Origin of the sequence: Streptomyces sp. NPDC048419, assembly GCF_043200415.1 — a bacterium.
Taxonomy (GTDB): domain Bacteria; phylum Actinomycetota; class Actinomycetes; order Streptomycetales; family Streptomycetaceae; genus Streptomyces.
Map to the genome: position 1 here is coordinate 1 of NZ_JBICXT010000042.1, position 43,805 is coordinate 43,805.

General features: G+C 64.3%; 31 protein-coding genes and 7 pseudogenes. 23 read left to right on the forward strand and 15 right to left on the reverse strand.

Features of this window, described 5'->3' with window-relative positions:
• Positions 1-227: 227 nt before the first annotated feature.
• Positions 228-722: a hypothetical protein gene (locus ACGFYN_RS43650; protein ID WP_393871564.1), complete on the forward strand. Its 495-nt coding sequence runs from the start codon at positions 228-230 to the stop codon at positions 720-722.
• Positions 723-1,380: 658 nt separating this feature from the next.
• On the opposite strand, the gene ACGFYN_RS43655 is transcribed toward ACGFYN_RS43650, so the two are convergent.
• Positions 1,381-1,782: a hypothetical protein gene (locus ACGFYN_RS43655; RefSeq protein ID WP_393871594.1), complete on the reverse strand. Its 402-nt coding sequence runs from the start codon at positions 1,780-1,782 to the stop codon at positions 1,381-1,383.
• Between the two features lie 60 nt (positions 1,783-1,842).
• On the opposite strand from ACGFYN_RS43655, the pseudogene ACGFYN_RS43660 reads away from it, so the two are divergent.
• The 15 genes and pseudogenes from ACGFYN_RS43660 to ACGFYN_RS43730 form a co-directional block, all read left to right on the forward strand.
• A pseudogene (locus ACGFYN_RS43660) lies at positions 1,843-2,343 on the forward strand (transposase family protein); the annotation flags it as partial.
• Positions 2,344-3,215: 872 nt separating this feature from the next.
• Positions 3,216-3,374 carry a hypothetical protein gene (locus ACGFYN_RS43665; RefSeq protein ID WP_393871565.1) on the forward strand — a complete coding sequence of 53 codons (159 nt, stop codon included), beginning with the start codon at positions 3,216-3,218 and terminating at the stop codon, positions 3,372-3,374.
• A gap of 39 nt (positions 3,375-3,413) precedes the next feature.
• On the forward strand, positions 3,414-3,584 hold the full coding sequence (locus tag ACGFYN_RS43670) for a thiocillin family RiPP (RefSeq protein WP_393871566.1): 171 nt from the start codon (positions 3,414-3,416) through the stop codon (positions 3,582-3,584).
• Positions 3,585-4,174: 590 nt separating this feature from the next.
• On the forward strand, positions 4,175-5,440 hold the full coding sequence (locus ACGFYN_RS43675; protein ID WP_393871567.1) for a cytochrome P450: 1,266 nt from the start codon (positions 4,175-4,177) through the stop codon (positions 5,438-5,440).
• A gap of 8 nt (positions 5,441-5,448) precedes the next feature.
• The gene (locus ACGFYN_RS43680; RefSeq protein WP_393871568.1) at positions 5,449-7,653 is read left to right on the forward strand and encodes an ATP-binding cassette domain-containing protein; all 2,205 of its coding nucleotides are present in this window, start codon (positions 5,449-5,451) and stop codon (positions 7,651-7,653) included.
• Between the two features lie 224 nt (positions 7,654-7,877).
• Positions 7,878-9,710 (forward strand): ATP-binding cassette domain-containing protein, encoded by a 1,833-nt coding sequence (locus ACGFYN_RS43685; RefSeq protein WP_393871569.1) that lies wholly within the window; start codon positions 7,878-7,880, stop codon positions 9,708-9,710.
• A 12-nt stretch (positions 9,711-9,722) separates the two neighbouring features.
• Positions 9,723-11,978, forward strand: a complete 2,256-nt coding sequence (locus ACGFYN_RS43690) for a TOMM precursor leader peptide-binding protein (RefSeq protein WP_393871570.1) — start codon at positions 9,723-9,725, stop codon at positions 11,976-11,978.
• Positions 11,975-13,537 carry a SagB family peptide dehydrogenase gene (locus ACGFYN_RS43695; protein WP_393871571.1) on the forward strand — a complete coding sequence of 521 codons (1,563 nt, stop codon included), beginning with the start codon at positions 11,975-11,977 and terminating at the stop codon, positions 13,535-13,537. Before ACGFYN_RS43690 ends, ACGFYN_RS43695 begins: the two co-directional genes overlap by 4 nt.
• Positions 13,537-15,930, forward strand: coding sequence for a lantibiotic dehydratase (locus tag ACGFYN_RS43700; RefSeq protein ID WP_393871572.1), 2,394 nt, complete (start codon positions 13,537-13,539; stop codon positions 15,928-15,930). The genes ACGFYN_RS43695 and ACGFYN_RS43700 overlap by 1 nt, the downstream gene beginning before the upstream one ends.
• Positions 15,920-16,777: a thiopeptide-type bacteriocin biosynthesis protein gene (locus tag ACGFYN_RS43705; RefSeq protein WP_393871573.1), complete on the forward strand. Its 858-nt coding sequence runs from the start codon at positions 15,920-15,922 to the stop codon at positions 16,775-16,777. The genes ACGFYN_RS43700 and ACGFYN_RS43705 overlap by 11 nt, the downstream gene beginning before the upstream one ends.
• Before the next feature lie 68 nt (positions 16,778-16,845).
• Positions 16,846-17,796, forward strand: coding sequence for an ABC transporter ATP-binding protein (locus tag ACGFYN_RS43710; RefSeq protein WP_393871574.1), 951 nt, complete (start codon positions 16,846-16,848; stop codon positions 17,794-17,796).
• The gene (locus tag ACGFYN_RS43715; RefSeq protein WP_393871575.1) at positions 17,793-18,608 is read left to right on the forward strand and encodes an ABC transporter permease; all 816 of its coding nucleotides are present in this window, start codon (positions 17,793-17,795) and stop codon (positions 18,606-18,608) included. The genes ACGFYN_RS43710 and ACGFYN_RS43715 overlap by 4 nt, the downstream gene beginning before the upstream one ends.
• 170 nt (positions 18,609-18,778) lie before the next feature.
• Positions 18,779-21,736, forward strand: a complete 2,958-nt coding sequence (locus ACGFYN_RS43720; RefSeq protein ID WP_393871576.1) for a helix-turn-helix transcriptional regulator — start codon at positions 18,779-18,781, stop codon at positions 21,734-21,736.
• A gap of 81 nt (positions 21,737-21,817) precedes the next feature.
• Positions 21,818-22,048 carry a transposase gene (locus tag ACGFYN_RS43725; RefSeq protein ID WP_393871577.1) on the forward strand — a complete coding sequence of 77 codons (231 nt, stop codon included), beginning with the start codon at positions 21,818-21,820 and terminating at the stop codon, positions 22,046-22,048.
• Positions 22,049-22,067: 19 nt separating this feature from the next.
• Positions 22,068-22,667, forward strand: a pseudogene (locus ACGFYN_RS43730) (transposase family protein).
• Between the two features lie 723 nt (positions 22,668-23,390).
• On the opposite strand, the gene ACGFYN_RS43735 reads toward ACGFYN_RS43730, so the two are convergent.
• The 3 genes from ACGFYN_RS43735 to ACGFYN_RS43745 form a co-directional block, all read right to left on the reverse strand.
• Positions 23,391-24,035: a hypothetical protein gene (locus ACGFYN_RS43735; protein ID WP_393871578.1), complete on the reverse strand. Its 645-nt coding sequence runs from the start codon at positions 24,033-24,035 to the stop codon at positions 23,391-23,393.
• Complete coding sequence (locus ACGFYN_RS43740) at positions 23,924-24,337, reverse strand: transposase (protein ID WP_393871579.1); 414 nt, start codon at positions 24,335-24,337, stop codon at positions 23,924-23,926. The genes ACGFYN_RS43735 and ACGFYN_RS43740 overlap by 112 nt, the downstream gene beginning before the upstream one ends.
• 138 nt (positions 24,338-24,475) lie before the next feature.
• Positions 24,476-24,802 (reverse strand): STAS domain-containing protein, encoded by a 327-nt coding sequence (locus ACGFYN_RS43745; protein WP_393871580.1) that lies wholly within the window; start codon positions 24,800-24,802, stop codon positions 24,476-24,478.
• 399 nt (positions 24,803-25,201) lie between these two features.
• Between ACGFYN_RS43745 and ACGFYN_RS43750 the strand changes: the two genes are divergently transcribed.
• Together ACGFYN_RS43750 and ACGFYN_RS43755 are read left to right on the forward strand one after the other, a co-directional pair.
• A complete protein-coding gene (locus tag ACGFYN_RS43750; protein ID WP_393871581.1) occupies positions 25,202-25,459 on the forward strand; it encodes a hypothetical protein in 258 nt (85 codons plus the stop codon).
• Between the two features lie 60 nt (positions 25,460-25,519).
• On the forward strand, positions 25,520-25,765 hold the full coding sequence (locus ACGFYN_RS43755; protein ID WP_393871593.1) for a transposase: 246 nt from the start codon (positions 25,520-25,522) through the stop codon (positions 25,763-25,765).
• 851 nt (positions 25,766-26,616) lie between these two features.
• Here the strand turns inward: ACGFYN_RS43755 and ACGFYN_RS43760 are convergent.
• Positions 26,617-27,189 carry a transposase gene (locus ACGFYN_RS43760; RefSeq protein ID WP_393871582.1) on the reverse strand — a complete coding sequence of 191 codons (573 nt, stop codon included), beginning with the start codon at positions 27,187-27,189 and terminating at the stop codon, positions 26,617-26,619.
• Positions 27,126-27,598: pseudogene (locus ACGFYN_RS43765) on the reverse strand (transposase); the annotation flags it as partial. The pseudogene ACGFYN_RS43765 and the gene ACGFYN_RS43760, both read right to left, overlap by 64 nt.
• Positions 27,599-27,714: 116 nt before the next feature.
• Here ACGFYN_RS43765 and ACGFYN_RS43770 point away from each other — a divergent pair.
• Entirely contained in the window at positions 27,715-28,959 is a 1,245-nt protein-coding gene (locus tag ACGFYN_RS43770) for a hypothetical protein (RefSeq protein ID WP_393871583.1), read from the forward strand.
• 1,484 nt (positions 28,960-30,443) lie between these two features.
• On the opposite strand, the gene ACGFYN_RS43775 is transcribed toward ACGFYN_RS43770, so the two are convergent.
• From ACGFYN_RS43775 to ACGFYN_RS43790, 4 genes and pseudogenes are all read right to left on the reverse strand, one after another.
• Positions 30,444-33,299: an AAA family ATPase gene (locus ACGFYN_RS43775; protein WP_393871584.1), complete on the reverse strand. Its 2,856-nt coding sequence runs from the start codon at positions 33,297-33,299 to the stop codon at positions 30,444-30,446.
• 364 nt (positions 33,300-33,663) lie between these two features.
• Positions 33,664-34,041: pseudogene (locus ACGFYN_RS43780) on the reverse strand (IS21 family transposase); the annotation flags it as partial.
• Positions 34,042-34,361: 320 nt separating this feature from the next.
• Positions 34,362-34,743: pseudogene (locus ACGFYN_RS43785) on the reverse strand (transposase family protein); the annotation flags it as partial.
• Positions 34,744-35,869: 1,126 nt separating this feature from the next.
• Positions 35,870-36,320 (reverse strand): annotated as a pseudogene (locus ACGFYN_RS43790) (transposase); the annotation flags it as partial.
• A 315-nt stretch (positions 36,321-36,635) separates the two neighbouring features.
• Here ACGFYN_RS43790 and ACGFYN_RS43795 point away from each other — a divergent pair.
• Positions 36,636-37,061, forward strand: a complete 426-nt coding sequence (locus ACGFYN_RS43795) for a transglycosylase SLT domain-containing protein (RefSeq protein ID WP_393871585.1) — start codon at positions 36,636-36,638, stop codon at positions 37,059-37,061.
• A 149-nt stretch (positions 37,062-37,210) separates the two neighbouring features.
• Here ACGFYN_RS43795 and ACGFYN_RS43800 read toward each other — a convergent pair whose 3' ends face one another.
• Positions 37,211-38,344: an IS630 family transposase gene (locus tag ACGFYN_RS43800; protein ID WP_393871586.1), complete on the reverse strand. Its 1,134-nt coding sequence runs from the start codon at positions 38,342-38,344 to the stop codon at positions 37,211-37,213.
• Positions 38,345-38,930: 586 nt separating this feature from the next.
• Here ACGFYN_RS43800 and ACGFYN_RS43805 point away from each other — a divergent pair.
• Positions 38,931-39,185, forward strand: a complete 255-nt coding sequence (locus tag ACGFYN_RS43805; RefSeq protein ID WP_393871587.1) for a transposase family protein — start codon at positions 38,931-38,933, stop codon at positions 39,183-39,185.
• Complete coding sequence (locus ACGFYN_RS43810) at positions 39,142-39,447, forward strand: hypothetical protein (RefSeq protein WP_393871588.1); 306 nt, start codon at positions 39,142-39,144, stop codon at positions 39,445-39,447. Before ACGFYN_RS43805 ends, ACGFYN_RS43810 begins: the two co-directional genes overlap by 44 nt.
• Positions 39,448-39,479: 32 nt before the next feature.
• Here ACGFYN_RS43810 and ACGFYN_RS43815 read toward each other — a convergent pair whose 3' ends face one another.
• Entirely contained in the window at positions 39,480-40,094 is a 615-nt protein-coding gene (locus tag ACGFYN_RS43815) for a hypothetical protein (RefSeq protein WP_393871589.1), read from the reverse strand.
• 1,037 nt (positions 40,095-41,131) lie between these two features.
• Positions 41,132-41,560: an Lrp/AsnC family transcriptional regulator gene (locus tag ACGFYN_RS43820; RefSeq protein ID WP_393871590.1), complete on the reverse strand. Its 429-nt coding sequence runs from the start codon at positions 41,558-41,560 to the stop codon at positions 41,132-41,134.
• An 84-nt stretch (positions 41,561-41,644) separates the two neighbouring features.
• Here ACGFYN_RS43820 and ACGFYN_RS43825 point away from each other — a divergent pair, with 84 nt between their 5' ends.
• On the forward strand, positions 41,645-42,292 hold the full coding sequence (locus ACGFYN_RS43825) for a LysE family transporter (RefSeq protein ID WP_393871591.1): 648 nt from the start codon (positions 41,645-41,647) through the stop codon (positions 42,290-42,292).
• Positions 42,293-43,211: 919 nt separating this feature from the next.
• Here ACGFYN_RS43825 and ACGFYN_RS43830 read toward each other — a convergent pair.
• Positions 43,212-43,553 (reverse strand): transposase, encoded by a 342-nt coding sequence (locus ACGFYN_RS43830; protein WP_393871592.1) that lies wholly within the window; start codon positions 43,551-43,553, stop codon positions 43,212-43,214.
• Positions 43,474-43,715: pseudogene (locus ACGFYN_RS43835) on the reverse strand (integrase core domain-containing protein); the annotation flags it as partial. The gene ACGFYN_RS43830 and the pseudogene ACGFYN_RS43835, both read right to left, overlap by 80 nt.
• Positions 43,716-43,805 lie beyond the last annotated feature (90 nt).

A 43,805-nucleotide genomic window follows, 5' to 3' on the forward strand; every position in this document is an offset into this window, starting at 1 on the left:
GCTCGCCGGAGACAGGGCCACCCACTGGGCGCGGCTGCCCGCGCAGGAGTAACTGCCTGAGCTGCCCTTGCCCCGGCCTTCGACAGTGGTAAGGGTCCACACCCGCCACGGTCCGGCCGCATACGGAGAGGACACCCAAGCCAGGCACCATACCAGGGAAAATCTACCGCTTTCTGCGAAACCTTTCTCGCTAGGAAAATGAGTCAACCTGACGTAGGGCAAACGATATGATCAAGAACCATTTCGGTCCTCGGCTGGAAAGCTACGCAAGCCTCGATGCCAGTCAAGGGGCCCTGAACCACGTCTACGAGGCCGTCTTTGAAAGCGATGACGTCGACCTCATCCGTTACTGGTCGAAAACCCTCCTGAAGACCCTTACGCGACTCTGCCATGCACGCCCACCCTCTGACGAGCATTCGGCCGGATTCCTCCTGCAGCTTCACAAGATTGTAGCCGATCGCTTGCGTCGAGTAACTGACGGATACCCGGTCTCGGAATGGCTGGCCCACACACTGACACGAATTGAAAAAGAATCCGCCACTCTTGCCGAATATGCAGACTGGAGCTCTGCCGCGGCCTGTGCCCTAGGCAACGTACTGCGGGCAGCCGACCCTGAAGAAATACTCCCGATCATGCAGGTCCAGTCAACAGCCTTCCGAATCCGAAAAAGCATCGTCGAATCCCTCGCCAGCCTGCAGGGCTCCAGCGCCGGGGAAACTTAAGCAAATGGTGGCTGACTCGCATATGATCTTCCAGCGGAGTGGCTGATGACGGGCGAAGGCGCGTTCTTCCGGCGCTTGCGCGGGCCGCGGTCGGGCCACCCGGCCAACACCCAGGGGCGGGTGGCTGGGCAGGCCGGAAATCGGTCATGACAGGTCGGCGATGCAGCCGGTTGGTTGAAGGCGCTGTTGCATCCGGCAGGGCTCATGGGCTGGGCTCGTGGGTGCTGTGTGGCCGTCAGTCCGCGATGGGCGGCTCGGAGGGCGGGACGGTCGGTGAGGAAGGCGGCCATTGCTTGGCTGTGGTGGGTAGACGCCCAGAGTGGCGAGCAGGGCGCGCTGCTTGGGCCCGGAGGGCATGACGCCCGCTGCGGTCGCGCCGTCTGCACGGCGACGTTGACACCCTCATCATGCCGCCTCAGACGGAGCCCGGGCCAGCAGCGACGAGGCCGCCCATGCTGTGTCCGAAGAGGACGAAGCGGCCTGTCAGCTGGCTGTCCAGCTGGGTGAGGAAGTAATCGAGCAGGGCGGCGTCGCTCAGCGCGGGTGTTCGTCGCCAGGCCCGCGGCCCGGCACGTCGGGGATCTGCACCTCCCAGCCGGCCGGGAGGCCCTCGGCCAGTCGCGGTACATCAGGCCCTTGACGACCACTCCCGCCTTGCCTACACCGAGCATCTGCCCGATGAAACAGCCCCGACGTGGGCGGCTTTCCTGGTCGGGCCGCCGCGTGGGTTGCCGCCCAAAGCGTCACCAGCGCAGGTGTCCTGCGGCGTCACGGTGGTAGTTGTGCACCATGATCTGGCGCAGGGCCTACGAGAGCCGGACGTGCGGTCTGCTCCATGCCGGTGGAGGTGTTCCAGGAGCCGGACGGCATCGTTTCCGGTGGCGAGGATCCTGGTCTTGGGCGCGGTGGGGTTCTTGCCCAGGCGGACCGGGCGGCCGTAGCGGCGTCCCCAGTCCTCATCGACCAGGTCGTCCAGCAGGTGAGGGGAGGTGTCGGCGGCTTCTTCCAGTGCGGCACGGACCGCCTCGGTGATCAGCTCCAGTCGGGTCAGGTCGCGCACCGCGGTCAGGACATGGGTGGAGTCGGCCTCCTTGAGGCGGGCCAGCGCGAGGTCGAGGAGGGCCTACTGCGTGCCCTGCGTGAAGCCGACCCGACTGCGTTCTGCTGCTGGATGGCACCCTCGCCAAGTGCAACCGGGTTGGCGAGGGCCGTGCCAACTACTCGCACAAACATCGTCGGCAGGGGATGAATGGTGACCGCCCCGGCCGGCTGGCTGCTGTGGTTCTCGCCCGTGCTGCCCGGCCGCGCCCACGACCTGACTGCGGCCCGCGTCCACCCGGATCATCCGGATCTGCGTGTGCCAGGGCGCCCCCGTCCTTGCCGACCGCGCCTACATGCCAGATGGCGCCCGTGGGTGACGACGCCCCTCAGAGGGCCGCCGGGCGGCGACCTCACGCCAACCCAGCGAACCGTCAGCCGCGAGCTTTTCGGCGGCGCGGGCAACGGTGGAGCGGGTGTGGCCCGTCTGAAGTCCTGGCGAGCCTTCCGCGCATCCCGGTGCAGTCCAAATGGAATGTCGTCAATCGCCGCAACCATCCTCACCCTGGAGCGGCAGCGCTGAAAGCACTCAGTGTCTTCGGAGCCGGCCCCAGGCCATGCACTCGGCAAGGGGAGGTAGTCATGCCAACTCCGAAGGCCGCCAATTCCGTTGCAGGGCCGCGATGAGGGTAAGGGGAGTCCTTCTTTTGTGCAGCGAGTAGGGGTGACGGAATTGCTCGCACGCGGGCCGGCGAGGCGCGAAGGCGCTCGTGGTGGCCCAACTTGCGGCCGATCTGTGGCGCCGGGCCTGGCGCGAGGGGCGGGGCGCAGGGCGCTCCAGTAGCAACCGCCGCCGCTCCTCGCCGGGCCGATAACAGATCCGGGCGACCATGCCGCGCCGGTCGTTGTGCTTGCAGACAGCGGACCGCCGTGCCCCAGATGCGGGCCACCGCCCTATTCACCGCGCACCGGTCTCGCGGCCCCAGTTCAACCGAACTCAACAACCCGGAGTTCTAATCACGCACCGTAGTGCCGCACATCCACCGACCGGCAGACAGCACATCACAGGTGAGTCGTACCTGGCGGGATGTATAGAACATAGTCACCCAAGAGCTATGTGAACCGGACGTATCTTCCGCGCGGCATCGAATCGATGCATGTGACGGGCATCACGGTTTCAAGTATCGGATGAGAGTAGCAATTACTGATGCAATCGCTCGACCCGAGGTCATGATGGTTGCAGCCTTGGATTGGAGAGCTGCATTGAATAGGTGCGGGGATAGGTAATTTCAAGCAGCACCCGTGACAGATTCGCCTTTATGCAGTGGATGGCGGAGTAACTGCTTCCTGTGCATCCATTCCCGGGATGTCATTTCTCGCCAACGGGGACTATTCCAATCGAAGGACTTAACTGGCGCGCATGCATTTATTCGCGCCACTCGGGGAGGTGAGAACATGAACGTTGATGAGCCTTTGCCAGAGTTCGACGATATCGCGATCGAAGAGCTCGATGTGGCCGGTGGGATGTCCGGTAACACCACCAACTGCGGTGGCACCGTTAGCACGGCAACCTGCCCCTTCACGGTCGCGTCGGGATTCTGTTTCGGTGGCTGACGCTAGCCAGAGTTTCATTCATCCGAAAAGAGGTGAACAATGAACGAAATCGTCGTTGAACCTGGGTTCGATGTCCTTGAGGATGTCTGCATCGAAGATTTGACGGAATCTGGCGCCGCGAATACAGCCACTAAGGGATGCGCTTCTACCGCCGCATGCGCGGGATGCCCGTCCACGGCCTCGACTGCCGCCTGTATCAGCTCGAAGTGATGCATTCATTGTCTGTAGAGATCTTGAAGGGAGGTGGATATCGTGATCGTAACTTACCCTGAGGACGCTTTCAATGCGTCGGATATCGATGCCGTCAAGATTGAGGACATCGCTATCGAAGACCTGTCGCAGGCTGGTGCGGCGGCCGGTAACTGCTTCGGTACTGTCGGCACTATGAGTTGCCCTGGCACTGCTGGCACGTGGGGCTGTTTCACGGGGTAGCAGATTTAGGTTAGTTGGCTCCCTCCTGGGTCAATTTCTGGGACGGAATCGACCGGCGGGTTCGGTACTGGTGAATCTTTGCCAGTACCGAACCCTAAACGTCGTGAATCGGCGAGTATGACTTTGACTGACCAGCGAGCTTCTTTCAGAGTCGCCACCCATCGGGAGACACTTTGACGCATCGGCACCGTGCAGGGCTGTCCTGACGGCGCAGGTCCAGCCCCGGTCGACAACCGTACTTCCATTACCCGGTCGAGTCCCAGCCGAAGAAGCTAAGTGATGGATGATTCACAAACTGCGAAACGGAATCGCGCCTTCGCAGTAGAGAAGTAGCGGCGGCGATGCCAATCGCATTGAGGAGCATGGAGATGTCACCATCGGAGATCGCAGGCCGACTGTTGCGTTGGTTTATCTTGCAGGAGGGCTGGACGCGAGACAGTACGGCTCTCTTTGCCGAGATGGCTCGAGGCGCGCCAGTAGTGCGATTCCCGCAGATCCCGGATGCCCCGGGCATGTGGACAGTGTCCCGCCACGACTTGGTGATAGACATCTTGAATCACTCCAGCTTTACGACGGTGGAACCCAAATTTCCGGATCCGGTTCGGAAGAAAAATCCAGATTTTGTCGAATTTTTCAAGAAATCTCTGACCTTCCAGGCGTCCACTGATCACCGGCGGTTGCGGGGAGTGCTTTCTGGCGGTTTTAGCGCACGGTCTCTCGACCGGCTCAGGGAGCGGACCTCAGCTCTGGTCGACGACTTGTTCGCTGGCCTCTTGGCCGACGGGGGCGGCGATTTTGTCTCCAAGGTCGCCATACCGCTCCCTTCGCTGGTCACGGCGGCGCTGCTCGATCTGCCGGAGGAGGATTGGCCGATGGTCACGGGCTGGGCGCAAGGCATGCTGGCCCAGCTCAGTACGGGATACCTGGGGATGACGGCGTCCGTTGATCCCATCTCTGTTGGGCAGTTCAGGTTGCTTCGCTCCTACGTGGATGACCTGGTTCGGCAGCGAGCGAACAGCAAGGGTTCGGATGTTATTTCCCGGCTTGCTGCTGCCAAGGCCGCGCGCCAGGTAAGCCACGAGGAGGTCGTCGATCTGGTCCTGCTGCTGTTCATGACTGGGGTCGATACGGTGACGAGTGGTCTGTCCAACTCGATCCTGTGTCTGCTCGATCGGCCGGAGGAGTGGAAGCGCGTTCAGGAAGATCCTGGCTTGTGTTTGGCGGCGTTTGAGGAATCGGTCCGGTTGCTGGCACCTGCGACCTTCGGTGTCCGCACGGCCCGTGAGGACGTCGAGTTCGCAGGCGGTATCGTCCGCACGGGCGATGTGGTGATGGTCGCCTATGCGGCCGCCAATCTCGATCCACGCCGGTTCAAGGACCCGCTGGAATTTCGGTGGGATCGGGTGCAGAGCACGTCGTTGACCTTCGGTCACGGCCGTCACTATTGCCTCGGCGCCCGCCTCGGCCTGCTGCAGGGCGAATTGGTGCTTCGAAAGCTTGCCGAGACAAAGGTGGCGTTGGGTACGCCCAGCGATGCTGTGATGTGGCGAAACGATCTGGCCTTCAATAGCCCTGCTCAACTCTGGCTGCAGTTCGGCGCACAGTCTGTCGTGGCTTGTGCCGGCGATGTATGAGGGGCGCCATGAGTGGCTGGAAGCGTTTGGGTCGGAAACGAGCGGTGCGAACGCGGCATGTGCGTCAGGTGGAAGAGGCGGACTGTGGCGCCGCCTGCTTGGCAGCGGTCCTCAGCTGGTTTGGCCGGCATGTGGTGTGGGAGGAGTTGCAACGTGAGTGTGGCGGAGGCCGGGACGGCCTTACGGCGGCCGCCCTGGGACGGGCGGCGAAGCACTATGGGTTGGCCGGCCGTGGCATACGTGTCCGGTTGTCGGGCGACGACCCGAGCGACATCCGGGCCATGCAGACCCTCAGCGCACCGGCGATTCTGTTTGTCGATGGAAATCATTTCGTGGTGTTGGACGAGGTCACCAATGATGGGTCCTTCGTCCTCAACGATCCTGCCTGCGGCCGATGTCGGATAACACTGGCTGAGTTCCGCAGGCGGTTCAGCGGGATCGCTTTGACGTTTACGTGCACTGCGGACTTCGTGCCGGGTGGCGAGCGAGACACCGTGATCGGCGAAGTGGTGGCCTGGGCACGCTCCCGGCGGGGTCTGGTGGCGGGTGCAGTCGTTGCAGGGACTGTGTCCTCCGGTCTGACGGTGGGTGCGACCCTCCTCATGCGAGCTGCGGTGATGAAACTTGAGCTGTCCGACCTCTCTGCGGCCCGGCGGCTCATGGTGATGATGGTCGGTGCGACCGTTGGCGTGTTGTTCGCCAGCTGGCTTCAGCAACGGCTGCAATCCGCAGTGTTGCGTGGACTGTCGGCTGAGCGCTCCCGGTCATTGATGCGGACGTTGCTCCATCTGCCCTCCGCCTTCTTCGACCGCCGCTTCATCGGCGGCGTCGCCGCCAGGGTGCAGATATCGGACACCATTGCCAACCAGCTGACAGGCACGGTCGTCCCGGTGCTGGTGGGTGGCACCGGCATGGCCATTTTGTTCACGGTGCTGCTGATGCTGGCACCCACAGCAGCGCTGCTGGCGGGGCTGGGTGCAGCCTGGTCGCTGATCCTCCTGCGTAGAGGCACGACGGAGGAGTCCTACCGTCAAGGACGGCTGTTGGCCGAACAATCCGTTCGCGACGGCGAAATGATCAGTGGTCTCAACATGATCGATACCCTCAAGGCAGAGGGGAGCGTCAGGAGACTCCTTGACCGGTGGGGACAGGCGCATGCCAGGGGGACCGTCCTGGCACACGCCTCGATGGTTTCGGCACAGCGCCTGATGGCTTGGGCTACCGCCGCAGATTCGGCCGTCTCTGTCGCGGTGGTGATCTGGGGCGGACTCGCGGTGAGCCGGGGGGAGTTGTCGCTCCCGGACCTGATCTCGGTCGTCACACTGGTCGGCGCATTTCAGGCCGCCTCAGGGACGACGGCCCGCAGCGGATTGGCCGCGGGTAGCCTGCAGAGCAGTTTTTCGTCGTATCGCGATGTTGTCGACGCGGCCGCGGCACCAGGCGGCTCAGAGCGAACCGCGGGCTGTGACCGGAGCCGGTACGCCAGCTCAACAGGGTCCCATGCGCCTGGGCGCCTGGAGATTTCTGCTGTCGAGTTTGGTTACGACACCAACCGGCCACCCCTGCTGACCGCGCTCAGTGTCCGGTTGGAGCCGGGGCAAAGGCTCATCGTCGTTGGTCAAACGGGCAGCGGAAAGTCGACCGTGGCCCGGCTCGTTGCTGGCTGTGTACGGCCGTGGGGCGGCGAGATCGTCCTCGACGGTCGTCCACTGGACTCCTATCCGCCCGGAACGATCGGCTATGTGAGCCAGCACCCGGCGCTGTTTGAGGGGACCGTCGCGGAGAACGTGAGGTTCGGAGGAGCCGACGTCGATGAAGTAATGATCGCTGAGGCGCTTGCCACTGCCTGCCTGGATGAGGTGGTCGCCCGCCGCGGGGGGGCCTGGGGAGCCAAGGTTGAGGCCAACGGTCAGAACTTCTCGGGCGGTGAACGACAGCGGCTGGCCCTGGCTCGTGCCTTGTGCCGACGGCCCTCGGTGCTGATTCTCGACGAGGCCATGAGCGCGGTGGAAGGGCCGCTCGAGGCCCGGATCGACATGAACTTGCGCCGGACAGGTGTCACCACGCTCATGATCGCGCACCGGCTGGATTGTGCCGGCCCCGACGACCTGATCTTGGTGCTGGACAGTGGTTGCGCTGTGCAGCTGGACACCCACAGCCGCCTCGCTACCAGGCCGGGGCACTACCGGCAATTGCTGGGTGCCGCCCGATGACACACACGGTCCTTGAATGGTCGAGCTGCCGGGCGGCAATCCACCGGGTACTGCCGGTCCTCGGAATTGCGGATGCCTATGTGCCCAGGCGCCGGCCCTGCGAGAGCGATCCCATCGTATTGGCCGCGGCCCGGGTGGGAGTGCGCGCACGGCAGGCCGTAGTCCGCGAGGCGCTGGACAGTCTGCCCAGGATGCCCATTGTTGCGGGGTGTCAGGGAGAGGCCGTGGTGCTGCTGCCCTCACGCCGCGGCTGGACCATCAGCGCCCCCGGTTCCGCCTGGCTCGAGCGTGCTCTGACAACGGCAGACCATGACCGACTCGACCGACACGGCTGGGTGATGGAGCGGCGCCTGCCGTCGGCAGGCCTGCGCGGGTGGGCACTGCTGCGATTCGCGCTGCGGGGTTCGGGAAGGGCAGTGACTGGCACGGTCGTGAGTGGTCTTGTGGTTTCTCTCCTGTCTTTCGTCGTGCCCATTGCTTCCCTGTTCTTGATCACGGCGCTGCTGCTCAAACAGGATGACCGGGTGGCCTGGTTGTGTGCCGCCGTCATCGCCACTGTTCCTGCCGGCTGGCTGTTGGGCAGGCTGCGTGATCACTGCCTCGCGGTCGCCCAGAGCGGTCTGCAGGCCGGCTTCGAGCCGGCTGTCTGGGACCGTTTGCTGCACCTGCCCCTGTCCTTCTTCCGGCAACACTCCACCGGCACGTTGTTCAACCACGCGTCAGGTGTCAGTCGACTGCGGCTCATGCTGGGCTCGTCGGGTCTGGACGCGCTGATCAACGTGGTCTTCGCGGCCCTGGCCATCGCCTTGCTCAGTGTCGTCGACCTGGTGCTCGGCCTGGTCGCCGTGGGAATCGCCGTCACGCTGCTTGCGGGAGTGACGTGGCTGTGCTGGAGGCAACATCGGCACGACTTGGAGGTCTATGACGCCGTCGAGAGTGTTCAGTCCATGGTCTATCCGGCGCTGCTCGGGATCGACGAAGTTCGTGTGTATGGGGCTCAAGATCTCGTGTTCGCGCGATGGTGGAAGATCTTTTCGCGGCAGAAACGCTCGGATGACGCAGGCCTGCGCTATCTGGAAATCTCCACCGCCCTGATCACGGTTGCCCTCCCCCTGATGTTGTCCGCGCTGCTGCCGCTGATTGCTGCCCGCGGGATCGGGGGAGCGGGCATCTGGGCGGCCTCGTTCGCGGCCGTCCAACTGAACCTGGTCGTCAGCCGCCTTCCGGGTGTACTCCAAGTGCTGCTGTGGGTGCCGGCGATGCACACCCGGCTGCTTCCGATCCTTACCGCCCCGCCCGAAGTCAAGCCGACCGCGGTCCTGCCGGGCAGGATCACCGGTCGTGCCGACCTCCGTAATGTCACGTTCCGTTACGCAAACTCCAGCACCCCGGTCCTGGACGGCGTGGACCTGTGTGTTGACCCGGGCGAATTCCTCGCTGTGGTGGGCGAATCCGGTTCTGGAAAGTCGACGCTGCTGCGGCTGCTGCTGGGACTCGAACCGCCGGATGAGGGCTCGATCCTGCTGGACGGCCATGATCTGTGTGAGCTGGACCTCGACGCGGTCCGCAGCCAGATCGGCTACGTGCCGCAAGACAGCAAGACCCCTCGGGGTGACATCCGGTCCCTCATCCTGGGGGGCAGCCCGGAGCGCGACGACATCACCGCCTGGCGCTCAGCCGAGTTGGCCGGCATCGCTGCGGACATCCAGCAGTTGCCCATGGGCATGGACACGCACCTGACTGACGGCTTGTCAGGCTTCTCCGGCGGGCAGATGCAGCGACTGCTGATCGCAAGAGCCCTGGCGAAACAACCGCAGATCCTGCTCCTGGACGAGGCCACCAGCGCATTGGATAACGCGACCCAGGATCAGGTCAGCACGGCCATTGACGCGCTGGGGATCACACGGGTCGTAGTCGCGCACCGGCTTTCCACCATCCGGCGCGCCGACCGCATTGTCGTCCTTTCTGAAGGGCGTATCGCCGAATCAGGCACATATGAGGGCTTGTTGGCTGACGGTGGCCTTTTCGCCGACCTGGCGGCCTCGAGCCTTACGTGAAGAGGAATTTCTATGGAAAAATTGATGAGATTCAAACGATACGTTCGGAGCACCACGGTGACCGGAGATGCGGTGTATCTCACCTCCGAGCACTTGCGACAGGTCCGCCTGGAAGGCGGACTTGTCGAGGCAATGGCACCTTTGCTGCAGGGGCGGCACCGACGTGCGGACATCGTCGGTGAGCTGGCCGAACAATTCAGTTCCCAGAGAGTCGAGCGGGGCCTGGACATACTGCTGGCGGCCGGCCACGTTGTCGAGTCCGACCCCGAAACCAACGAGCGAGAAGCCGGCTATTGGGAGTTGCTAGGGGCCCAAGGCGATGAGGCGGCACGCACGATCCGCGATGCCACGGTGCACCTGATGACGGTCGGAGACGTCCAAGCCCACTGGTTTGCCGAGGCAGCCGCCGAATTCGGAATCACGGTCGGCGAAGCCGAGTCCGCAGCGCTGACCGTTGTGCTCACAGACGACTACCTGCGCCCGGAACTGACTGCGATCAACCGCCAGTTGATGGACGAAGGCCGCCCATGGCTGCTGGTGAAGCCCGTCGGATGTGTCCTGTGGGTGGGACCGGTGTTCGATGCGGCGACCACGGCCTGCTACCAATGCCTGCGCGTACGGCTCGCCCACAAACACACGCTGCAGTCCTACCTGCACCAGCGGGGAGCGCTGCAGGAGGTACTGGTCCACTCAGTGGCCGACGTCCCCAGCACGGTCAAGATCGCCACCAGAATCGCTGCACTGGAGACCGCCAAGATGCTGGCCGGGATCCCCGGCCCCAGCACCTCACAGGTGATCTCCCTCGACACGGCCACCCTCGAACTGGACCATCATCGGGTCGTCCGCCGTTCCCAGTGTCCCGCATGCGGCGACCCCGATCTGCAGGCGGCCCGCCAGCGCTCTCCGCTCAAACTGGTCAGCCGTCCCAAAGCCACCACAGCCGACGGCGGCCACCGGGCGACACACCCCCAGCAATTCCTCGACACCTTTCAGCACCTCATCAGCCCGATCAGCGGACCGGTGAGCAGGCTGACCAAGGTGCCGCTCGAGGTCGAAGGGCTGCACACATACACCGCCGATCAGAACTTCGCCATGCCCATGGCCAATGCTGCAGATCTTCGTGCCGGTCTGCGCAGCAGAAGCGCCGGCAAGGGCATCAGCGATCTCCAAGCGCGTGCCAGCGCCCTCGGCGAGGCCATCGAGCGCTACTCGGGTGTCTTCCATGGCGACGAGGCGCGCATCGTCAACTCCTACAAAGCACTGGGCCCTGACCTTGCCATCGACCCGAACGCCATCCACCTCTACAGCGAGCAGCAGTTCGCCGATCGTGCGGAGTGGAACACCCGCAGTTCTCATTTCCACTGGGTCAGCGACAAGATGGATCCGGAGAGGCGACTGGAATGGTCACCCGTGTGGTCCCTGACGGAGCAGCGGCATAAGTACCTCCCCACCTCCTGCTTGTATTTCGCTTACACGAGCAAGGACATGCCCTTCCATGCAGGAGCCAATTCCAACGGCTGCGCTGCTGGTACAAGCCTGGAGGATGCGATACTCCAAGGCTTCTTCGAACTCGTCGAGCGGGACACCGTGGCCATGTGGTGGTACCACCGGCTGCGGAGGCCCAGGATCGACCTCGACTCCTTCGATGACCCGTACTTCGCCCGCTGGCAGGACCGCTATCGTTCCTTGAACCGTGCTACATGGGTACTCGATGTCACCAACGACCTCGGCATCCCCTCGGTGGTCGCCGTTTCTTACCGTATGGACAAGCCGGCCCAGGACATTTTGTTCGCGCTCGGCTGCCATTTCGACATCCGCGTGGCCATCGGCCGGGCACTGTCGGAGATGAACCAGTTCCTGCCCGCGGTGATCGGGATGCGGGCAGACGGCACCGGCCGCTACGCCTATAACGATCCAGACCAACTGGACTGGTGGCGCACGGCAACCGTGAAATCCCAGCCCTATCTCCTGCCCGACGAGTCGAGCGCGCGCACCGTGGACGACTACCCGGACGTCGCCACCGACGACCTCCTCCACGACGTCCACCGTGCCCAGCAGATCGTCGAGAGCAAGGGCATGGAGATGCTGGTCCTCGATCAGACGCGAGTCGATATCGGCCTTCCCGTGGCCCGCGTCATCGTTCCCGGCATGCGTCACTTCTGGCCCCGCTATGCCCCTGGCCGACTGTTCGACGTCCCCCTGGACATGGGCTGGCTCGACCAGCCGGCGACAGAACGCGACCTCAACCCGATTGCGATGTTCCTATGAGCACACTCAACCAACCCAGACAACCGGCACTTACCATCGGAACAATGCTGCGACAGGGGGTCGGCCTTCAGCAGCAAGACTCTGCGGTCCTGCTTTCCCTGGGCGAGCGCGTGGGTTTCCGGCTGCACAAGGTACCCGACGGCATCCTCAAGGTGCTCAAGCACCTGGCCGATCAGCCGGTGCCCACCGCTGAACTGGACACCGGGCTCAATGCCCGTGAGACGCAGCAACTGGCCAGAGTCCTAGAATGCATTGCACCGCTATTGGCCACCAGCCTCATGCTCGAGGGTCAAGACCTCATGTCCATGGAGGCCACTGCCCCCATCCGGCCGTACGAGCCTGCGGACGTTGAGCCGGAGACCCCAGTACGCCTGTCAAAGTTCGCTTTTCTTCGACGGCGTGAGGGGGGAATGGTCCTTGAGTCGCCATGTGCCGCTCACCGATGTGTACTCAAGGCTCCCCCCGCCGCCACGGTGGTGACGGCCCTCGCCCGCACCTGTACAGCCGCCTCCCTCGCTAGTCCGGCGCTGCCCGAGCCAGTGGCGGCCGAACTCCTCGGTCACCTGGTCGGCGCCGGGTTCGCAGACGTCGGCCGAATCACCGAGAGCGGCGTCATCTTCCCCGAAGACGAAGACGAAGCACTCAGGCAGTGGGACTTCCACGACCTGCTCTTCCACTCCCGCAGTCGGTTCGGCCGCACGGACGAGCCGTTCGGTGGCCGCTTCCCCTACGTCGGCAAGATCGAGCCGTTGCCGGTGCTGAAGCCTGCTCCGGCGGGCGAAGGAATTGAGCTGTACCGACCGCATCTCGAGGATCTCCTCACAACAGATGCGGGTCTATTGACCGTCATGGAAAACCGTCAGTCCATCCGCCACTACGGTGATCAGCCCGTCAGCCTGACCCAGCTCGGCGAATTCCTCTACCGCGTGGCAAGGGTCAAGAGCACCTATGGGCCCCGTCCCGACCAGGGCATGCCCTACGAAGCCAGCACCCGCCCCTACCCGTGCGGCGGCGCCGCCTATGAGCTGGAGCTATACCTGACGATCAGGCGGTGCGAAGGGCTCGAGCCCGGCATCTACCACTACGACCCCCACGGCCACCGGCTACGCCTGATCAACTCCGACCGTGCGGCGCAGCAAGAGATGCTGGACTTTGCTTCCACCTCGACCGGCGGCATCGCCGTGCCGGACATGCTGATCACGATAACCTCCCGCTTCCAGCGGCTGGCTTGGAAGTACCAATCCATCGCCTATGCGGTGACACTCAAACACGTTGGTGTCCTCTACCAGACGATGTACCTCGTGGCAACGGCGATGGGCCTTGCCCCCTGCGGTCTCGGCAGCGGCAGCAGCGAAGCAGCCGAGAGGGCTTTCCATCTCGACCCGTTGCGCGAGTCGTCCGTCGGCGAATTCCTCCTCGGCAGCGTCCCCAGTACGCGGCCGACACCGCACAACGAGGGTGATTGGGCCGACTGGCGGCCAGTGAACGATCCGCAGTGGCAGCAAGAAACCCGGCACCTGCTGCCGTGGCAGCAACTGCCTTCACCAGGAGACCTGTAGTGGCAGAAAGTGCCTCGCTCATCGTGTCCCGGGTGGCCGGCTTGCCGGTGGCTGCCCTGGACGCGCTGCGCACCCCCGAGACGATGCGACTGGTGCGCGAGGCCCTCGCCGAACGAGATCGTGCGCAGCTCCTGGCCTCTTCGCTGGAGGGCGAACTCGAACGGCTGGTGCCCTCGCCCGACCTGGACAGGCCGGCGCGGCGGGCCGCTTTGCGGCTGCGACGCGACATTCACAACCTGCGCATGTCTGAAGCTACCGCCCAGGCCACCGCGTTGGTGGCCCCCCATCTTCCCGCAGACACCCGTGGCCGCCTCAACGAGTGGACGGCAGCCGCACAGGGCTGGCTCGACCGGGTGGCACAGGCCGAGCAGACAGCGCAGCGGGAGATCGCCAAGGCTGGAGCAGCAATGCTCAACTGGCTCCGAGATCCCCGCATCCTCCGCGGTGGCCTTGCCCTTGCCAGCCCCGCCTTCACCACAGAACTGCTCAAATACCCTGCCGATGCAGCACCCACCTGGGATTCAAAGCTGACACGCAGCGCCACCGCCTATTTCATCAGGGGGACGCTCAAGCCCAGTCCATTTGGAACTCTGACCACCGTAGGCCTCTCCGACTGGCTCGGACGATCCGCGGTCTGCGGTCCCAACGGCTTGAGTGCCATCACCATCAATCGTGCAGTGGCGCTAGACCTGCTGCGCGCCTGGATCGGACACGCCGATGCCCCACGCCAGTTGAGCGTGGTACGCAATCCGAGCATCCGTCAGCTCGGCTCGCGCACACTCGCCGCCCTACCGCTCTATAGCTGGGCCAACGGCGTTCTTCTGCGCGAGGATGAAATCACGGACTGCGGTGAGGCCAGCTGGGTTCTCGACAAGCTGCCGCCGCAACCCGTCACGGTGGCGCGGGCGGCCGAACTGCTCGGGGTGGACCAGTCCACCATCGCCCGGCTGGTGACCATGGGCATTCTTCATCCCGTCACCCCATGGCCGCTGCCAGATGGGCGGCACTTTCGAGCCTTCGCCGACGCCATCGACCAGGCTCCAGGAGGCGTTGCAGATGCAGTCCGCACCCTGGCCGCGGTAGAAGAGCAACTCAATGACGAACTGCCCACGGCAGATCTCGTCGGCATGCAGCGCCGAGCACGCACCGCGGTCACAGCCGCCTATCGCCATCTCGACAGACAACCACCCGAATGGCTGGCCCACGTGGGCCTGCTACACAATGCGGCCGGCCACGGACAAGAACATCACCTGCCCCTGAACCCAGCAATACGCCACGATCTCCACTCGCTCGTCGCGCACCTGCGGCCGCAACTCCACAGGAGGCAGCTCTACGACCGCCTGGTGGAGCGTTTCACCCACTGGTACGGCAGTGGCCGCTCCGTGGATCTCCTCTCCTTCTGCTACCAATTCCTCACCACTGCCTTCTCACCACTGTGGTACATGCAGGCAGGAACGCCAGAGCGAGCACTCCGCGTGGGAGCCGAAGGCCATAGAACACTCGCCAGAGCCAGCCACACCGTTTTCTTCCAAGTGGCGGCCCCGTCACCGGCCCACGTCGACCGCGGGCAATACACACTCGTCGTGAACACGCTGCACTGCGGATTCCACGGACTGCTCTCCAGGTGGGCCACCATCCCCGCTCTTCACGACCGCCTCGACCACGAGTTCGCAACCTGGTCGACCACGCAGCATCCGGGCTGCCGGATCTACCAGATGTCAGCACACGCCGACTGGGTTAGCTACCAGCGGCCTACCTTGCGGGGGCTTCCCCGCATCGGTTGGGGAAGCGACCTGGCCGACCGGGGCGGCACCGCCCATGATCTGCGCAACTTCAGCCTGACCCACGACCGCGACACCGACACCCTCCAGATCCGCGACGGTGACGGCGCCGCCGCGGCCCTCGCCTATCTTGGTTCCGTCCCTCTCAGCCAACTGCGCGGCATTGACCGGGTTCTCGCCACGCTCAGCGATCCCTGGATGCTCCAACTTCCAGAAGAACCATCCGCACCTCACCAACCGCGTGTGCGGCAGGGCAGGGTGGTCCTGCGCCGGGAGAGCTGGCAGATGACGGCGGATCAGTTGCCCCGGCCGGTGCGCGGCCAGTCACTGGCGAGCTTTCTCACCGAAGCCGAAAGCTGGCGCCGGCAGCATCACCTGCCCGAGGAGGTCTTCCTCGCTCAAATCACCCACATGCGCAGTGAATACCGCAAGCCCCAGTGGATGGGATTCAACCACCCACATTCGCTGTGGGTCGCCCTGCGGCAGATCGACGATTCGGCACGCGTCACCATCTCCGAAGCACTTCCATCGAGCGATGAGTACTGGTCAGCAAAAGAGCAAGGATCCGCGGCGGCCACCGAGTTCGTAGGGATGGTGCGTTATGCGCCATGACTGGCTCTATTACCGCGTCTACGTAGCCAGCCTCACCGAGATCAGAGATCTGGTCGAGCGGGTGGTCGCACCCACCATGCGCCGATTCGTAACAGAACTGCCCGGGGTGCAATGGTTCTTCCTGCAGTACATCGACGTCCTTGGCCTGCACCTCAGGCTGCGAATTTACGCACCGCTGAGCAGCATCACCGCCTGTGAGGCAGAGCTCGACCAAGCATTCACCATCGCTCTAGACAATCTGCGAGCCAAGGCTGGCCCTCCCACCGGCCAGGTCAACCGTATGGTGACCAAACGCCTCTACGAGCCCGAGTATGAGAAATTTGGCGGCCCGCAGGGGGTGGCCCTGGCAGAGCGAATCATGCAGCGCGGCAGCGAGGCCGCACTGGCTTGTGCCCGCCCCGATCTGCGCCCACTGCGCACAGCCATCGGCGCAGCCCACACCGACGCGCTCATCCGCCGCCTCCCGCAGAAAATGCACATCCCCTTTTTGCATCAGTACGCCTGGTACTGGTCCGGCCGTGCGCGAATCGACACCCCTTGGCAGCCATCACTTCCGGCCCTCGACCATAGGGACCCGGCCGCCATCGGCCGGGCACGCCGCCTGCGCACGTTCATTGACCATGTCATGGACGACCCGGATACCGGGCCAATACTGTCCCGCTACACCACGGACTTCTGGCACATGGTGAGTACTGAAGGGCTGCCACGACGTGACTACCTCACGGCATTCCATCATATTCACCTCATGAACAATCGGCTGGGAATAGTGCCAGGAGAGGAAATGCAGATCGCCAGACTGCTCTGGATTGAACGCCTCACCGAGCACCATAACGGTATCGCAGGATAAGGAACTGCAGGGCCGGACCATCCCGATCAAGGTCTGTCCCAAAGTCATCCGGGGCAAGAAATGAGAAGGTGCGCGACGTGATTTCTGCAGGTCATCCCATGAGAAGTGACCCTGTCATCAAGGTCCGCGGCCTGACAGTCAGTTACGCCGCTAAGAAAGCAGTAAACTCTATCTCGTTCGATGTATACCAAGGAGAAGTATTCGCACTGCTAGGAACCAACGGTGCTGGTAAGACGACCACGCTCGACATACTCGAAGGGTACCGGAAACCGACCTCCGGACGCGTATCCGTCTTCGGGGTCGACCCCCACTCGGCGCGATCAGAGATATCTGCGAATATTGGGATCATGCTGCAGGAAGGTGGGTTTTTCGGTGGTCTGACGGTAGCCGAAACGATCAGGGCATGGCGACGCTTCACTCCGCACGCTGCGTCCGTGTCCGAAGCCATGGATCTCGTAAACCTCACGTCCAGGGCTCGGACCAAGGTTGACCACCTGTCCGGAGGGGAACGGCGGAAGCTGGATCTCACGCTAGCGATCCTAGGTAAACCCAGGCTCCTGTTCCTGGATGAGCCGACCACCGGATTCGATCCCGAGGCCCGGCGGGAAACCTGGCAATTTCTCAAACGTATGGTGAGCCGTGGCATGACAGTGCTGCTCACAACGCACTACATGGAAGAGGCCGAGTTCCTCGCGGATCGAGTTGCCATTATGGATCGAGGGAAAATTGTCCGCCAAGGTCCGGTCGCCCAAGTCGTTGCAGAAGAATTCAGTATCCTGATCTCCCTTCCCGCCGCATCCTGGGTCACAGCCTGTGATATACCCGTTTTGCCGGCCAGTCGTGTGGAAGTAGCGAACGGGAAAATAAGCGTCATCACGGCTTCGCCGCAAGCCGTTCTTCTGCAGCTCCTGGTCTGGGCGGATCAAAATCGTGTGACATTCTGCGGAATCGAATCACGGAGCGCCTCGCTGGAAGACGTATTCCTCGAAGTGGCAACCTCGGGAAGGGTAGAGACATGAGCTGGATACGCTTCACCTACTCGCAAGTTTTGCTGTCCCAGCGAGTTTACTGGCGCGATCTGGGATTTGCTCTCACCGGAGCGATGCTGCCACTGGGCCTGAGCCTTGGATTCGTCATCAGCCGACAACACAAGGGAAAGCTTTCCGGATTCGAGGCCGGAGTCTTCATGCTTCCGGGATTTATCGGGTTTATCATTATTTGGGTTGTCTACAATCTTATCTACTCGGCGGCTTCACGCCGAGACCGTCTGGTTTATAAACGACTGCGGGGCACGCCGCTGCCCGACAGCGCCATCCTCACAGGGGAAGCACTGAGCGGAAGCATCCCCAGCCTGATCCAGATTGCCCTCCTGATCGCCGTCGGAGGCACTGCGATTGACAGCCCCCTGCCGGACAATCTTCCGCTACTGGTCCTAGCGATCATCCTGGGCACGCTCACCTTCGCCATGCTCGCCATCGCATTGTCAGGCTTGTTGCCGAGCGGAGAAGTCTCCACCTGGATCGTGACTCCGGTGATCCTTCTCATGATGATGACGTCCGGCGTGGCCATCCCCCTTTCCAGCCTTCCCGAATGGAGCCGACACATCACGCCCTACCTGCCGTCCAGCGCCGTCGTAGATCTCCTCAGAACGGCATACCTCGGCCATGACTTCGCGAGCGACCCCCTAGGCTCCCATGGATTTCCAGCAGTTGATTTCCTCGGCGGTTTCCGGGCTTGCGCAGAACCCATCCTCCTGCTCTGTGCCTGGATCGCCCTAGCTACCTTCATGGCCCGAAGATTCTTTCGCTGGGACCCCCGACGAGGAAAGTGAGCAGAGAGGTTCAGTGGCCTCTCACTATTTGGTAGTCGCAGGTCAGCAGGGTGTGGTTGAGGCGGTTGGTGGGAACTCGCCCAGGCGCGGGTGGCAGCACGGGATGTGGGTCCTCCGCTTCGTCGCTGACCCGACGGAAGCTGCCTACACTTCGGTACATACACGTACCGGTGTCGCCCCCGGCCGACCCGCCGATCCTGGTGAAGATCGCTGGGATGCGCTGGGGAGTCCGATCGGCGGCCACTCTGAAGAAGCTCATCGAGTGGATGTGGCTTGGGGAGGAGACTGGGGTGATGGGTGCGGAATGGGGATTGTGGGAGCGGGAGGGGGAGTCCGCGGCGATCGCGGATGCGGTCAAGCATGTTACGCAGGGGGGTGGTGGGCTGCTGCTGGTGGAGGGGGAGGCGGGCATCGGGAAGACGCGCCTGCTGGAGGAGGTGCGGGCCGCGGGGGTGGAAGCGGGTGCGAGGGTGGCTTGGGGGCGGGGGACTGAGCTGGAGAGTGAATTTGCGTTCGGGCTCGTGCGGCAGCTGTTTGAGCCAATCCTGGCTGATGAGGATGGGCGGGGAGAGGGGCAGTGGCAGGGGCCGGCGGTCCAGGCCCGACAGGTGTTCGCAGCCGCGGGGACGGCGGCGGAGCCGGTGGGGGACTTCGGTGTGCTGCACGGCCTGTATTGGTTGACCGCCAACGCCAGTCAGGATCGCCCGCTGGTGCTGGTGGTCGATGATCTGCAATGGTGCGATGCTCCCTCACTGCGCTACCTGGCCTATCTGCTGCCCCGTATCGATGATCTCGGGGTGCTGGTAGTCGCTGCTCTGCGTACCGGCGAGCAGGTAACTGACGAGCGTCTGGTCCAGCACATCACTACCGATCCGGCGGTGCGGGTGCTGCGACCGCACCCGCTCAGCGTCCACGCCGCTGCTCTGCTGCTGCGGCAGGCGCTGCCCGAAGAGCCCGATCCGTCTTTCGTGGCGGCCTGTCATCGGGCGACCGGCGGCAGCCCGCTGCTGCTGCGTGAGCTGGCCAGTACCATCGCCGCCCACGGCATGACGGCTAGCGACGCCAATGCCACGCTGGTGATGGACCTGGGCTCGAAGGCGGTGCAGCGGTTGGTCACGGCGCGTTTGCACGGCCTGCCCGAATTCATCCTGGCGGTGGCCGGGGCCGCAGCCGTCATGGGCGACCACGCCGACCTGACCGCCGTCGCCGCTCTAGCCGACCAGGACGCCGCCGCCGCGCTGGATGCTGCCGACGCCCTGGAACGCCTGGGGATCCTGCGTGTGAAGTACGACCGCCATGTGCCGGTCCTGTCCTTCGCTCACCCCCTGGTCCAGGCCGCCGTCCACGGCTCCCTCGACCCCGCCGAACGTGCTGTCGCCCACCGCCGGGCCGCCCAGGTCCTCACCGCCGCCGGCGCGGATCCCGAACGCATCGCCGCCCACCTCCTGCGTGTCCCACCCAGCGGCGACAGCAAGGCCGTGGCGGACTTGCGGAAAGCAGCCGAGCAGGCCACCGCCCGCGGCACTCCCGGTGGTGCCTACACCTACCTGCGCCGTGCTCTGGAAGAGCCTCCCACCCAGGATCAGTACCTGGAGATTCTCGCCGCAGCCGGACAGACCGCTCTCTTGGTCGACTTCCAGGCAGCCGCCAAACACTTGCAGGAGGCCCTGGACCGGACAACCGACCCCGTGAAACGTGCCGACATCGCCATCATGCTGGGCATGGCCCATCTGTACCAGGGGGAGGGGGACCGCAGCATCACCGTGTGGTCCCAGGCCCTGAGCCAGCTTCCCGCCACCGCACAGGACCAAAGACGGCACCTGGAGTCCAGCCGCTTGATGGCGGCAACCTTCATCGTGCCAGGTCATCACGAGGTTCTGCCGTCGCTGCCGGAACTGCGCCGACTGCCGCCGCACGAGAGCACAAGCGCCCACCTGCTGGACTGCGCAATCGCCGGCCGTGAACTCGCGCTCGCTGTCCCAGCCGCCGTATCCCGCGCCCGCCGCGCTCTCACCGATGTCACCACTCTCGTCGAGGAGGCGGGCGGCGACGTTGCGATCCCGTGCGGGTGGCGTGCCCTGTTGGACGCAGACGATGACATGGCGATGGACAGCATCCAGGCCGCGATCGTCGAAGCCCACCGCAACGGGTCCCTGTACGCCCTGGTCCCGGCCTACATGCACCGCGCACTGGGCTGGCTCCTGCGGGGCCAGCTCACCGAGGCTGAAGCCACCGCCCGCGAAGCTCTGGACGTCGTGGACCTCACCGGCGCGGACATCGTATCCATCTACGTCCGCGCTTGGTTGGCCGAGACTCTGGCCGAGACGGGCCGCTTCGCGGAGGCGGAACAGATCCTGCAGGCGATCGGCGTGACCACCTCCACCTGTCCGCCCGGGCCGTTCTACTCCCCACTGGTCGCGCTCGCCGTCCTGCAGCGAATGCGGGGCGACTCCAAGTCCGCACTGGACGCCGCCCTGCAAGCGGGGCAGGTGTGCGCGGACTACGACATTCGCAACCCCGCATTTGCGGGCTGGCGCACCGATGCCGCCCTGGCCATGCAAGCCCTCGAGCGGGACGACGAAGCCAGGGAAATCGCCGCCGAAGACCTCCGCCTCTCTCAGCAATGGGGCGCCCCCCGCGCACTGGGCCGTGCTCTACGCGTCAACGGCCTCCTCACCCGTGGCAACGACAAATTGGCCCTCCTTGCACAGGCCATCACCGTCCTCCAAGACACTTCCGCTCGCTTGGAACAGGCCAAAGCCCTCGCCGACTACGGCGCCGCTCTACGAAGTGTCGGTCAACGTACCGAAGCGCGTGAACCGCTGCGCCAAGCTCTCAGTCTGTCCACCCGCTGCGGTGCCACCCTGCTGGCCGAATACGCCCGCACCGAACTGGTCGCCGCTGGCGGCCGTCCCCGCCACGTCTCCCTGACCGGGCCCGAGGGCCTGACCCCCAGCGAAATGCGTGTCGCTGTGATGGCTGCAGGTGGAGCAACCAACCGCCAGATCGCCCAACAGTTGTTCGTCACGATCAAAACTGTCGAAGTCCACCTTTCGGCCGTCTACCGCAAACTTGGCATCACTAACCGCAGCCAACTTTCCAGTCGCCTGCCTGCAAGCGGGCAATAGGTGACAGCCGAGCCGTATGGTCACGCCTTCGGGGGGAAGGCCGCGCTCTAGCCGAAGCCAGCGGCGGCGCGCCTGTATGTGGTGAGCAGACCGGTCGGCGGAGGGGTAACCGGAGCCGACCTGGACTCGCCCCATGCCTACGTCCTGATCAGCACCGCTGGCGAGCTGGCGGAACGCTATGGATCACGGTGGTCCATCGAGCCGGTCTTCCACCACATGCGCCAGGATCTCGGCGCCGGCGAAGCCCGCAACCGCACCCAACGCGTGGCACGGCGGCTCTGGTACATCGGCCTCAAGACAATCCCCGAGTGAAATTCCCCCATGGGGCTGGATAGCCTGCGGAGAATTCCACCGAGACAAACCCGGTGGTCACAGTGTCGCCGGGCTGACCGAGGTGCAGTTCGCCAGACTGGTGGCGCTGGTGCGGCGTCGCGGCGATGACGTCCAGTGCGGCCGGCCGTGGCGGCTGCCGCTGGCGGACCGGGTGTTGCTGGCGGCGACGTACTGGCGCACGAACCTGACGTTGCGGCAGGTGGCGCCGTTGTTCGGGGTCTCGAAGTCCGCGGCCGGCCGCATGCTCGATCATTTGGCGCCCTGCTGGCCATCTCGCCGCCCGGCAGCCGCAACGACTGCCGGGCTTCACCGAGTCCGGCCTCGACCAGGCCTGCCGTGGCGCACCGACCATCGCCGACGGCGGCTACCAGGGCACCGGACTGCTCATCCCGCACCGCAGACGATGCGGTCAAACGCATCTCAGCCCGCAGCCGGAAGCGGAGAACGCCGTACATCGCCGGGCGCGAGCCCGGGTGGACATGCCCTGTCCCGGCTGAAGAACTGGAAGGTCCTGCGGGACTGCCGACTCAAGGGCAACGGCGTTCACCAGGCGATGCTCGGCATCGCCCGACTCCACAACCTGGCCCTCACCGGATAACTCACACCTCATACGGGACAACCTCTAGCTTGACTCTGTCGGGGATCTTGGAGCGGTCGAGGTCAACTGCCCAGCGTTCGCCAGGACTTCGACCGGGGGATGCCGTGCTGGTCCAGGAAGGTCTGGAAGGCGGTCGGCGGACGTGGTGAGGGGGTTTCCTCAGTGCGTGCGCAAACTCGTTGATGGTGCCCTCGACCCCGGAGCGGATCGCGTAGCGGGTCTTCCAGTCGAGGGTCTGCTGCTCGGCGCGGACGCGGAGTTGCAGGTCGCGGAGTCCTCGCGGGGGAAAGCCCACGGTCCGGGCGCTGTCGGCGGTGCTGTGCACCGGGCGCGGACCGGGCAGGGACGGCACTGACCCTTGGTGAACCGGGCCAGGTCAGCGCGGCTGCGGTGAGCGAGGACGTCGGGTAGGGGCCGTGCCAGCCCGCGCTGACCTGGCCCTGGGGGTAGGTGACCTGCTGGCGGTCGAAGTCGATGTGGAAATCGTCCGGTCGAAGCCCTCGTTCTTGCGGTGCTGACGGGTGGGGTTGGCCGGCAACGGCCCGCTGACGGTGACCTGGTGTTCGCGCTGCGCTCGTTCCAGGTGGACCAGGGACGTGTAACCGCCATCGACCAGGTGCTCGGCCGGCAGCAGCCCGCGACGCGCCAGCCGGGTATGGATACCGGGCAGGGCGTGGCCGTCGTTGGTGGCGATCGAGGTGGTAGCCACGTCCGTGATCACGTTCACGCTGCCGGAGGCACACGTCTCGGTGACACGCGCGGCGAACCCCTTCCAGCGGATGATGTGCCCATGTCGGACGTAGCGCGCCGTGATGTCGTAAGGGGAGACGATCGCCGAGGAGGAGGGCGGTAGCCCACCGTCGTCGGCGGTCCGCCAGCGCAGGCGGCCTGACGCGTCACGGTAGTGGTGCTGCACGACGATCTGCCGCTGGCATCGGCCTGCGGGCCGGGCCGGAAGCCCGGTTCGGGCCGGTGCAGGTGCTCCAGCAGCACACAGGCGTCGTCACCGGCGGCCAGGATTCTGGTCTTGAGCCGGGTGGGATTCTTGCCCAGGCGGACCGGACGGCCGTAGCGGCGCCCCCACTCCTCGTCGACCAGGCCGACCAGCAGGTGGTCGGCCGTGCGGGCGACTTCCTCCAGCGCGGCACGGACCACCTCGGTGACCAGTTCCAGCCGGGTCAGGTCGCGCACCGCGGCCAGGACATGCGTGGAGTCAGTGCGCTGCGTGCCCCGCTCGCGCACGAGTCCGGCCTCCTTCAGGCGGGCGGGCGCCAGGTCGAGAAGACGGTCGGCGCGGTCGTCCTGGGAGACGCGCTCGCGGAAGTCGGCCAGCACACTGTGGTGGAAGCCGGGATCGTCCAGCTCCATGGCCAGCGCGTACTTGAAATCGATGCGCAGCGGACCGCTTCCGCCGCCTGGCGGTCCGACAGACCCAGCACGAACTGCAGCACGCATACGGTGGCCAGCTGGGCGGGCGACAGACCCGGACGGCCGTCGCGCGGGTACCAGCCGGCGAAGTCCTCGTCGTGCCACATTCCGTCCAACCGGTCCCGCACCCATATCGCCGTCGTACCGTCCGGGTTGCTCGTCCGCGCAATCTGCGCGGTCAGAGAAGGGACTTGCTCACCGGAATGGGAACGGAGGGACGACGCACACCCCAACAGCTGCATCGGCCTGCGGAACAGCCCCGAGCCCGTTGATCATGTCGTTGCACCGGGAAACATCAAGATCCCCGACAGAGTCAAGCTAGGCGACGCCTAGAAGACGGCCGCACTTTCGTCACCTGCTTGAGTCCCAGCCGAACAAGCTCAGTGCAGGATTGTGGGCGGGGACCAGGGGGAGGCGGCTCCGAGGCGGTCCAGGGTGCGCTCCACGTTGGGGTGGATGTTGACCAGGCAGAAGGTGGCATCGGCGGTGTGGACGGCGTCACTCACACGCCGCAGGGCCTGCAGTCCTGTGCCGTCACAGAACGTCAGGTCGGCAAGGTCGAGGCGGACGCAGTGGGGGCGCCGGGCCAGACAGGCAGCGACTGCCTCCTTCAGCAGTGGGACGGTGGCCAGGTCGAGTTCCCCCGCCAGCGACAGCAGAACCGTATCGCCGTGCCACACGCTGCATGCCTGCAGTAGTTCTTCCACTCGCACGGCCACCTCCGGAAAGGCTTGTAGGACGGGGCCGGGCCCGGCTGGTCGTCCTTCGATGATGCCGGGTGCGGGTCAGTAGGCTCTACCTTCTTGATCAGGTCGATCGAGCCATTCGTAGGGCTGGGTACCCAGGGGCGTGGGTGTGGCTGTCTGGGCGGCCGCCGACTCGTGGCATACGGCTGCTGGTCCTGCTGGTCAGCGACGGCCAGGAAGTCATCTGTATGTACGACCGCCTAGTGCACAGGGTCTCCGACGGCTGCCGCGGTGAGGGCAAGACTTCCCGGTGACGAAGGCGCCGTCGAACTCAGGCTGCTGACCGGACGCTGGGCGGGGCCCGGCCGCGGATCGTGCAGGCGTGGCCCACAGGCTGCGCCAGGCCTCGAACGAGCCCTGGTGACCGACACTGGCCAACCCAGGTTGCTGACGGGCTACCAGCCCCCGGCCGTGATCCGCCGAGCAGGCGTCAGGTGGCTGACGAAGTGGCTCGCCAACCGCAAGGTCCGAGGAATGAGAACTCTGGCCGAAGCAGCCGTCCAGGCCGGCGAGCGCCGGCACACCTCCGTTCCTGGGAAGAAGGCCATAGCCAAGCTGGCCCATACCCGGGCCGAGGAGGTGATGGCCCTCAGCCGGCGGATCTGCGAGATGGACTAGCTCATCAAGGGCTGGTTTCGCGAGCACGAACTCGCCGACGTCATCCTGAGGGTCCCCGGCATTGGTGCGACTCTTGGTGTCGAGTTCCTCGCCGCCGGCGGTCTGAACGAGTTCGCCCCCTCGGACGCTCTGGTCGCCTTCGCTGGCGTCGCTCCAGCCCATCGCGACTCGGGCAAGGTCAGCGGCGGCCTCCATCGGCCGGTCACTTACCACCGAAGGCTCCAGCGCGTGTTCTACATCTCCGCACTGATCAGCGCCCGCTACGATCACAATTGGCGGAAGTTCTGCGACTGTAAACGCACTTAGCGTAGGAAGCATGTCGAGACCGTGCTCGTCCTCGCCCGTCGACGCGTCAACGTCATCTGGGTCCTGATCCGTGACCGATAGTCCTGCCACCAAGTCACACCTCCAAAATGACGACAGCCGCTTAGGAGTGTCAGGCAGCGCAGAGGTTGGCCCAGTGATCGATCAGGTCGTCCGCGTCGTTTGCTAGGCGGAGATGATCGCGGCGCCGCGGCCATGCTCGTCCGCGGGCCGGGTGGCTGCCCCGGCGGTGGGGGAGAGCCGTGAGCTGCCGTCGCTGACAAACCTGGACCTGCCCGCAGCCGCCAGTGGCGGCTTGCAGGGGGGTGGAGCACGGGCGGCAGCGCGTGGGTGACTAGCTCGGAGACGACCAGCAGTGCGTCGAAGATCTGGTCCTCGTCAAGACCCCAGGCGGCCAGCACCGGGCGGGCTTCAGGACGGGCTGTGGCCGGTGCCAGTGGCCCGTGCTCCAGCAGCAGGCCGAACACTTGTGGGCTGTCGCCGGTGACATGCGGTTGTGGGCGGTCACGGAGGGGAGTGGGGAACGTCATCTCGATCACCGCCAGTCCGGAATGGGCCGGAATGTGGTCCTGTCTCCAGCACACCTCCGTAGAGCACGGAAGTCCTTAGGGGGTAACCCCCAAAATAAGGAGAATTAGCTATGCGGGCTCCAGGCTGTGGTCGACGGTGGCGTTCCCATCGCCGCCGTGAATCACGTAGGTTATCGGCGTCATCTGCGTGAACTCCTGCAGGCCCCACCGCGTCCAGAGTTTCGCGGCGACCTGCCCGGCATCAGCTCCCGCACCCTGCCAATCGGCTGCGCCAGTTCGAGGCCCACAGCATCGTTACCCCTCCTACGTACGCGGAGCTCCCCATCGGCGGCAGGGTCTTTTCAAAGTCCGCTGATCTTGGTGTAGTTGCTGGTCACGGGGGGTCACGTTCAGGGGATCGAGTGGCCGAGTGAAGGGTTGGTAGGACCTCTCCCGGGGGCCGTTGGTGTGGCCGTGCTCACGGAGTTTGTTGATCGCGAGGTTGTGCAGGGTGGCCATGTTCTTTGGGCCGGGTCCGGTGCGGACTTGGGGGCGGTCCTCGTCGAAGGTGACATCGCGGATGAAGTGGAGCCGGTTCTCGATCACCCACTGTGATCTGATGAGCCGCGCGATCCTCTTCGGTGACGCCTGTCGGCTGGTGAGATCCGTGATCACGTAGACCGTCTCGTGGGATCTGGATGATGTCCAGCTATACACTGCTTTGCGCGCTGTCGTGCAGGTGCAGGTTCCGCAGGCCGTCGCGCGGCCAGTCCGGACGGGTCCCGGGCCCATGCCGCGGGCGATGGCGGAGTTCGAGGGCGGCGATGGGCTGCGCCCGCCACCTCCACGGTCACAGAACCGGTCGCATCCGGCGCCTTCTGCCCAGCCAATTTCCATACGTGTTGGTGCCCTTGGGACTGGGCGCTGCGGATCAAGTTCAAGGCGCGTTGGCCGCCCACTGCGAGCGTGTCGATCCATCGGGAAACTGACGGCTCGGAGGCCGCCAACCCCGAACACGGGCCGGCTCGGCCCGCAGCATGCCGACGTCGGCCAGGCGGTCGCCGCCGAGGGCGACCGCGAGCGCCACGTCCAGCAGGATCTTGCCGCGACCGTGACCGCCCGCGGCGTGCGCCAGGGTGTCAGAGATATCGCATTACCCAGACCCGTTGTCGGCGTACATATGACAGCTGGCACCCGTCTTGCAAACCGTCTCCACCAGCAGCACGGCCCCGGCCTGCGAGACCACTCCACGGCCACTCGTACACGCCTGAAAAGGATCATTGCCAAGATTGAGTAGTTGCGTCACGGCACCACTCTTGTACCGGCAGGTAGGCGCGGGCACTCTAGCTACAGCTCACCTCAGGCTCTCATCAGCGCTCGCCGCTGCCCACCTGGTCTTTCCAACTGAGAAGTCTCACCGCTATGGCCTCCCATGCGACCAAGGATGACATGTACACACCAATGCGGAAGCTCCTGCCGGCTGTGATCTCTGCACTGTTCTGCCTGACCATGGGGCTTCCACACCCCGCGCACGCCGAGACTCCCGCATCCACAACGGACGCGCCCTGGATCGTGAGTCTCGGCGACTCGGCCATCTCCGGGGAAGCAGGCCGCTGGGCCGGAAACACGGAGGCAAATTCAAGCAGCGTTGACGCACTCGGCCCCGACGCCTACTTCGACAATTCAGCCGGAACAGCAGAAGAGATCATCGGCTGCCACCGCTCCCGTTCCGCCGAGGTGCACATCGCAAATGGCACCAACAGCCTGAACTTGGCCTGCTCCGGCGCTCACACCTCTACCGTCCACGCCGCTGGTCAAGATTTCAAGCCGGGCCTGGACTTCTATGCCGATGCCGAAGGCAGGAAGAGTCAGACCATCATGCTCAGGGAATTTGCCACTCGGCACCGAGTCAGGGCCATTGCGGTGCTGATCGACGCCAACAACTACGGTTTCTCCGATATCGTCCGAACCTGCGTACTGTCATGGTACTTCTCTCCCTCTTGGGACCAACGTCACTGCCAGGACGATCCCTCGATGGTCAGCCGCTTCTCGACACGGAATATCGATATCCAAACCCATCTAGTGACCGATGCGCTGCGCAATATCGAGCGTGCGATGCGCCAAGCGGGGTATTCCACGAACTCGTACACCATCCTTGCTCAGACGTACTCTCCTCCCATCCCGCCCGCCAGCGGATTCCGCTACCCGGAGACGGGCCATGCCCGGGCGAAGGCTGGCTGCGCAATCTGGGACGCCGACGCGAACTGGGTGCACACTACGGTGGTGCCTGCTCTCAACAACACCATTAGAAGGGCCGTCGCAGCTTCCGGGCTCAGCAACGTCAAGGTCCTTGAGGCGCGGAACGCACTGGACGGGCACCGACTGTGCGAGAAAGGCGTTGGCAGACTGGAAGAGGCAGGCCTGACGTCGTGGAAGAGTCCCTCCGCCTCCGAGCAGACCGAATGGGCCGAACAAGTGCGCACCATTTCCACGGTCTTTGGCCCCTACCAGCTGCAGGAAGACGGCCATCCTAGCTACTGGGGGCAGCTAGCACTGCGCAATTGCCTGCGTCAGGCCTACAATAACGGCGTGCCGCGGAGTGGCACTTGCAGGCCGGACACTGGTGGGAAGAACTCCTTTGGGGAGCCCAACATGAGCCTTCATTAGGATAAGAGACAGCGGTACCGACCATATCGCCGATCTCTTTCCTTCTGATAGTGAAAGCGTATGCGCCATCAGGAACGCTACGCTAGAATGTAGCGCCGAATATTGCGCGGCTCGTTCGCGTTGAAAAATGATGCTAGGCGCTGGGCGGGGTTCCAGTCAGGTACAAGAACCCCGCCCCTCACCGGCAGAACCTGCCCATTGAGCCGCTTCCCAATGGCAGACCCTGTCAGCCCCTATCAGGGAAGGATCGGAGGGTTAAACGACATTCTTGATGTATGGCGTTCCCGCGTCGCGCGATTCGGCATGTGCAGGATATCCAGGCTGGCCGACCCAGGGGAGGTGAGTCGGGAGTGGAAACGTTAGGCCGATATCCCACAGGCTTTTCAAGGGAGGGTGGCCTTGGGGCGGCCACCGAAAGTTTGTCGTTCCTGTTGTCTGTGACTCTCCCCATCAGCGCCGAACCACGCCTGAGCAATTGATGCTCAGAGGTTTCGTTCGCCGACTCGCTTGCGCTGCGCAACCCCTCAGGGCACGCGACCGAGTCCCTCCCCGCCAGCTCCGAAGTGGCAACGCCTGCCGCTGGAGATGGGGTTCGGCTCGGGACAAACCTGCTGGCGGCGTCTGGATTGCTGGCAGCAAGCCGGCGTCTTCGACCAGTTGCACCGCATTCTGCTTGCCGAGCTGAACGCGGCCGGTGAACTCGGCTGGTCCAGAGTGTGCGTGGACGGCTCCCACATCCGCGCGAAGGGGGGCCGAAACCGGTCCGTCGCCGGTCGACCGGCGGAAGACGGGCAGCAAGCACCACTTGATCTGTGACGGCGTGGCACCCCGCTCAAGGTCATCACCGCCGCCGACGTCAACGACGTCACCCAGACCTCGCCCTGGTTGACGGCATCCCGCCTGTGTGGCCGGACGCCCCGGCCGGCCACGCCGCCGCCCCGATTCGCTGCTCGGTGACAAGGGCTACGACTCCAACCGTGAAGAGCTGCCCAAGCGCCGGATCTTGCCGGTCATCTCCCGCAAGGGCGCCCCGAACATCAAGGGCCTGGGCAAACTCTGCTACGTCGTCGAGCAGCCCTTCGCCCTCCATGTTCAAGTGCCTCGCCAACCGTTGGGAACACCGAACCGAACTCCACGACGCCTTCGTCTCGTTGGCCTGCAGCCTCATTTGCTGAAGGAGTCTCAAGGAGGCCCGCTCATGATCCTGTTACGAGCTCCAAGCGCATATCAGACGAGAAGACCACGCCTATCCGACAAGGGGTCCACTAGGGCATAAGGTGCGATCTCAAGGTTGTCAATTTTAGCCTCCTGGGCTTCAGGTCAGCACATTCATCGACGTTCACCAGAGCAAACACGGAGAGGGGCCGAAGAAGAGTCGAGAACTCGTAGATCACCCGTCCACCTGCTGCGCCAAACAGGCTCGCACAGGGCGTCCGTTCGCGCGGCGGCCCTGTGTCTTGGGCTGGGAGAGGCGGGCGATATCCTCATCCAGGCCCCCTTGAGAGCATGGCCCCACCGTTCTGCGTGAGGGCTTTGGCAAGCTCGCCTCGCGCATTGATGCCAAGTTTTCGGTAGGCGCTGGAGAGATGAACCTCAACCGTTTTAGGTGTTACGAAGAGGGCCTGAGCTATCTGCCGATTGGTGGCACCTTCGATGGCCATCTCGATGACGCGGCGTTCGCTGACGGTCAAGGCTTGAGGGCCGATGAGTGCCGCCCGACGTGGGCGGGCACCTGCCGCGAGTAGTTCGTCCCGGGCGCGGTCAGCCAACGGGGCAGCACCGCTGACGGTCGCAAGTTCGATGGCCCGGCGCAGTGGCTGGCGGGCCTCGGTGCGACGGCCGGCGCGCCGCAGGGCGGCGCCGAGATCTGTTAGAGCGTGGGAGTATTCCAGGCGGGCGGGGGATTTCTCGAGTAAGGTCACCGCCTCCTGTATGTGCTGGAGTCCGCTTCGCTTCTTCTTGAGCATGCCGCTGATACGTAGGGCGTGACCGAGCGCCCTTGGTGTTCCCCACTGACGGGCCAGATTCAGCTCGTCATCGGCGAGTTCCTGTGCCTCCGTATCTCGTCCCATGGCGTGCAGAGCCAGGGCCGCTTGGGAACGCCAGGCGATTATGGCGGGATTGCAGCCGTCCATCGCTGCAAAACACTCACCTGAAGCGAGCGCTGCATCGAATGCCTGTGGATATTGGCCCTGCGCGTGAAAAAGCCGGGATTGGGCGGCCAGGTAGAAGATCCAGATTCCTCGACGAGGCAGGGGCTGTGGGGCATCTATCCAATCCAGCATCGCCGCTGCCTCGTCGAATTTTCCTTGTTCTATCAACACGTCCGCCAGGTGTGAACCGGTGAACAGGCGGGCGACTCGAACCCCGGCTGCTCTCGCAGCCCGCACCGCACGCCGCAGGTCGGCCTCGGCCTCGGCCAGCGCCCCTCGGAAGAACCAGGCTAGCCCTCGATAGGTAAGGGCTGACCTCATTGCGGGTATGGATCCGGCTCTGTGGGCCTGGGCGACCGCTTCGTCCAGACTGGCCATGACGGGGTCCCGATCGGAGGCGGCGAGCAGGACCCACGGGCCAGCCAGGGTGGAATCGCCATTGGTCCGTTCGACCAGTAGGCCGTCCTCGATCCCCCGTAGTGCACGGGGCATGGCTTGCGGATCACCCGTCAGGGCGTCGTGGAAACTAAGAACGCAGTCGATCATCCGGCCACCTACGCTGGGGTCCGGTTCCAGGCCCCGCAGCCGGGCAATCAGTTCAGGGAAATCTGTTTGGCGGTCAACGAACCCGAACTGGATCTGAACGATCGCCGCTTGCAAACGTCGACGCAGATCCATCTCGCGATCGGGGAGGTGCACAAGAGCTTCGGTCCAGGTGTGCAGTGCCTGCGAATAGTGCTCCTGGACCATCTGTGTCCGTCCGAGCCTGAAGGCCAGTTCCGCACGCCGATGCGGATCATCCTCGAGATCTAGGAGCTCCCGAAGATATCGGGCGGCCGCTGACAGGTCCACCTTGGTAGCCATGTTGGCGGCCTCAGCGAGTACCGATAGGTATTGGTCGGCCGCCGGCGGCTCATGCAGGGCGCGGCTCAGATAGGTATGGGCACTATCGGCAGAGCCACGGCGGAGTGCGTCGCCTGCGGCAGCGCGCAACAGTGCAACCGTATGCCGGTCGCTGGCTGGCGGCACCTTTAGTAGGTGGGTTGCCACACGGTCTGGGCTGGCGCCAGCGGCGGCCAAGACTGAGGCTGCCCGGCGGTGGGCGTCGACGCGGTCCGTGAGGCCCATTGATGCGTAGACGGCTGTCCTCACGAGCGGGTGGACGAAGTCCAGGCATGTCTGGCCAAGGTGGTCGCGTGTGCGCAGGATCTGAAGGCGTTCCAGCTCGGCGACGTAGCCCAGCGTGGTGACCGGGTCGGCCTTAGTCAGGGCGGCTGCAGCGGTCAGCTCAGTGCCGTCGCCGAGGACCGCCACCGCGTGGCTTAGTTTCAGGCATGGAGCCGAGAGCCGTGCCAGCCGGACTTCCACAAGTCGGGCTACTGCGAGAGGACCAAGATCGGCCACCTCATCAGCGCTTTCAGCGGTCGCTGGCAAGTCATGGGCCCGGATCGCGCCCGCCAGTTCACTCAGCAGAAGCGGATTGCCGCCGGTGGCTCGGTGACATGCGTCCGCAAAAACTGGCTGTGCCGGACCTCCCAATGCTTCACTCAGAGCAAGGGCACTGGCGGTGGAGCTGAGCGCGGGGGGATGCAGCACCACCGCGGTGGGATCACCAGTGATCAGCTGTATGAGATGCTCCTGGGCGCTCACCTCGTTCGAGCGTAGGGAGATCGCGAGCAAAACCCCCAGGTCCCTGGCTCGTGGTGCCAGGTACACCAGATAACGCAACGATGGCACGTCGCACCACTGAAGATCATCAATGAGCACCACTAGAGGTCTGTCGTCGGCCGCATTGGCGGTAAGCCAGAACAACCCGTGCAGAACCGCGAAGTCACCCACTGTCGAAGTGGCGGCGCTGTCGAAGACCTGTCTAGCCTGTCCGGCTGCCCCCGCCCATAGCGCACGCTTTCTCGCCGCATCCGCCTTCACCAGCACAGGATCGAACAGCTGCCGCACCACGCCGAAAGGGAAATCCTGTTCGAACTCCGCCCCCCTCGCCGACAAGACGCCAAGGCCCGCCTCAGCCGCCTCAGTCAGCACGGCCGTCAACAGTCGTGTCTTCCCGATACCAGAATCACCCTCGAACACAATTATCGAACCATTTCTAAGGCTTGCGCTTTTCACTGCCTGAGCGATCGACCTCAACTCGAGCTCCCGCTCATACAACTTCCACTTTGCGCTATTCATGCCTCGATTCTCCTACCAGCACCGCAAATGTCCACCCGTCGATCGTTCGTTGATCTTGATCCGTCAGCTGCCCCCGTCTGGTGATCGTCTTGGTGATTCGCCCGTCATGCCCCTGCTGCCGTCAGGGTGGGCCTGTCGCATGATGCTGCGGGTGCTTCTATCTGCTGACCCGCCCTCAGATCACCCCCTGGAAACGGCCCTGGCCACCGTGCGGGACCTGGCGCTGTTCCTCATGAATCATCGAGCCAAGACCGCCTGGGTCCTGATGTGCACGACGTCGAGGCATTCCTGGTCACGCTCCATGGGATGCAAGCGGCGGCTGACCGTGCTGCGGCAGTTCTTCCGCTTCGCTCGCTCCCAGAAGTAGCCACAGCCCCGGCGCTCGGTCACCCATGGCCGGCAAACCCGCCGTCGACCGGCCCTGAACTGGGCCTTCGCCTTGGCCACGGTGCGGCGGGGGGCGTTCCCCGCCAGTGAAGCCCATCGCGACGATCCTCTTGTGCACCACGTCCGCGCGGATCTTGCCCTGCGAAACGGACCACCAGCTCGTCGATCTTCGGCAGAAAATCGTCGATCGCGCGGGCTCGGTGACGGCGCTTGTCGGGCTGCTGCCCGGCCGCCCGCATCTTCACGTACCGGGCCATCGTGTGGTGGTCGCACTGGCCAGCTCTGCCGCGGCACAGTGACTCCCCGTGAGGTCGTACGCCTCCAAGATCTCCATGATCTCCCTGCTGTTCTTCACCCGCTTGACCCTCGCCGAACGAGATCCTGATCTTGCGAGCGGGGAGATATCTGGCCGTACTCGGGGAAACCCCTGGCCATCAGTGGGGCGGCTAAAGCGGCCGCCTATGGGGAGATTTCCATGGCCGCTGTCAGGCAGTAGTGAAGCCGGCCGCAGAGGTCGCGTAAGGCCGCTGTGTGCCGTCCCCGATACTTCGGCGGCGGTCGTAGTAGCCGCGGGCGCCGCGGGATTCGGACAGGGTAGGGAAGGACCAGACGTAGCCAACTGCGCCAGCCACTGGTTCTTCACCTTGGTGGTGGACGACCCGGCTCTTACAGAGGCATGTTTGCCGAGAACCGGTAGTTACGGGAGGAGGCGCCCACGCTGCGGTCCCGGACCGGGATAAGGGGGCCGTCCACGATCCATATCCGGTCCGGGGCATCGGTCGAGCAGGAGACCGGCCCGAGCGCGAGCAGCGGTCCCAGGCGTTGGATCACACGGCACAGCTGGATGAGGAGACACCGACAACGGCCCCAGTTGCCGCATCGTCAGGTCCGTTCGGTAGTACACCGCGACCATCAAGACTCGCTCGGCAAGCGGCAAGCGGCAAGCGGCAAGCGGCAAGCGGCAAGCGGCAAGCGGCAACGACCACGGCAGGCCCGGCCGCGTGCCCTTTCCGCCCCGCCCTCGCACCACCTTCAACAGACCCGAGAACTGCGTCATCCGCAGCCCCGTGAACGTCGCCTTCCTGCCTACCGTGCACGAGCTCGTTAGGTATGGCCGCGGTGTTACGCGCTGAGCGGGCGTAGAGGATGTCGGAGGGGCTCGGCGTTCACAGCGGCGCCGTCACCCGGCCGCCGGTCTACGACGGCATTCTGCTTGTTCTTGCCGGAGATGAACTTGTCGCGGTCCCTTGCGTCCGGCGGCCGGGCGGCGAACCCGGATCTCGGTGCCGTCGACGATGCCGGTCGTCCCGCTCGAGCCGAGATGGTCCACGACCCCGACCAGAAACCGCAGCCGTACGTCGGGGCTGACGGTGCAGCCTCGCTCGGTGAGCAGGGGCCGCACCTCATCGACGGCCCAACTGACGGTGGAGCGGTCCACTCCGAACCAGCAACGTCATGGGTGACCCCGGGACGGAGATGGACGAGCGTGGCCAAGAGCCGGCCGACGAAAGGTACTTCGCGCCGGCGCCCACGGACCGCTTCCGCGGTCGAGCGGCAAGCCTCGCCTGGTGACGCTCCTGCCACAACGGGCCGATCTCCTCGACGAGTTCAGCAATCACGCCGGCAGTCAGGCCCGTGATCCGTCGATTGCTGACGATCGCTGCACGAGTTGCGTTCCCCACCACCCAAACATGATCAACCATCCCAGGCGCGACGACTCACCGCCTACCGGGCACGAGCTCGTTAGGAGATGCCCAGCTCACGGCCTTGTGACAACACCCCTTAAGCCCGATCCCTGTTGGTCCGTCCCCACCTGCCAGTGTGGAGTTGAACGCCTGACGAGCCAGCGGTGTCCGAAAAGGAAGAGGCCGGGCAGGGCGTGAACGCCAGCTCAGCAGTGCATCGGGGCACCGAGCTTGCAGCAGTGCGGCGGGGGCCTCTCTTGAGAGGAATGAGCAGCTCTTGCTCACCCACGCCGTAACCCATGTGTGATCAACTGAGGCCGTGCAGAGGTCTCCGAGCGGCGGATACCCCATGCACGTTTGCCGACATCCTCCCCACCCCCCGTTGAGGCTGTCGGCGTGGTCCCGTCTCTCTGCCTTTCCTACCTACAGGAGGAATGGGCTGGAGACGGGACCGGCTACCTTTGCCAGTTGACGTTGCCTGCTCAGCGGAGAGCGCGCATAGGGGCTGGCGTCCAAGTGGCGGTTGCGGAACGGCGCGACCTGCTCGTCCCGATGCTTGGTCATCATGTTGACCTGGGATTTCGACAGCTGGGTGACGTCTGGGGACTCGGCGAGCTTTTCCACTCTGCGGGTGGAGACGCCCGGCAGATAGGCGGTGGCGACCACCGCGATGAGGGCCTGTTCGGCCCGCCTGCGTCGCTCCAGGAACCAGTGCAGGAAGTAACTCCCGGACCTGAGCTTGGGGATGGCGAGCTCGACGGCGCCCGCCCGAGTGTCCCTCTCGCGTGGGCGGTATCCGTTGCGGTGGGTGAGGCGTTCCTCGCTGAGCTGGCCGTATTCGTCGTTGCAGACAGCATCGGCGAACGTCTTGCCCCAGCGCGCGTAGCAGGTCCGGACTCACCGCGGCGAGGTTGTCTTCGGCGAGGGACAGACTGTCGGGTGCGGTCATCGTGCTGATCTCCTTCGAGCTTCGACACCTTGAAGATCACCCGCCGAGTTCGAGGCCGAGTTCGGCGGCGCCCGTCGTCTGGCCCAGGCGTTCCTGGGGGCCGTTCATCTAGGCGGGCTTCATCCCAACACCGGAGTAAACCCCCGAATCAGGTCGAACCTGTACACCATTCCCCTCGACGGCAACTTGAGGCCCTCCGGCGGATAAGGAGTGCCACCCTCACACCCCCCGTTCTAAGTAGCAAATACTCGCGGCAAGGGTCCCTGTCGGTAGGTGAAATCAGGTCCACGCACTTCCCGAAGAAAGGGGCCACCCTTGTTCACTACCATTATTTCAAGGAGTTGCGCCGCCATCCTGGTTGGCGCAACCCTGGGCCTGGGTGTGACCGTCGCCACTGCTCCCTGCGCCTCTGCCGCATCCGCGAGCCCAGTTGCCCAATGGATCAGTCAGGCTCTGGCCGTGATGCACGGTCAGGGAATTCCGGGGAGCTACGACGGAATTTATCGAAATCTGATGCGGGAGTCGAGTGGCGACCCTGTCGCCATCAATCTTTGGGATTCCAATGCACGTGCCGGCACACCCTCTAAGGGGCTCATGCAGGTGATCGATCCGACGTTTCAAGCATATCACGTACCTGGGACCTCCTGGGATATTTTCGATCCGGTGGCCAACATCACTGCAGCATGCAACTATGCGGCATACCGATATGGTTCAATTGATAATGTGAACTCCGCCTACTGAGCTTCTTCAACCCGGCGCCCCAAGCGGAGGGGCAAAACCATCTGACCTGCACCAACCTGGCCGACATGTCAACCGATCGGTGGCCAACTCGAAGAAGCTCACTGAACTTCTTTCATACTGCCCTGGATGGGCGAGACCCTAGTGCCGCATCAGGCAACGTTGGCCCGGTCGACGACGGCGCGTAGGCGTCGGTCGTCGGCATGGCGGTTTCGCCAGATGATGTAGCGGCGGATCATGCTGCCCTGGGCCTTGTGGCTGGTGTGGTCGGTGCCGTCGAGGGTGAAGTAGCGCAGGGCGGTGAACTGGGACTCGATCCGGTTGAGCCAGGAGCTGTTGGTCGGGGTGTAGGCGATCTCCACGTTGTTGGCCGCCGCCCAGGTCCCGACCCGCTGACACCGCTTCGTCGTCAGGTGGGGTGAGTAGTTGTCGCAGACGACCGCAATGCGCACGTTCGCTGGGTGCAGTGAGCGCAGGTAGCGGCAGAACTCCAGGAACTTCGAGCGGTTCTTGGTCTTCTTGATGTGCGCGTAGAGCTGGTCCTTGGCCAGGTTGTAGGCGGCGAACAGGTGGCGGACTCCGTGCGGGCGGGTGTAGGTGGCCCGGCGGCGGGGCCTCGGATCGCGGTCGGAGTCCTTGGGTCTGCCGCCGCGTTCGGCCCGCTGCCGGCCGGGGTGCGGCTGGAGGTTGAGCGGCCCGAACTCGTCCATGCTGAAGATGACTTCGGGCTCGCCTTGCTCGGGTATGACCTCACCGTCGGCGATCGCGTAGAGGTGCTCGACCCGGGCCTTCTTGGCCGCGTAGTCGGGGTCGCGGGAGGTCTTCCAGGTCTTCACGCGTTGAAACGAGACGCCTTCCTCGCGGAGCAGGATGCGCAGGCCCTCGTGGCTGATGTCGTCGACCACCCCCTCGGCGACCAGGAAGTCGGCCAGCTTGGCCAGGCTCCAGGTCGAGAACGGCAGGCCGTGCTCGGCCGGCTTCGACTTGGCGATCTTCTTGATCTCCCGGCGTTCAGGGAGGGTGAAGGTCTTCGGCCGGCCACCCCTGTACTTGGGATAAAGCGAGTCGAAGCCGTCCGCGTTGAAGTTGTGGAGCACATCGCGGACCCGGTCGTCACTGGTGAACGTCACCCCGGCGATCTTCGCCACCGGCATGCCCTGCGCGGATAACAGCACCATCTGAGCCCGCCGCCAGGTCACCACCGAGCCAGTGCCTCTGCGGATGATCCGCAGCAGGCGCCTGCCCTCGTCGTCATCAATTTCCCGAACCCGCACACGGTCAGCCACGTGATCATTGTGGCCGTCTGGTGCTTCCCCGCACAGCAACTGCACGACACATCACGACAGGGCGAACGTTGCTTGATGCGGCACTAGGTCAAGGACGCTGGTCCTCCGCCATTGGTGTGGTTTTCGCTGGCTGTACCCTAACCATCCGTATGGTCGGTGGGACTCGAACAGCGTCCTGGCTCAGGTGAGTTGGCCGGTGCAAGCGTATTGGAAGTAGGGCCTGTTGGTAGCTCACGGTTGCCGGGTCCAGCGAGAAGCAAGAGGCCCTGTTGTCGAAGTGACGCACCCCCGGGTCATGCCTTCGACAGGGGGACACAGTCATGCCGGGCCCGGGGGCCAGCGGCCCTCTTGCAGGACCGCGAGAACATAACAGGGGGCAGGACCGCCGCGGCCCAGGCCGCCATGGCTTCCAGGACGTTTTCGAAGCCGCCTCTCGCCGCCGAGGGCAGGGCTGTTGCAATGTCTTTTGGGCGGGTGAAGGTGCTGGTCACGGCGTGGTGACGATGTCCCAGCGGCCCGCTACGAACAGAGCGAGGCTCCCGTCGTGGACGGATGACCTTGCCAGTCGCCTCAGACCGAAGCCTCGATGTGCCGTCGGTCTGCCACCGTCTGTCTCGTCAAATCGCCTGTGCTGGCGGGGCGTTCGAGGCTGTCGCTGGCCGAGCGACTGGTCAGGCTGCCGGATCCGCACCATCGTCACGGCGTGCGTCACTCGTTCGTGGCAGTGCTGTTGATCGCCGCCTCGGCCGTTGTGGTGGGCGCGCGTTCGTGCGCGGCGATCGGGCAGTGGGCCGGCAGTGCTCCGCAACAGGCTCTGGCCGGATGCGGCGCACGCCGGTGACCTCTTTGAACGTGCCGATCGCGTCGGCGGCGATGATCCGCCGCGTCATCGCCGGTGCCTGCCCGGGCAGGCGGAGTCGGTGGCCGCGGACGGCAAGAGCGCCTGCGGTTCGCGGCGCGGTGGGATCCCCTCCGCGCACCTGCTCGCCGCGATGACCAGCGGCGGCCGCACCCTCGTCCAACTGCGGGTGCCCGGCAAGACGGATGAAATCGAGCCACGGAACGTGAAACGGTCTGCCGACTCCATCGGCAGACCGTCATGAAAAATCGAGCCTGACCCGTGCCAGATTCAGCATCAACTGTGGATAGTGACGTTCAGGGGCGGCGTCTCCAGGGTTTTGACGACATAGCTTGACGTCTTATAGTCCCAGACGGTGACAAAGCCGACTGCGAAAGCCGTCGAGTGAGTATTTCCTGCCACCAAGAGGTCATGCGCGTTACAGGCCATATAGGCCCCGTGTTGCACGCCACCGTCATCGAGCCACCGCATCTGCATGCCAATAGCATCGGACCAGTTTGCCTGGGAGTGGGCACCCCACGTCATACTTTCCGAACCGTTCGGAATGTCGAAAATGGTAGTCTTTTCTTTTTCGCACACCCTATAGGTTTCCGGGTGGCCGGAGATCTTGACCCTGGGGCCGTAATCCTTGGTATACATCGGAAGGAATGAATTATTCCGGAACTCGAAAGTGGCCTTCACGTATGATGAGAATCCGTTGTTGTCATACACCCCGTGGGTTTCCATGACGCAGGCCTGGCCGACTTGACCGTCGACTCCGGTCAGGTTTGTCCATGGTGAACAATTCCATTCGTCGAACGGTGTGGCCGCGTAGGCAGGCGCGGTAGCGCCGCACAGACCGGCCGCTGCGCTCAGTAGAATGGCCGCCAGAGCAGCCATAGATCGTTTCACGTCTATTCTCCCTCTCTCGCCTATCGCTAAGGGGGTGAGTCGAGTCAACGGCGCGACGTAAGCTCGGCAGCAATCGGCCCATCCAGGCTTATTGTAAACGGCGCATGCCGGTAGAACTTGAGTACTTCATACTCGTTTCAGCGATTACCCATCCAGGTTGTCTGCCCCCTGTAGCGGACCAAATCGGGGGGCAGCCATATGCCCTCATGCCTCACCGGTTGGACCGGGCAGCGGCCCAGGAACTCCCATCCTCACAGTCCGGCGGAAGCCTCTGTGTATCTCCTCTGCCCGCTCTGGTGATGGATCGGTGGATTCATACACATATCCAACGGTTGTCGGTCAGCATCACTATTTAGGCTTGGTTAGCATTCGAATTCACCCAAGCGTGGCGACGCAATGGTATTGAATCCTCCCCCAGCTGAAGCAGGGGGATTCCTGGCTCACGCCGCCTGCGGGTCAGCGACCCGACAGGTCTTCCACGATCAACACCAGCCGGGTTGAAACCAGCCCGGGTTCGTACCGCAAAGCTTGGAGGTGCATGTGCCGTCTTGGCTCTCGATCAGCACGGCGTACGCGCTTGGTTCTCGCAACGCACGGCAGTCAGCTTACCCGACCGTGTGGGCGGTCTTTCGCCCTGAGGGCGAAACCCCGTTCCCTGCCCTGCTCCGCAGGAGTCCGATTCATCCCCGGCCCGAAGGCCGGGGCATCCTCGGAGGTCTCAGGTGACAACATAGCTTGACTCGCATAATTAGGCGGTTACGAGCCGATGGTCTGTGGACCCGATCGGTAACTCTCGGGAAGTTCGTGTTCATGAACATAGCGACCCGTAGTGAAGTTGCCCTATGTGGCGCCGGGGCGGAGTTCGTCTTCCTCGATCACATGCAGATCGAGGCGGTCCGCTGGCGGCGCCTGCCTGATCGAGTTCGGGAACAGTACGTGGCCGGCGCTATCGCGCATTCCGGGCAGCCCGGAGGGTGGATTACGATGATGGTGCGCCGAGACGGTATTTTGGCGTGCACCGTTACCTGGCTTGCAATTCAGTCGAGCACGACGCGCAAGGCGAGTCGGGTGCTGGTGCGGGCGACGCCGGCTCTGTGCTTCAAGGAACGCACGACAGCGTCCAATCCCGAGGCGTCTGCCACCCGAGCGCGGATAAGGTAGTCGTGCTCGCCCGTGACGTGAATCACCTCGGTGATCCCCGGTAGCTGTACCACCGCCTTCTCGAAGGCCTCGTCGGTGGTATCAGGTCTCAGCCTGGCATCTATGAAGATCACCAGGCCGTCGCGGTCCCGCGCGGAGAGGTCGACGAGGGTGGTGAATCCCCGGATCACTCCGGTGCGACGGAGCTTGCGAACGCGGTCGGTGGCCGCGTTCGCACTGAGACCGACCCGCTGGCCCAGGTCCCGGAAAGAGATCCGTGCATCTTCCTGCAAGGCGCTGAGTATTTCCCGGTCTATGTCATCCATGCCGAGATTCTCTCAGCTCTCTCCGGCCGGACACCACAACAGCCCACCGGGTGCCCTGATCCTGCGGTGGTGATGGAAACAGTTATGAGCAGCGGAATCGCAGGGGCCGGTGCCGGCCTGGGAGTGGCGATGCCGCTGGGTGCGATAGGTGTCCTGTTGATACAGGAGGGCATGCACGCCTGGCGCGCCGCTGCAGCGGCGGCCTGCGCGGTGGCGACCGTCGACCTGGCCTATGCCACGATTGCCACTGCCATGGGGCCCGCACTCATGGCAGCGCTGTCGGAGCAGGCACAAGCCTGGGTGAGGCTTGCCTCTGCTGCCATTTTGGCGGTGATGGCTGTCCATGGCCTGCTGTCCTTCCATCGGCAGCGGTCTAGGCACCCGACCACGGCTCCCAGCCCGCAGGAACCGATCAAGCCTGTCCGGGGCCGGATGGCATTCATCCGGTTCGCGGCTCTCACCATGATCAACCCACTGACCGGGCTCTACTTCGCCGCTTTGGCGACCAGGCACGCGAGCCACGTTGACACCCTGGCTGCCCAGGGCGTCTTTCTTGGCGGCGTCTTCGCTGCATCACTGCTCTGGCAATTTCTGCTCGTCACGGCGGGAGCACTTGTCGGCACGCGGTTCTCCGACACGGCCCGTGTGTGGACCTACAACGTTGGCTACGGGATCGTCGGTCTCTACGCTGTCATCCTCGCCTGGCCCCTGCCTCACATCCATGCCCACTGACTTGTCCAATCGGCCTCAGACGCCCGGTCTGCAGCCGTAGGTCCAGGGTGGGTGATCGACACGGGCTCCCATTGCTCCTTGCCACCACTGCGGGCTGGCTCATGGTCAGCGTGCCGCACCGTCCGGCACCCGCGCGGTGTGGCTCGACAGAGACATCGGAAAGCATGTCCGGCGATGGCCCAGCCCACGAAGGACCCCGCCCGACCTCACACCGCTCGAAAGGTTAACTGAGCAGGCAGCTATTTCTCTATTGCAGCCTGCAGGAGGAATCTCTGGAATTTCTGGGTATTTGATACTCGATAGAACTGGATTTCCCGGGTTGTCGCCATTCGTGCAGCGGTGCCATCCCGCACTGTGATCCCGCCCAGGGGCGGGCAAAGGTGAAGCCGCGCGATGAGCATCAATTACTCAGCCCCGTATGAGATTGCAGATGGTCTATTGGGTCGTGTACTGCGCAATTCCCGGCTGCGCTGCGAAGTCAGTGCAGTGTTATGCGTGAGGGACTGAACACCATGCCTACCACTAACGACACGCGCTACGCCGAGCCGGTGCCGGACGATACCGAAGACCGCGACCTCTGCTGCGGACCCGGGGTCGGTACGGGGCGGCGGGGCGGTTGTTCCGCCTGGTCTTGCGGGCCGCCGAGCCGCGGTTCGGCTCGGCGGCCCATACGGTCGGGATGTGCCTGAACGGGCTGGGCATCGGCGCACTGACATGTTCCAGGTGCGGAGGAGGACCTCGAAGCCATGGTGTGGCACAACATGGCCGGGTTTCACTTCACGGACGGCGCCACGTGAAAGACGTAGACGTTCGCGCTAGAGATCTTTAATGGCTGGGGTTACGGCGGTTGCAGACTGAGGCCGGTCTTGGCGATGAGGCCCTCGACAGGGGCGGTATTGCATCCGTTTCGGCCCGGTCTTCACCAACGCGGTGAGCTGATCGAGGCTGTGTTTGGTGAGGTTGGCCATCGACCTTTCAGGTGCGACCACATACCCTCGACCAGGTTGAGTTCGGGTGCGTACGGCGGCAGTTGGTAGACGGTCAGCCATAGTCGGGCGGCGATCAGCTCCCGCAGGAGGGCGTAGTCGGTTTCGGTGAAGCCCTTGCGCCGTCCGTTGGCGGAGCCGCGGTCGAGGTAGATGCGGTAGATCAGCCGTGGTCTGCGGCCGTCTTGGTGCAGATCAGCGCGGGCCGAGGCGAGAGTACCGTCGGCGGGTGTTGTAGCGGGTCGCCCAGCAGAAGACCGCGAGGCGGGCCTCACTGGCCCCGTTCCACCGCCTGCGGCCCTGGAGCGTTTCGCGCTTCATGGCCGCGTTCAGACTCTCCGCGGCGGCATGTCCGCACTGGCGCCGAACGCGCTACGCGATCTGGTCACGCCCAGCTCCGAGCAGACCTGGGGGAACTCCTTCGACACATATTGGGCGAGTTCAATCAGTCGTTGCAACACCGGGCTGTTGCAGCGAGCGTAGCTGTTCTTCGAAGACCTCGGCCGGCGTCCGCCAACCCAGGACTT

Bases quoted from the DNA above. Each gene is read 5' to 3' on its own strand.
- ACGFYN_RS43735 (WP_393871578.1), bottom strand. From the start codon at position 24,035: ATGGAGCTGGACGATCCCGGCTTCCACCACAGTGTGCTGGCCGACTTC.
- ACGFYN_RS43760 (WP_393871582.1), bottom strand. From the start codon at position 27,189: ATGGAAATTGGCTGGGCAGAAGGCGCCGGATGCGACCGGTTCTGTGAC.
- ACGFYN_RS43705 (WP_393871573.1), top strand. From the start codon at position 15,920: ATGCGCCATGACTGGCTCTATTACCGCGTCTACGTAGCCAGCCTCACC.
- ACGFYN_RS43675 (WP_393871567.1), top strand. From the start codon at position 4,175: ATGTCACCATCGGAGATCGCAGGCCGACTGTTGCGTTGGTTTATCTTG.
- ACGFYN_RS43680 (WP_393871568.1), top strand. From the start codon at position 5,449: ATGAGTGGCTGGAAGCGTTTGGGTCGGAAACGAGCGGTGCGAACGCGG.
- ACGFYN_RS43695 (WP_393871571.1), top strand. From the start codon at position 11,975: ATGAGCACACTCAACCAACCCAGACAACCGGCACTTACCATCGGAACA.
- ACGFYN_RS43770 (WP_393871583.1), top strand. From the start codon at position 27,715: ATGGCCTCCCATGCGACCAAGGATGACATGTACACACCAATGCGGAAG.
- ACGFYN_RS43670 (WP_393871566.1), top strand. From the start codon at position 3,414: ATGAACGAAATCGTCGTTGAACCTGGGTTCGATGTCCTTGAGGATGTC.
- ACGFYN_RS43715 (WP_393871575.1), top strand. From the start codon at position 17,793: ATGAGCTGGATACGCTTCACCTACTCGCAAGTTTTGCTGTCCCAGCGA.
- ACGFYN_RS43825 (WP_393871591.1), top strand. From the start codon at position 41,645: ATGAGCAGCGGAATCGCAGGGGCCGGTGCCGGCCTGGGAGTGGCGATG.
- ACGFYN_RS43690 (WP_393871570.1), top strand. From the start codon at position 9,723: ATGGAAAAATTGATGAGATTCAAACGATACGTTCGGAGCACCACGGTG.
- ACGFYN_RS43820 (WP_393871590.1), bottom strand. From the start codon at position 41,560: ATGGATGACATAGACCGGGAAATACTCAGCGCCTTGCAGGAAGATGCA.
- ACGFYN_RS43650 (WP_393871564.1), top strand. From the start codon at position 228: ATGATCAAGAACCATTTCGGTCCTCGGCTGGAAAGCTACGCAAGCCTC.
- ACGFYN_RS43665 (WP_393871565.1), top strand. From the start codon at position 3,216: ATGAACGTTGATGAGCCTTTGCCAGAGTTCGACGATATCGCGATCGAA.
- ACGFYN_RS43740 (WP_393871579.1), bottom strand. From the start codon at position 24,337: ATGCAGCTGTTGGGGTGTGCGTCGTCCCTCCGTTCCCATTCCGGTGAG.
- ACGFYN_RS43775 (WP_393871584.1), bottom strand. From the start codon at position 33,299: ATGAATAGCGCAAAGTGGAAGTTGTATGAGCGGGAGCTCGAGTTGAGG.
- ACGFYN_RS43805 (WP_393871587.1), top strand. From the start codon at position 38,931: ATGTGCCGTCGGTCTGCCACCGTCTGTCTCGTCAAATCGCCTGTGCTG.